Consider the following 56,891-nt stretch of genomic DNA (forward strand, 5'->3'; position numbering starts at 1 on the left):
GAAGAAATAGCGGCCGAGCGTGCTGAAGATCATGCGCCGCCCCCGTTCGAGCTGCCGGGTATCGTCGGCATACGGTCCTGAAGCTTCTGGCGCCAGGCTCCGAAGCGATTGCGGATGGATGCCGGCATGGACATTCTGCGGTTCCTGAACAGCAGGAAGATCGAAATCAGCGCGACCGCGATGTTGATCCCATAGAGGATGCCGATGAAATAGGGCGCGGTCTCGATCTGGTTGGCCGCGTAGAAATCCGCCCAGCGCAAGGCGAAGGCGATGGTCATCGCCGAAGCCATGGGATGCAGCCGCGCCTCGCGATGGGAGCGCGCGTCACCGGCGATCACCAGGGAGATCAAGGCAAAGATGGCCGGCAGCGCCCAATCGGTGAGACGCCGGTGCAGCTCGGCGCGATAACCGCTGGATTTGGTTTTATAATCCGGGTCGTTCGGGTCCGGATCGAGCAGGAAGCCCAGGCTGCGGTCGCCGGCGCGCAGCGTCGGCTGGCCGCGATTCTGCGTCATGTCGGACAGATCGAAGGAATAGGAATCGAACTTGATGACGGAGACGTTGCCATCCGCCGTTTTGCGGTGAACTTCTCCGTCTTTCATCAGGAGCGACGAACCGCCCGGATCGACCGCGCCTTCCTTGGCATAATAGATGAGATCGAACGCGGGATCGCGCGAATCCACCACGAAGAGGCCCTTCAGGATTCGCCCCGACATGCGCTGCGTGATCTGCACGTAAAGCCCGTCTTCGATGCGTCGGAAATTCTTTTCCTCGATCACGGTGGACAGCAGGTCGGCATAGGCTTCGGCAACCATCTGCCGGGCGGCGACGCGGGCCTTCGGCTCCACCATATTGTCAACGAGGAAGGAGAAGACGCTGATCGCTATGGCGAGAATCATGATCGGGCGGATGATGATGCTACGCTTCGCGCCTGCCGCCTCCATGACGGTCAGCTCCGAATCATTGTTCATCGCGGTCAGGGTCTGCGTGATGCCGATGACCAGCGCGAACGGCAGCACCACGGGAATGATGGTCGGCAGAATAAGGGTCGCGAGCTTGGCGAACGAACCGATCGACTGGCCGCTGTCGGTCACCAGGTTGATGCGCTGCAGCACCTGGGTCGTCCAGATGATGGCGAGCACCGGTAGCAGGGCTACCAGGAACATCATGCCGACACGCCGTACGATATATGTTTCGAATAACTTCATGCCGGCCCTTAAACGCAACACTCCGCCGGACGAGCCGGCAGAGATTCATCCTCCTCTACGCTGTTTGCGTTTTTTTGGCGACAACCCACCGGCAAAAAATTCGTTAATTTTCTCAGATTCTTCTGGGGTGTGTCGTTTGGGATAGGGCGAGCAATGCCGAGAATATGACAAGGGAAGAGAGCCAGCCGAGAACGGCATCCGACAGATAGTGGCCGCCGAAGGCCACCCTCAGGGCGGGGATCAGGATCGAAACGACCGCGATCGGCGGGGCAAGGGCCGTTCGCGCCGGCTGCGGAATGATGAAGATCAGACAGAACAGCCAGCCGGCGGCCGCGGCTTCGCCGGAGATGAAGGAGCAATTGCTCGCGCATTTGCCGGCGAAGGAGCCGGCGTGGACGAAATCGAGCGTGCCGCCGAAAAGATCGGTCTGCCTTGGCCGCGGCCGGCCCGAAAAGGCCTTGAGCCAGAGATTGACGATCAGCACCGGACCGAGAAGCAGGGAGCCGAGCGCGACCTTGAGATTGCGGGCTCTCAGCGTCTTGAAGGTCGCGCCGTGCTGCTGCCAGCAATGCGTGAGCATCCAGCAGAGGATGGCCGCGACGACATAGGGAAGCTGGAAGAAGACCTCCCTTAGGAAGCGCATATGCGGATCGTCGCTATAGGGAAAGGCGCCGCAGATCTGGCTGGGCTTGGCGAAGGCAAGACATTGCGCCGGCACGAAGAACATCTTGGCGACGGCAAGGTCGAGCTGTGGAAAAATCGAAAACAGCCCGAGCAATATCCACCAGGAACAGAAGAGTGCGACGAAAGCATCGCCCGCCGTGCGCGGCCGCAGGATCTCGGGAAAACGCTCCTGGCGACCGAAGCTGCTGGAATCGATGATCAAGATGGCGTTCCGACGAATGATCCACGCCATCGAGACGGCGGCACGCGGCGCATGCGCCATGAGATTAGCCGCGATAGATGACAGCGATTTGAAGACCGCGGATGATGCTTCTGCACGGAATGTCTCGCCAAAAGCTTGTATTCGATGGGGAAACCTTGAATGATGAAGCTCTGAAATTCCCATTGTACTGCGCATATTTATCGGAGCAGAGATGTCTGTGAAATTTGAGATTTCCTTCGCCAAATCGGTTCGCCTCAATGGAGGCCTGGCCATTCTCCTCAAGGACACGGACAGTGAATTGCCGGCAGGCGCCGCAAGCGCCGATCCGGCGAATGTCTTTGCCAAGGCGGCACGCATCGCCCGTTTCACGGCCAAGGGTCTGGCGAGCCTCGATATCGTCGCCCCGGAAGGCTCGCCCGTCGAGCGGATCATCGTCATCGGCACCGGCAAGGCGAAGGAGCTCAACGCGCATGATTGGCTGAAGCTCGGGGGTGGCGCGGCGGCCAAGATCCGCAATGTCGATAAAGTCACGATCTTCATCGACGTGCCCGGCGTCGAGGGCGACGGCAAGGCCGCCGCCGATTTTGCGCTCGGCATGCTGCTGCGGGCCTATAGCTTCGACACCTACAAGACGAAGAAGGGTGATGACGAAGACAAGAATGGCGCCCAAAAGGCCGTGAAGGTCACCATCGTCACCGCGAACGTCACGGCCGCCAAGAAGCTCTTCGCCGCCTCCGAGGCAATTGCCGATGGTGTCATCCTGGCCCGCGATCTGGTCAACGAGCCGCCGAATGTGCTCGGTCCGGTCGAATTCGCCGCCAAGGCCAAGGCGCTGGAAAAGCTCGGTGTCGAGGTGGAGATCCTGACGGAGCGCGAGATGCGCCGGCTCGGCATGGGCGCGCTGCTCGGCGTGGCCCAGGGATCCGTGCGCCCGCCGAGGTTGGTGATCATGCAATGGAAAGGCGGCAAGTCGAAGGAGAAGCCGCTCGCCTTCATCGGCAAGGGTGTCGTCTTCGACACCGGCGGTATTTCCATCAAGCCGGCCGCCGGGATGGAGGACATGAAGGGCGACATGGGCGGGGCGGCGGCTGTCACCGGCCTGATGCACACGCTCGCCGCTCGCAAGGCCAAGGTCAACGCCATCGGCGTCATCGGTCTGGTGGAGAACATGCCTGACGGCAATGCCCAGCGTCCGGGTGATATCGTCACCTCCATGTCGGGCCAGACCATCGAGGTGATCAATACCGATGCCGAGGGCCGGCTCGTGCTCTGCGATGCGCTCTGGTACACCAATGATCGTTTCAAGCCGCAGTTCATGATCAATCTGGCGACGCTGACGGGTGCGATCCTCGTCGCGCTCGGCAATCTCCAGGCCGGTCTCTTCAGCAACAACGATACGCTGGCCAACCAGCTCACCGCCGCCGGCCTTGTCACCAATGAACGCTTGTGGCGCATGCCGCTCGGCAAGGACTATGACAAGATGATCGACAGCAAGTTCGCCGACATGAAGAACACCGGCGGTCGTTATGCCGGCTCGATTACCGCCGCGCAGTTCCTCAAGCGTTTCGTGCAGGAAACGCCCTGGGCGCATCTCGATATCGCCGGCACCGCGATGGGGTCGACCCAGGACGAGATCAACCAGTCCTGGGGCTCAGGCTTCGGCGTGCGCCTGCTCGACGAACTCGTGCGTGAGAACTACGAATCGTGACCTGCGTGGCTCTTTGAGATAGAAGACCGGTATGACCGACGTTCTCTTCTATCACCTGACGGAATCGAAGCTCGAAGACGCCCTGCCGCCGCTGATCGACAAAAGCGTCGAGCGCGGCTGGCAGGTCGCTGTCCAGACGCGCGAGCCGGCGCGGCGCGATCTTCTCGACGCGCATCTGTGGACCTATCGCGAGGACAGTTTTCTGCCGCATGGCACGGACGAAGGCGAGATGCCGGACAGGCAGCCCGTGCTTCTGACGATCTCGCCGGATAATCCGAACAAGGCCAGCGTGCGTTTCTTCGTGGATGGCGCCGAAGCTTCCGATATCGAGACTTACGACCGCATCGTCTTCATGTTCGACGGTTACGACCAGGAACAACTGGAAGGCGCCCGCGCGCAATGGAAGAAGCTGAAAGGCGAGGGGCATAGCCTCACCTATTGGCAGCAGACCCAGGATGGGCGCTGGGAGAGGAAGGCGTGATGGCTCTTGACCATTCATTCCGCCACCCGCCCTCGTGTTTCGAGACGGTCCTTCGGACCTCCTCAGCATGAGGGCTGATTTTGCGCCTAGTCGCAAAATCAGCCGCAGCAGCGTTCAATCGCTCGCCTTCTACTTGCCGTGGTGGCCACGGGGCAGCCTCGATAGCGCTGTACGGAAGGCGCACTCATAGCGAACGCGCCTCGTTTCGTTGCCTCAGTCGTGAAACGCCTCGACGAACTTGCGCTTGCCGAGCATGAAGGCGTCGGCGACATGGCGCAGCGGAGAAACATCGACATCCGACGTGCCGGCTTTGACGATTTCAGCGAAACGGCGATAGAGCGAGGGATATTCCGCCTCGGGGGCGGAGAAGGTCAGCGTGCCGTTGACGGAGAGCTTGGAGCCGCCCTCGGCGAGCACCATCTGGCCCGCCGCGGTTTCGGCCACGATGTCCCAGCTCTGCTTGCCGGTCTGGCGCCAGTCGAATTCGGCACGAACCGGCAGCCCCTGGCCGCTCTTGAAGTGCAGGTCGGCGGCGATCGGCGAATCGCGGTTTTCGGGGAATTCCAATACGGCGCCGGTCAGGAAGAGCGGAGGCAGGATATGGGTGACGATCGACAGCGCGTTGATGCCCGGATCGAAAACGCCAAGCCCGCCCGCCTGCCAGATCCAATCTTGGTTCGGATGCCAATGGCGCACATCTTCCTTCCAGATGACATGCACGCTGTTGATCGTCGTGCCGGCGAGAAAGGTTTTCGCGGCTTCGACGGCCGGCGCATAGCGCGAATGCCAGCTTGCGAACAGGGAGAGGCCCTTAGCTTTGGCAAGGGCGTCAAGATCGGCGACTTCGCTCAGCGTCGCGCCCGGCGGCTTTTCCAGGAAGACATGCTTGCCGGCCTGCAGCGCCTTGTAAGCCGCCTCGTAGCGATATTGCGGCGGCATGCAGAGCGAGACGGCATCGATCTCGGGAACGGCGTCCAGCATGGCCTCGATGGTCGTGAAGGCGGGAATGCCCTCGACCGTACCGTGGCGGCTTGCGGTCGCGACCAGCTTGAAGTCCGCATTGCTGACGATGGACGGAAGATGCTGGTCGCGGACGATCTTGCCGACGCCGACGATAGCGAGGTTGATGGGGGACATGGGGTGTCTCTCGATTAGTATGATTATTGGAATGGTCTTTTATCAGAACGCCACCGGCGGGCAAGGGCGGGCAGCGCAAATACGACGCCAATCTGAAGCCGCACGGCGTTCGCCTTGCCGTCATCACACTTGGAAAACCAGCTTACGCTCTTGATTCACAGCGTGAAATCGGCACTCTGCCTGTGCGCGGCGAAAGGATCCTGGGAAGAAACTGCCGCGGGGGGGAAAATCATGAAAGCATTGCTCGGCATCAGCCGGCTCATAGATCATGTGACGGAGATCATCGGCAAGTCGGTCTCCTGGCTCATTCTGGTTGCCGTATTGGTCAGCGCCGGAAACGCGATCGTCCGCAAGATATTCAACATCTCGTCGAATGCCTGGCTGGAAGCGCAGTGGTATCTGTTCGGCGCTGCCTTCATGCTCGCCGCCGCCTATACACTGCGGCAGAACGAGCATATCCGCATCGATATCGTCTATGGCGCCCTGTCGCGGCGCGTTCAGCATTGGATCGACCTTCTCGGCCATTGCCTGTTCCTCATGCCCTTCGTGCTTTTGATGGTCTATGACCTCGTGCCCTATGTCCGCGCGTCCTTCGCCTCCGGCGAGGTGTCCGCGAGCGCCGGTGGCTTGATCATCTGGCCGGGCAAGGCGCTGCTGCTGGCGGGCTTCTTCCTGCTGGCGCTGCAGGGCGTCTCGGAAATCATCAAGAAGATTGCCGTCATGCGCGGCGATATCGACGATCCGACTCCGCATGTCGCGACCCATGCGCCCCTCGATGTCGATGTTCCGGCAGGGGAGGCGCACTGATGATTGAATTCATTGCCGTGAACATGGCTCCGATCATGTTCGCTTCGCTGATCATCTTCCTGCTGATCGGCTATCCCGTCGCCTTCGCGCTCGCCGCCAACGGCCTGCTGTTCTTCTGGATCGGCGTCGAGCTGGCGCCCTATTCCGGCGGCTCGATCAACCTCTCCTGGCCGCTGCTCAACGCGTTGCCGGATCGCTTCTGGGGCGTCATGTCCAACGACACGCTGCTGGCGATCCCCTTCTTCACCTTCATGGGCATCGTGCTGGAACGCTCCGGCATGGCCGAGGATCTGCTCGACACGGTCGGCCAGCTCTTTGGGCCGATCCGTGGCGGTCTTGCCTATGCGGTCATCTTCGTCGGTGCGCTTCTGGCCGCCACCACTGGCGTCGTCGCCGCCTCGGTCATCGCCATGGGCCTGATTTCGCTGCCGATCATGCTGCGCTACGGCTATGACCGGCGGGTCGCCTCCGGCGTCATCGCCGCCTCGGGCACGCTGGCGCAGATCATTCCGCCGTCGCTGGTGCTGATCGTGCTGGCCGACCAGCTCGGCCGCTCGGTCGGCGACATGTATGCCGGCGCCCTGATTCCCGGCCTGGTGCTGACGGGCATCTATATGCTCTACGTGCTGATCATGTCGATCGTCCGGCCGAACGCCATGCCGGCGCTGCCCAAGGAGGCGCGTTCGCTCGGTTCCGGCGTCACGTCGCTGCTGGTGGCGTTGCTGATCTGCGCCGGCGTTGCCTATGCCGCCCATGTCTACCTGACGCCTATCTATGGCGAGAATGCCGATATTCTCGGCGCAACCGTCGGCGTCATCTTCATCTATGCCCTTGCCGTTATCGACAAGACGATGAAATTCAACGTCATGTCGCGGCTGGCGCAGCAGGTGATCATCGTGCTGATCCCGCCTCTGGCGCTGATCTTCCTCGTGCTCGGCACCATCTTCCTCGGCATTGCCACGCCAACGGAAGGCGGCGCCATGGGGGCGGTCGGCGCGCTGATCATGGCGGCGGCGAAGGGCCGGCTGAACATGGAGGTCGTCCGTTCGGCGCTGACCTCGACGACCCGGCTTTCGGCCTTCGTCCTGTTCATCCTGATCGGCTCGCGCGTCTTCTCGCTGACCTTCTATGGCGTCAACGGTCACGTCTGGGTCGAACATCTGCTGGTGTCGCTGCCAGGTGGCGAGGTCGGCTTTCTGATCGCCGTCAACCTGCTGGTCTTCGTGCTGGCCTTCTTCCTCGATTTCTTCGAGCTCGCCTTCATCATCGTGCCGCTGCTGGCGCCGGCCGCCGAAAAGCTCGGCATCGACCTCATCTGGTTCGGCGTGCTGCTCGGCGTCAACATGCAGACGAGCTTCATGCATCCGCCCTTCGGTTTCGCGCTGTTCTATCTGCGCTCCGTCGCCGCCCGGGTGCCCTATCTCGACAAGGTGACGGGCAAGAAGATCGCGCCGGTCACCACGGGGCAGATCTATTGGGGGGCCGTGCCCTTCGTCGGCATTCAGGTCCTGATGGTGGCATTGACGATCATGTTCCCGCAGATGGTCATGCACTACAAGGGCGCGGGCGCGGGCATCGATCCGAATACGATCAAGATCGAGGTGCCGGGCTTCGGTGCGCCGGGCCAGGACAATGGTGGTGGGCTCGGCCTGCCAGGCCTGCAGCTTCCGGGCGGCAGTCCCCTGGACAGCAAACCGGCCGATCAGGGCAATGGTGGGCAGGCCGCCCCTCCGGCCAACGATCTCAGCCAGCCACCGTCGTTCAAGTGAGCGGCAGGCTCATTCAGTCAAAAAGAAACCCCGGAGCGCCGCTCCGGGGTTTTCCATTTCAATGCTGCGCAGCGATCAAATCTTGCCGGCGCGCTGCTGCGTCATCATGTAGACGTCGTAGCTGTATTCGGCGACCTGGGCATAGAGGTAATGCTGGCCGCGGAACGCCTTGATCGATTCCCAGATCTTCTTGAAGGTCGGGTTCGAGGCTTCCATTTCGGCATAGACCTCATTGGCCTTGTCGAAGCAGGCATTCATGATCTCGGTGCTGAACGGACGCAGCTTGGCGCCCTCCGCGACGACGCGCTTGATGGCGGCCGGGTTCAGGTAATCGTATTTCTGCAGCATGTTGGCGTCTGTCGCCTGGGCAGCCGTGCGCAGCAGCGACTGATAGGCCTTCGGCAGGCCGTCATAGGCCGACTTGTTGAACATCAGATGCACGGTCGGGCCGCCTTCCCACCAGCCGGGATAGTAGTAGTAAGGAGCGACCTTGTAGAAGCCGAGCTTCTCGTCGTCATAGGGGCCGACCCATTCGGCTGCGTCGATCGTGCCCTTTTCAAGGGCCGGATAGATGTCGCCGCCGGCGATCTGCTGCGGCACGACGCCGAGGCGCTCCACCACCTTGCCGGCAAAGCCGCCGATGCGCATCTTCAGGCCCTTGAGATCGGCGACCGTGTTGATTTCCTTGCGGAACCAGCCGCCCATCTGCACGCCGGTATTGCCGCCGGGAAAACCGATCAGCCCCTGCGTCGCCAGGAACTCGTTGAAGAGATCGATGCCGCCGCCGTGATACTGCCAGGCATTCATGCCGCGGGCATTGAGCGCGAAGGGAACGGCGGCACCCAGCGCCCAGACCGGGTCCTTGCCCCAGTAATAATAGGAGACTGTGTGGCAGGCCTCCACCGTGCCGGCCGATGTCGCATCGGCGGCCTGCAGACCGGGTACGATTTCACCGGCGGCAAAGACCTGGATGGTGAAGTTGCCGTCCGTCGCTTCCGAAACGTATTTCGACAGCACTTCCGCACCGCCATAGATCGTGTCGAGCGATTTCGGGAACGACGAGGTCAGGCGCCAGTTGATCTTCGGATTGCTTTGCGCGATGGCCGGAGCCGCAAGGGCAGCGGCCGCAACCGAGCCCGCGCCGGCAACGCCGGCTTTCCTCAGAAATGAACGACGATCCATCTATTTACTCCCCCCTGGATACGAGCAGGCGGGCAGGCCCGCTCTTCGTGATCACGATGCAACTAATCATGTCGCTCGATGCGTTTCAAGCCGGGCGGAAGGGTCTCTAACCATTGATTTTTACAGGAAACCGATCGGAGCGGATATCAGTCGCCGTTCGGTTTCATGATGGTCTCCCGCAGGAAGCTGTAGCCCAGCGCGGTGCGCGCCGCCAGATCGGTCGATGCCCCATCGCCGCCATGCCCGCCCGAGTCGAATTCATGGAACAGGACGTGGTGGCCGAGCCTTTCCATCTGGGTCGCGAAGCGCCGCGCGTGTGAGGGATGCACCCGGTCGTCATTGCTGGAGCTTTCGATATAGATCAGCGGATAGGTGATCTCGACAGCCGGCTTGAGATTGTGCAGCGGCGAGTAGGAGAGCAGATAGTCGCGGTCCGCCGGATTGTCCGGATCGCCGTATTCGTCGATCCAGGCCCGGCCGGCGGGAAAGACATGGAATCGGGTCATGTCGAGCACCGGCACCTGGCACCAGATCGCGCCGAAATCCTCAGGATAGCGCGTCAGCATGACGCCGGTCAGAAGCCCGCCATTGCTGCCGCCGTTGGCGGCGATGCGCGACGGTTTGGTATAGCCGCGCGCGACGAGATCGCGGGCGACGGCGGCGAAATCGGCGAAGGCCTTGTGACGGCCATGGCCCTTGGCTGTACGGTGCCAGTTCGGCCCGAGCTCGCCGCCGCCGCGAATATAGGCCTGCACATAGGCGCCACCCTGTTCGAGCCAACGGCCGATGACCCCGGAATAATGCGGGCTGAGCGAGACGTCGAAGCCGCCATAGCCATAGAGGTGTACAGGCAATTCGCCTTCGGTCCAGCTCTTCGGCAGGACGAGGTGATAGGGCACTTTCGTGCCGTCCTCGGAGGTGGCCTCCAGCAGCTCGGACCTCATGCCGTCGCTGTCGAAATAGGCGGGCGAGCTGGCGACGTGTTCGAGCGCAAGCGGCTTGCGGCGATTGCCGAGTTCCAGACGGTAGCAGGACGGCGGCTGGAGGAAGCCGTCGCCATAGACCTGCAGCGTGTCGTCGCCGAGATGCAGGTCGGAATAGAGGGGCTGGATGCCCACCGTCTGGATATCTGTCGGCAGCGCGATCTCCTGAATGTCCGCATCCGCCTTGGTAAGGTCGAGGACGAAAAGGCGCGGCAGCATGTTATCGGACACGACGAAGACGCACCATTCGCGCATCAGCAGGAATTGCGACACGGATTGCCGTTCGCCGGGCGAGAACAGGATGCGCATCGCTTCGCTGCTGATGTCGCCCGGTTCCCTCGGCAGGGGTTGCAGCGCCAGGCTGCCGGCGGCGATGCGCTCGTCGGTCTTGGCGAGCCAGAGGCAATAGGAATAATTGAGCTGGACATCGATCTCCCTTGGCAGGTCGATCCTGCGCAGCGAGAAATCCCGATCCTTGACGAAGACGCTGCAACTGCCGATCTCGTGCCCGGTGATGAAAAGGCGGATCGGTTTGGCTGTGCCCTTCCTGGCAATCCCGGCAAGCACCGGATCGAAGACCACGCAAGAACCGTAGACGTCGGTGTCGGCGGTGGCATAGAGCAGCGGCGCCCTTGTCGGCGTGTCGCCGCGCTTCAGCCGGCGGCCGACGCGCGGCCAGCCCGAGCGCGTCGACGACAGGCGGTCGATCGAGCCGAAATAGGCGATCTCGTCGCGGCTGAGCCAGGTCGCATGGCACCGCACAGGCGGTGTGTCGAAACCGCCCTTGACGATGCGCTTGGCCTCGCAGTCGAATTCGAGGAGCCGCGTGAGATCGGAGCCGCCATCGGAAAGGCAGATCAGCACCCGCGTCGGCTCCCAGGGGCAGGTGATCGCGCCGCGCCAGAGCCACAGCCTGTCTTCCGAGGCGCAGAAGGCATCGAGATCGAAGATCGGTTCCCAGGGCGCGCCGGGCAGGGGAGCGAGGTCGGCGGGCAGCCGATACCATCTGCCGAGCGGATGATCGGCGCTGCGATGGAAATCGAACAGCCATTTGCCGCGCCGCACGGCCTGGATCAGCCGGTCCTCGCGCTCGATCATCTCCTTGATGGCGGCCCGGTCCGCCTCGAATTCGGGCGTCATCAGCAGCCGTTCGGATTGGGCATCCTTCTTGGCGACGAATTGCAGGGTGAGTGGATCGTCGTCGCGTTCAAGATGAAGATGCATGGGAACCCGGTATGCTATTGATGATGTGAATCGCATATAAACAAATCAAAATATAGTCGCGGACGCAACCATGCTCCCGCGAATATGTCCGTTATGCGGCTTTGCGGCGTTAACGCACCATCTTGGTGTCGGCCTGCGCGACCAGATTGGTGGCGGGCGTGGGCGCGGTGGTCTTGTATTTCAGCGTCACGACCTTGTAGCCTTCCTTCTCCATGCGGCTCAGGAGTGAGGGCAGCATGGCGGCAGTGCGCTGATGGATATCGTGCATCAGGATGATGCCGCGGCCGCGTTTGCGCAGATCGTTCATGGTGCGTGTCGCGACGGCGGTGGGCGTCGAGCTGAAATAATCCTTGCTGTCGATATCCACGTCCATGACGATCAGGTCGCGCGCGGCGACCGCGTTCCGCAGACGCCTGGAGTCGGCAAGATAAGGGAAGCGGAAGAAGGGCACCTCGGTGCCGATGACCTTGGCGACGGCGTTCTTGCCGCGCATGATCTCGGCCATGGCCATGTCGAAGCTCATCTTGTCGAGATCGGGATGATGGAAGGTATGGCTGCCGATCGTGTCGCCATGGGCAAAGACCTCGCGGGCGGTCGCCGGATGCGCTTGCGCCATCTCGCCGACCATCATGAAGGTCGCCTTGACGCCGAATTTGTCGAGTGTCGCGAGAATACGTTCCGTCTTACCCGGTGCCGGGCCATCGTCGAAGGTCAGAACGACTTCCTTGTCGGCGAGCTGGATATCCCGCAGCGAGGCGACTTCCAGAGTGCGGCCGGCCAGGCGATGCGGACCGTTTGTGTCGATTGCCTGCCTCGTTTCGAGGTCGGCGACCATCCACTTGCTCGGCTCCATCTCGACCGGATCGCTGGCTTTCAGCGGTTTGCGCTGCGGCTCCTCGGCGGCAAAGCCGGTCTTCAGAGACGCATCGTTTCCCGGCTTGGTGGCGCAGCCGACAAGGGACAGTGACACGGCAAGACCGGCCAGCAGAAGACGGAAAGTCATGGAATACGCCCGACGTATGATATTGAATGTCGCGCGTATTTTTTTCGATTATGGTTAATGTTCGGTTAGGATTGGCGCAATGACGCTACGGGATGAGCCGTTTCAGCCCGCCATCGCGCTTTCATATTCGGAAGAAAGCTCCAGCCATTGCTCCTCGGCGGCGCTCAGCTTGTCCGCCGCATCGGAGCGTTGTTTCGCCTTCTCCGCAGCCTTTGCGGGGGCCTTTTCGTAAAGGGCCGGGTCCGCAAGTTCCACATCAAGCGCCTGAATCAGTTTCTCCAGCTTGGCGGTCAAGGATTCGATTTCGTTGATCTTTTTCTTGAGCGGCGCAAGCGAGGCGCGGCGATCGGCATTGAGTTTGCGCTGATCCGCCTTGGAGACGGAATCGTCGCCATTCGTCCTTGCCTTGTCGTCGCGAGGCTTGGGACTGGCGACGACGAGGCTGCGATATTCCTCGAGATCGCCGTCGAAGGTGGAGACGGTGCCGTCGCGCACCAGCCACAGCCGGTCGACCGTCGCCTCGATCAGATGGCGGTCGTGAGAGATCAGGATGACCGCGCCGGAATAGTCGTTCAGCGCCTGGATCAGTGCGTTGCGGCTGTCGATGTCGAGATGGTTGGTCGGTTCGTCGAGGATCAGCAGGTTCGGCGCGTCGAAGGCGGCAAGACCCATCAGCAGTCGTGCCTTCTCGCCGCCGGAGAGATCCTTGACCTGCGTGTCCATCTTCTCCGTCGCCAGCCCCATCTGCGCGACGCGGGCACGCACCTTCGCTTCCGGCGTCTCCGGCATGCGGCGGCGCACATGCTCGACGGCCGTCTGGTTGGGGATGAGATCGTCGAGCTGGTGCTGCGCGAAGAAGCCGATCTTCAGGTTCGGCGCCAGCTTTACCTCGCCGCTTTCGGCATCGAGGCGGCCGGAGACGAATTTCGCGAAGGTGGATTTGCCGTTGCCGTTCGAGCCGAGCAGCGCGATGCGGTCGTCGGCGTCGATGCGCAGGTTAAGGCGCTTCAGGATCGGCTTATCAGGCTCGTAGCCGACCGCGCCGCCGCTGACGGCGATGATCGGCGATGCTGCCTGCTTTTCCGGCTCCGGAAAACTGAAGCCCATCACATGATCTTCTATGACGGAGGCGACGGTGCCCATCCGCTCCAGCGCCTTGATGCGCGATTGCGCCTGCCGCGCCTTCGACGCCTTGGCCTTGAAGCGGTCGATGAAGCTCTGCAGGTGCTTGCGTGCCGCGTCGTTCTTCGCCTTCGCCTTCATCTGCAATTCGTCGGCTTCGGCCTTCTGGCGCTCGAACTGGTCGTAGGAACCGCGATAGAAGGTGAGCTTCTTCTGGTCGAGATGCACGATGGAGTTGACGGCGGTGTTGAGCAGGTCGCGGTCGTGCGAGATGATGATGACCGTGTGCGGATAGCGGCGGATATAATCCTCCAGCCAGAGCGTGCCTTCGAGGTCGAGATAGTTTGTGGGCTCGTCGAGCAGCAGCAGGTCGGGTTCGGAGAACAGCACTGCAGCGAGGGCCACGCGCATGCGCCAGCCGCCGGAAAAGGAGGAGGCGGGGCGGTGCTGCGCCTCATGGTCGAAACCGAGGCCGGCGAGGATGCTGGCGGCGCGGGCTTCAGCCGAATGGGCGCCGATATCGGCAAGACGCGTCTGGATGTCGGCGATGCGATGCGGGTCCGTTGCCGTTTCTGCCTCCGCGAGCAGGGCGGTGCGCTCCTTGTCGGCCTTCAGCACGATCTCGATCAGTGGCTCTTCGGTGCCTGGCGCCTCCTGCGCCACCTGGCCGATACGGGCGTTGCGCGGGATCGAGACGGCGCCGCTTTCGGCCGCAAGGTCGCCGGTGATCACCCGGAACAGCGTCGATTTGCCGGCACCGTTCTTGCCGACGAGACCCGCCTTCGTGCCCGCCGGAAGCGTCACGCTGGCATTGTCGATGAGGAGGCGGCCGGCGATGCGGGCGGAAAGGTCGGAAATCGAGATCATGGCGCGGTTTTGGCCGAACTCGACGCCGAAGGCAAGAGCGCGAAAGGGCTCAGGCGTCCGCGCGGTGCGTTCGCTCCGGCAGGTTGGCACAGTTCCTCAGCCGCTCCGTCAACTCGGTCTCATAGAGCAGCAGGTTGCTGAGCAAGGCGTTGAGACAGTCCAGATCGGCGGTGGCCTGCGGCGCCGTTTCGATCTCGCGGACGACGCGCTGCTTTTTGCGCAGACCTTCGGCCAGCTGATTGGCCACCTCCCGCAGCATCTGGGCGGCATCTCTCTCGGATTTCCGGGCGACCAGGCCGCAATGGCTGACGAGCCGGTGCTTCAGGCCGATATCGTCGAGGCCGGTTTGAGAGGGGCGGCGACCGAGCGACGATATCTCGCCGGCAATGCTGCGGTCCTGGCCGTAAAGCGCCTCGTGGAAGAGCTGGTAGTTGCGCGGCAGGTTCTTGACCTTCAGTTCGGCCATACGGCGGCCGATCGTCTCGAGTTCGGTTTCCGCCTCGCCATCGTCATTGCCGAGGAAATATGTCGAAACACCCGCCTGCGAACCCTTCATGCCCACTCTCTGCTCACCGCCAACTGATATATTTCATTGAATTTGCAGGTGCCGAGGTTAAGGCAACATGAACGAAATGCCTTATCGGCATGATCTCGCATCAAAATTAGCCGGAATAACAATGCATGACTGCAATTGCGGAGCAATGGCTCGCCTTAGACTTTACATCCAGCGTTTTCCCTCACCGCGCAGGAAATGCAGCAGATCGAGCCCCAGCGACGGCTTTCCCATGGCTGTCAGCGTCATATGGCATTGGCCACGGTGGTGGGTCTGGTGGTTGAACAAATGGGCAACCGCGGCTCTCAACGGATGTGCGATGGCACCGGGCAGGGTGATCGGCGAGTAGGTGATATCCGCGGCCAGCCTGTCGTCGTCGAGTGTCTCGACCCAGTCGATGATGCGCTGGTCCTCCGTCTCGCGAGCAGCGCGAAGATCGACAAAATCGTCATGCAGGATGGCGTTCAAGGTCGCCGGCGCCTCGCCCGTGCCGGTGAAACGGCGCATCCATATCCGGTCGGCCACCAGTATATGGTTGAGCGTGGCGCCCAACGACCCGAAGAAAGCGCCACGGTTCTCGCGATATTCCGCATCACTGAGCTGGGAGGCGGCATCGTAGAGCTGGGTGTTGGCCCAACGATTGTAGTGGGCGAGCATTCCGAAGTGTCGCAGCATATTGGTTTCCCTCCAAAAGTGTTGCGGCAAACCTAGAACAGAATTGAGCAAATGGGGCTGATGGCATCAATGAAATTTGCTGATGAGGTTGCCGTTTCTCTGATGCCGGGACTGCGAATCACCTGTCGGGACTGTGACAGCGGCGTGAAATTGGCGCGTCCCCCTTGTTTTCGGGTCTTGGGGCGGGTAAAGACCGCCCACTTTTCTCTGACGATAAGGAATTGACCCATGGCGATTGAACGCACTTTTTCGATGATCAAGCCGGACGCCACCAAGCGCAACCTGACCGGCGCCATCACCAAGGTTTTTGAAGACAATGGCCTGCGCGTCATCGCTTCCAAGCGTGTCTGGATGAGCAAGCGCGAAGCCGAAGGCTTCTACGCCGTTCACAAGGATCGTCCTTTCTTCGGCGAACTCGTCGAAGGCATGACCTCCGGCCCGACCATCGTTCAGGTCCTGGAAGGCGAAGGCGCTATCCTCAAGAACCGCGAAATCATGGGCGCGACCAACCCGGCCAACGCCGACGAAGGCACAATCCGCAAGACCTTCGCCCTGTCGATCGGTGAAAACTCGGTTCACGGCTCCGACGCTCCGGAAACCGCTGCCGTCGAAATCGCTTACTGGTTCTCCGAAACCGAAATCGTTGGCTGAATCAGCCTTTCAGCTTCAGCGCTGAACGATTTGAATCGACTCGATAAAAGCCGGGATCTGGTATCCCGGCTTTTTCATGCCGGGCAGGCGGCATCATGCCCATAATCGGCGCTGCCGTCGCTTTTGAAGACGTCCGGATTTTGTGTATAGACCGGACCGACCACCAGCGGCTTCGTCGGCAGCACGGTCTGGTCGAGATCGGATTTTACCTCGGTCTTGATGGCCTGGATCGTCTTGTCGCTGGCATCCACCAGCTTGATCGAGACCGAATAGGGGCGGTCTTTGCGCACGCAGCGCAAGTCCGGGCTTTCGAGCGTGATCTTGTCCCAGAAGGAATAGATCTTCTGGCGCACCACCAGCGGATCGCCGCCCGCCGGATTTTCGAATTCCGCAACCGCCGTCGTTCCTTCCGGGATCGGTGCGATCTTTTTCAGCGTGATCATGTAGGTGGCGCTGGCGACGCGGTAGTTGAAGACGAAGAGCCGGCCGCTGAGTTCGGTCGGCCCATTTTCCGGCTGGCGCTGGCATCCGGCGAGGGCCAGCCCGGCGATAGCCGCCATAAAAACAATCATCCCGGCTTTCATGATGCGCGCTCCTCTCGTCTGCGGCGATAATGCCGGCTTGCCTTGGCGCGGTTGCCGCAGACCGCCATGTCGCACCAGGCCCGGCTCCTGTTCTTGCTGCGGTCAATGAACAGCCAGCCGCAATTACGGCAGATCTTCATCCGCTCGGGATCGGGCATGGCGATCAGCCGCAGGGCGGAGTGCACAGTGGCGGCATCGAGCCCGTCGGGAGAGGCCGACTGCTTCAGCACGCTGGATAGCCCCTCCAGAAGATCGGCCAGCAGCGCATCGGCGCCATGGTCGAGGACGCGGGCGCGAAAATAACGGTCGATCGCCTCGCGCAATTCGATGAAGCCGGATCTGTTCTCCTGGCGCACCGGCAGGATGTCGCCGAACAATTCCCGCTCGGCGCAGAAATTCACCGCCGCCTTCGGAAAGCTTTCCATCTGTCCGGGCGCCTCGAAGCGGTCGGTGCGCCGCTCGGGATCGTGGCGCAGGATGACGCTGTTGGCGACATCGAGCGCCAACGCGCCTCCGGCAAAGCGATGTGGGGTCCAGGAAAAGCTCATCGCAAAATTATAACTGGTAAAATCAGTTTTACCAGTTACTATTTGCTGATCACCGGAGGTTCCATGGCCTATCTCCTGCAGCAGGTGGCAAATGCGGTTCCGCTCGCGGCGCTCTACGCCACGCTTGCTTTCGGCTATGCCATTGCCTTCGGAGTGATGAAGCGGGCTGATATCACCTATGGGGCGCTCTTCGCTTTCGCGGGCCAGATGCTCGTGCTGTTTACCGATGTCGGCTACACCAGACTGTACCTGATCCTGCCCGCCGCCCTGGCCTTCGGCGCGGTGATTTCGGGCGCCTACACGCTGGGAACGAGCTTCCTCATCGGCAGGTCGGTCATGCTGCCGCTGTCGCGAAAATCGCCGAACACGATCATTGTCGCCGCGCTCGGAATGATGATCGTCCTGATGGAGACCGCCCGGCTGGCCTCCAACACGCGCGGCATCTGGCTGCCGCCCTTCCTGAACGGCGCCATCGTTTTCTGGGACAGCGGCGATTTCCGGGTGACGCTCACCGAGATCCAGCTCATCAATTCGGCGCTGATGGTCTTAGTGATCTTTGCCGGAACCTATGTGCTCAAATGTACCGGCTGGGGGCGCATCTGGCGGGCGGTGACCGACGATGCGCTGGCCGCCGAGCTCTGCGGCACCAGCGCCAGCCATGTCTTTCTTCTGGCCTATCTTGCCTCGGCGCTGGTCGCCACAGCCTGCGGCCTGCTGGCGACATCCTATTACGGTACGATGGATTTCGGCGCCGGGCTGATGTTCGGCCTGAAGGTGCTGATGATCGCTGCGGTCGGCGGCTATTCTGATCCGCTGAAATCGGCGGGTGGGGCGGCCCTGCTCGGCCTGTTCGAGACGCTCTGGGGCGCCTATGGCCCCTTCCTGTGGCGCGATTTCGTGATCTTCTCGCTGCTGGTTCTCTTGCTGGTGCTGAGCCGGCGCGAGCGCGTGGTTCCCTGAACCCTATTTATCGGTCCATTTGTCCCGTGCCGTATCGTCGGCGTCCTTGGCGGAAACCCAGCCGCCTTCCGTGCCGTCCCTGCCGTGCTCCTTCTTCCAGAAGGGGGCGGAGGTCTTCAGGAAATCCATGACGAAATTGGCGCCGTCGAAGGCGGCCTGCCGATGCGGGGCGGCGGCGATGACGAGGACGATGTTTTCTCCGGGCGCGATCTTGCCGTAGCGGTGAATGGCGGTCAGGCCGCCGAGCTCGAAGCGTTTGATGGCGAGCGTCGCGATGCGGGCGATTTCCGCTTCCGCCATGCCGGGATAATGCTCCAGCTCCAGGGCGCCGAGGCTACCCCCTTCGTCACGGCACAGGCCGGAAAACGTGACCACTGCGCCGATGCCGTGACGGCCCTTCGTCAGGCGATCGATCTCGGCCTGGAGATCGAAATCCTCGCGCTGGACTTTGACGAGCGGCTCGGCAGCCATGACATTCACCCACCCGTCATCGGCGGGAATATGCCGATTTCGCGGGCACCGGCGATCGGTTCGTCATGATCGGCATGTTCCATGTCGATGGCAACCCGGATCGCCTCTGGAAACTGAAGCGCGGCTTCATATTCCTCGCCCAAGCTCTTCAAATGACTCAGGAGATCGCCGACCGTGACCACATCGGCCGGAAGCGAAATCTCTTCTTCTCCCTTGCCGATCCGCTCACGCACCCAGGCGAAATAGACGAGCTTCGTCATCATTCTTCGTCCACGATATGCTTCAGACCGGCGCGGAAATAATCATAGCCGGTGTAGATCGTCAGCAGTGCTGCGACCCAAAGCAGGAGAATGCCCATCTCCGTCGTATAGGGTAGCACCTTGTCGCCCGCCGGCCCAGCCAGCAGGAAGGCGATGGCGACGAGCTGCGCGGTCGTCTTCCATTTGGCGATGCGCGTCACCGGCACGCTGACCTTCAGCGCCGCCAGATATTCGCGTAGACCCGAGACGAGGATTTCGCGGCAGAGAATGATAATCGCCGCCCAGAGCGACCAGCCGGCGATCGTGCCGTCGGCGGCGACCAGCAGCAGGATCGAGGCGACCAGCAGCTTGTCGGCGATCGGGTCCAGCATGCGGCCGATATTCGACGTCTGGTTCCAGATGCGCGCGAGATAACCATCCAGGAAATCGGTGATCGAGGCGACGATGAAAATCCAGAGCGCGATCCAGCGTGCGAAATCCGACCCTTCCAGTTTGCCCTCGATGAAGAAGCACAGGACGATCAGCGGTACGCAGAGGATACGGCCATAGGTGAGCAGGTTGGGGATGCTATATGCGCGCGAAGCCATGGAAATCGTTTCGTTTCGGTTGTTCTACCCAGGTCGGAAGGGGCCTGTCGCCAGGCTGCCATTTCGCTCCAGCTCTTTGATTCGGCGTGATCTTATCCAAAAACCGCTCCGCACTTCTTGGGATCATCGCCTAGATGACGGTTCGGGGGCCTTACCGTCAATATTGTTTCTGTTTTTTCGGCGTCATTGCGTGGAAATTGCGACGGGCTGTTCCTATTTCGCGGCGTCCTCGTGAAAATGATTGTAGACCTGCCGAGCCACGGCTTCGGATATGCCCTCGACGGCCATCAGGTCGGAGAGCGCCGCGCGCGAGACCGCCTTGGCCGTACCGAAATGCTGGAGCAGCGCTCGCTTGCGCGAGGGGCCGATACCGCCGATCTCGTCCAGCGGGTTCTTCACCATCTCCTTCTTGCGCCGCGCCCGGTGCGAGCCGATGGCGAAGCGGTGCGCCTCGTCGCGCATGCGTTGGATGAAATACAGCACGGGATCGCGCGGTGGCAGCGTGAAGCTGTCGCGGGAAGGCGCGAAGAAGCGCTCGCGCCCGGCCTCGCGGTCGACGCCCTTGGCGACGCCGATGGCTATGACGCTGTCGGTGACCCCCAGCTCCTCGAGAATGGCACGCACCGCCGTCATCTGCCCCTGGCCGCCATCGATGAGGATGACGTCGGGCCAGGCGGGGAAAGGTTGATCGGCCGCATCCACGGCGGCAACTTCCGCCGCGCCGCTGCGATCCGGCTTGCCCTCTTCCTTCAGCAGGCGGGAGAAGCGGCGGGTCATGACTTCGCGCATCATGCCGAAGTCGTCGCCGGGCGTGATGTCGGTCGATTTGATGTTGAACTTGCGGTATTGGCCTTTGACGAAGCCTTCCGGCCCGGCCACCACCATGCCGCCGACGGCATTCGTGCCCATGATATGCGAGTTGTCGTAGATCTCGATGCGCTGCGGGACATAGGGAAGCTGGAATGTCTCTTTGAAGCCTTCCAGCAACCGCGATTGAGAGGCCGTCTCGGCAAGCTTGCGGCCATGCGCCTCGCGGGCATTGGCGACGACGTGATCCACCAGGTCGCGCTTCTCGCCGCGCTGCGGCACGAGGATCGAGACCTTGTGCCCGGCCTTCTCGCTGAGCGCGGCCGACAGCAGCTCGATTTCCTCCACCGTCTCCGACAGCAGGATCTGCCTCGGCACCGGTTTGTCGTCATAGAACTGCGCCAGGAATGCGTTCAGCACCTCGGCGCCGGAAAGAGATGGATCGGCCTTCGGGAAGTAGGCGCGGTTGCCCCAGTTCTGGCCGGTGCGGAAGAAGAAGACCTGAATGCAGGAGATGCCGCCCTCATGATGGATGGCGAAGACATCGGCCTCCTCGACGCCGGCGGGATTGATGCCCTGATGGCTCTGCACATGCGACAGCGCCGCCAGCCGGTCGCGGAAGATGGCGGCGCGCTCGAAATCGAGATCCTCGGCGGCGACGTTCATCGCCTCGGCCATGTGCGCCTTGACGTTCTGGCTCTTGCCCGAAAGGAAATCTTTCGCCTCCTGTACCAGCTCGGCATAGCCCGCATCGCTGATCTCATGGGTGCAGGGCGCGGAACAGCGTTTGATCTGGTAGAGCAGACAGGGCCGCGTGCGCGTCTCGAAGACGCTGTCGGTGCAGGTGCGGATCAGGAAGGCGCGCTGCAGCGAGTTGATGGTGCGCCCGACGGCGCCAGCTGAGGCGAAGGGACCGAAATAGTCTCCCTTGCGGGCACGCGCGCCGCGATGCTTGAAGATCGCCGGTGCCCGATGATCGCCGGTAATGAGAATATAGGGAAAGGACTTGTCGTCCCGCAGCAGAACATTGAAGCGCGGCCGCAAGCGCTTGATCAGATTCGCTTCCAGCAGCAGCGCTTCGGTTTCCGTCCGCGTGGTGACGAATTCCATGTTGGCGGTTTCGCGCACCATGCGGGCGATGCGGTTGGAATGCACCCGGCCCATGGCATAGTTGGCGACACGCTTCTTCAGGCTGCGCGCCTTGCCGACATAGAGCACGTCTCCGGCCTCGTTGAACATGCGGTAGACGCCGGGGCTGTTCGGCAGACGCTTGACGAATTCGGCGATCAGTTCCGCGCCGACGAGGCCGGTTTCGTTCTTGCCGCCTTCGTTCCAGTCGACGGGCGCGACAGGGGAGGTGCCGGCATCGCCCTCCACCTCGATGTCGTCTTCATTGTCTTCCGATTCGTCATAGAGAACGCCGCCGTCCGGCAGCTTTCGTCCGTTCATTCCATGCTCTCCGCCACATCAGGCGTTTCCCAGGCAAGATGCTGGCCGCCGTCGAGCGCTATCATTTGGCCCGTGATCGAAGGCGTGTCAAAAAGAAAGCGGACGGTGCGGCCGAATTCATCGAGCCCCGGCGCGGCCTTCAAGATCAGCCCGTCGATCTGCGCCTGGAAGTCCTCCTCCGTCTGCCGGACGCTGCGCACGGTCGGGCCGGGACCGATGGCGTTGACCCGCGCCCGCGGCGCAAAGCTCTGGGCCATGGTCTGAGTCGCCGTCCAAAGCGCGGCCTTCGACAGCGTATAGGAATAGAAGCGCGGATTGAGCGCCCAGACGCGCTGGTCGATCATGTTGACGATCAGGCCGGGAGCGCCGTCCGGAAGCTGACGCATGAAATCGGCAGCGAGGATGGAGGGCGCTCGGACATGCACGGCGAAATGGGCGTCGAAGGCCTCGGCATCGAATCGGTCCGCGCCATCGCCCCGGAAAATGGAGGCATTGTTGACCAGCAGATCGAGCGGCCCCAGCTCGCGAACGACCCTTTCGATCAGCGACGAGGTCTCGGCCGAATTTTGCAGATCGGCCTTGATCGCAATCGCCTTTTTGCCCTCTTGCCGCAATTTCGCCACGATCTCGCTCGCCTCGGCGAACGATTGATTGGCATGCAGAGCGACCGCAAAACCATTGGCGGCCAAATCCTCGGCGATTGCCCTGCCTATTCTTTTTGATGCACCCGTGATCAGCGCGGTGCGTAGTTTTTCCTGGCTCACCATGTTGCCTTTTTCGCCGCCGTTACCCAACTCGACCTCATATAGGGCGTCGATACACCATATGAAATGGTGCTTCTGCAGCACAAGTAATGATGATGACCTATGTAAAACTTTAGATATATTTCGATAAAAATAAGTATACCTGCTTTAACCACTCATTATGGTTAACAATTCGTCTGTTGCGCTGAAGCAACATCGAAATTCAGCCACGTCTGTGCCACAATGATATCATAATTTAGCTCTTCGAATTCCTCATTTGCATTCCAATTTCAGTGTCGATCCGGGAGGGACATATTGTAATTGCTCGTGGTGCTTCGAAGTCGATGACAGTAGACGAAGAGCACGGGCCTGAAAGGAGAAAAGTATGCGTACTCTTATCACGACCCTCATGGTCTCCGCTTTTGCTCTCGGTGGCTTCACCGCTGCTCACGCAGCCGACGCCGTCGAGCAGATCCCGCAGCCGCCCGTTGCCCAGGAAGCAGCTCCGGCCGTCAACAACTGGTCCGGTTTCTACATCGGCGGTGCTGGCACCTACAACATGGGCCACTTCAACCGCACGGGTAACACCTACGGCTTCGGCGGCCAGGCCTTCACCGGCTACAACTGGCAGCAGGGTCAGATCGTGTACGGCGTCGAAGGTGACCTCGGCTACTCCGACTCGGATACGACCCGCAACGGCCTGACCGCCAAGAGCGGCGTCAACGGCTCGGTTCGCGGCCGTATCGGTTACGACTTCAACCCGTTCATGCTGTACGGCACGGCTGGTCTGGCTATCGGCCAGAACAAGCTCTCCGACGACACCTCGTCCGACAGCAAGACGGCTGTTGGCTACACGGTCGGTGCAGGTGCTGAAACCTTCCTGACCAACAACGTCACGGCTCGTATCGAATATCGCTACACCGATTACGGCAAGGAACACTACAACCTCGACTCCGGCAACTTCTCTCGCGGTTACGACGAGCAGAGCGTCAAGGTCGGTATCGGCGTGAAGTTCTAATCCGACAGCAATGTCTGACGAAGAAGCCGGGGTTTTGCCCCGGCTTTTTTCGTTTCAACACAAGATCATACCGGCAGTGTTGCGCAGTCGCGCCGATGTTTTCATGCCGGCATGAAGAAATCCTGCGGCGTCAGCCCTGCGGCTTCAGCGCCGGATAGTCGGGGAAATGCTTCTCGAATTTGCGCGCCCAGGCGACGAGATCGGCGTGATCCGCTTCCCATTGTCCCTCGAACCGCAAGTGCAGGTAGCCGAGCAGGGCGGCCAGGGCAAAATGTCCGGCATGCAGCGTCTTGCCGATCTTCGGCGGCTCGGCATTGAGATGGGCAAGCGCGCGGCTGGCTTTCGTCCATTGCCGGTCGATCCAGGGCTGATGCTGCTTGTCCGGATCGCGCAGGCGGCGTTCATAGACGATCGACAGCAGGCATTCGCAGGTGCCGTCGCAAAGCGCTTCCAGCACTTCGGCTTCGGTGCGCTTCCGGTCCTTGGCGGGATAGAGCTTCTTGCCCTTCCGCCGGTGGAAATAGTGCATGATCGAGCGGCTGTCGAAGATCGCCTCGCCGTCTTCGGTCAGCAGTGTCGGGATCTTGCCGAGCGGATTGTTGTCGACGAGCACCGCCGGCCCGGCATTGGTATCCACGCGGACTTCGTCGAGCGCGATCCCGAGATGCCGGGCGGCCATCCGTACCTTGCTGGAGAAGGGGGAGGTGGACGAGCAGAGAAGTCGCATGAAATCACCTATTCGGTATCTGGTTCGATGTCTGGAACGAAATTCAGTGTTCGCCGCGCAGCCAGAAGGCGCGCTGCGAGGCGAAGCGGTCCTGCGCCAGCATGTCCTTCAGCGCCGGCAGCAGCGCGTGCAGTTCGTCCTTCAGCGTGAAGGGCGGATTGACGATGATGAGGCCGGAGCCGGTCAGGCCGGTAAAGCCCCGGTCGCTTTTGACCGTCAGCTCGGCGCAGAGCATCTTCGGAATCTCCAGGGCTTGCAACGCCTCGTGGAAGGCCTTGATCGGCGCATCCTTCTTGATCGGATACCACAGGCAATAAGTGCCGCCGGGAAAGCGGCGCCAGGCCTTGGCCAGGCCATCCGCCAGGCGCGCATATTCGCCCTCTTCCTCGAAAGGCGGATCGACCAGCACGATGCCGCGCTTCTCCTTCGGCGGCAGATGCGCGCCGAGCGCCAGCCAGCCGTCGAGCTCGGTGATGCGGGCGTGATGATCGCCCTCGAACAGCCGATGCAGCCGTTGGAAGTCTTGCGGATGCAGCTCCATGGCCGACAGCCGGTCCTGTGGGCGGAACAGCATGCGGGCAAGCTTCGGCGAGCCGGGATAGAATTGCAGGCCGCCGTCCGGATTGAGCTCGCGAACGGCGGTCAGGTAGGGCTCGAGCAGATCGGCGACCTGCGGCACGAGTTCAGCGTCGAGAAGCCGGCCGATACCGTCTTGCCACTCGCCGGTCTTCTGCGCCTCTTCCGAGGAAAGGTCGTAGAGCCCGATGCCGGCATGGGTGTCGAGAACACGGAACGCCTTGTCCTTGTTCTGCAGATAGCGGACGAGGCGGGCGAGCACCGCGTGCTTCAGCACATCGGCGAAGTTGCCCGCATGGTAGATATGCCGATAGTTCATTGTCGGTGATGTCCGCATGAATTGTTGCGATGGGCCAGATTCTGTCTTTTGGCCGGGCATGGCTTGAAATATACAAACATCATGAACATTGCGACCCCCATTCACGCCAAATCCAAGGTGGGCCATACGGCCTGTCCGCACGACTGTCCCTCCACCTGCGCGCTGGAGATCGACCTGACCGAGGATGGCAGGATCGGCCGCGTGCGCGGCGCCGGCGATCATTCCTATACGTCGGGCGTCATCTGCGCCAAGGTTGCCCGCTATGCCGAGCGGCTCTATCATCCCGACCGGTTGATGAAGCCGCTGCGCCGGGCGGGCGCCAAGGGCGAGGGGCGCTGGCAGGAAATCTCCTGGGGCGATGCGCTGGACGAGATCGCCGAGGCTTTCGTGAAGGCGGAAGCCAGGGACGGCAGCGAGGCGGTCTGGCCCTATTATTATGCCGGCACGATGGGCTGGGTGCAGCGCGACAGCATCAACCGCCTGCGCCATGCCAAGCGCTATTCCGGCTTCTTCTCGTCGATCTGCACCAATCCGGCCTGGACCGGCTTCACCATGGCGACGGGCGCTCTGCGCGGTCCCGATCCGCGCGAGATGGGCCGTACCGATTGCGTGGTGATCTGGGGAACCAACGCGGTCGCCACGCAGGTCAACGTGATGACCCATGCAGTGAAGGCGCGTAAGGAGCGCGGCGCCAAGATTGTCGTCATCGACATCTACGACAATCCGACGATGAAACAGGCCGACATGGCGCTGATCGTCAGGCCGGGCACGGATGCGGCACTTGCCTGCGCCACCATGCACATTGCCTTCCGCGATGGCTATGCCGACCGCGCCTATATGGCCGGATATGCCGACGATCCTGCCGGCCTGGAAGCGCATTTGCAGACGAAGACGCCGCAATGGGCGGCTGCGATCACCGGTCTCTCCGTGGACGAGATCGAAGCCTTCGCCAAGCTCGTCGGCACGACGAAAAAGACATATTTCCGCCTTGGCTACGGGTTCACCCGCCAGCGCAACGGCGCGGTCGCCATGCATGCGGCCGCCTCTGTCGCCACTGTGCTCGGCTCCTGGCAACATGAAGGCGGCGGCGCCTTTCATTCCAACAACGATATCTTTCGCATGGATGCGAGCGAGCTGACCGGCCAGTCGCTCAGGGATGACGCTATCCGGCTGATCGACCAGTCGCAGATCGGTCGGGCATTGACCGGCGACGCGGTGGCGCTGCGTCATCGCGGTCCTGTCACGGCGATGCTGATCCAGAACACCAATCCGGTGAATATCGCGCCGGAACAGCGGCTGGTGAAGCGCGGCTTTGCCCGCGACGATCTCTTCGTCGCCGTGCATGAGCAGTTCATGACTGAGACCGCGGAGATGGCCGATATCGTCATCCCCGCCACCATGTTCGTCGAGCATGACGATATCTATCGCGCCGGCGGCCAGAACCATATCCTGCTCGGCCCCAAGCTCGTCGAGCCGCCGCCGACGGTGCGCAGCAATCTCTTCGTCATCGAGGAGCTGGCGAAGCGCCTGGGCGTCGCGGATCGCCCCGGCTTCGGCTTCTCGGCGCGCGAGATGGTGGACCGCATCCTGTCGAATAGCGGCCTGCCGGATTACGATTATTTTCTCGAGCACAAGTGGTTCGACCGCCAGCCGGGTTTCGAGGAGGCGCATTTCGTCAACGGTTTCGACCATCCCGACCGCAAGTTCCGCTTTCGTCCGGACTGGGCCAACCAGCCCGCGCCGAACCGGCCGCCGGAGGCGATCGGCCTGCTCGGACCGCATGTCGAATTGCCGGAATTCCCGGATCAGGTCGACGTGATCGAAGTCGCCGATCCGGAGCATCCGTTCCGCCTGGCCACGTCGCCCGCCCGTAATTTCCTGAATTCGAGTTTCGCCGAGACCAAGACGTCGCGGCAGAAGGAAGGCCGTCCCGAGGTCATGATCAATCCGGCCGATGCAGCGGCACTGGATATTGCGGCGGGCGATCTGGTCCGCATCGGTAATGCCAGGGGCGATCTGCGCATCCATGCGCGCGTGACGACGGAGGTTAAGCCGGGTGTGCTGATCGCCGAGGGCCTGTGGCCGAACAAGGCGCATGTCGACGGTGAGGGGATCAATGTGCTGACTGGCGCCGATCCCGTCGCTCCCCATGGCGGCGCGGCCGTCCATGACAACAAGGTCTGGCTGCACAAGGACTTAATGTGAACAAGGACCTGGCATGAGCAAGTTCGACAAGGCAAGTGTCGAAATCGTCGGCGAGAAGACACTTTCGGACGGATGGACGCGGCTCAGCACCTACGACATCGACTATACGGATTCCGAGGGCGAAACCCACAGGTTGAAGCGCGAGATCTATCACCGCACGCCGGCCGCCTGCATCCTGCTTTACGATCCCAAACGCGAAACGGTGGTGCTGGTGCGCCAGTTTCGTCTGCCGGCGCATCTCACCGGCTTTCCCGGCTGGATGATCGAGGTGCCCGCCGGCCTGCTCGATGGCGACCATCCGGAAGAGGCCATCCGTCGTGAAGCGATCGAGGAAACCGGCTTTCGCGTCCGAGACGTCCGCTTTCTGTTCAAGATATTTACCTCGCCGGGCTCGGTCACCGAAATCATCCATTTCTTCGCCGCCATTGTCGACACCACGGACCGTGTTGCGGCCGGGGGTGGGCTTGCCGACGAACATGAGGATATCGAGGTGCTCGAAGTCCGGCTGAACGATGCGGTGGCGATGATCGAATCCGGCGAGATTTACGACGCCAAGACCGTGATGTTGTTGCAATGGGCGGCCTTGAACAGGGCGAGCCTGAAATAAACTGCCCAAGCCTCGGGAAACCGGGAATCAGGGCAATTCTCTTCATCACGGTGTCACGAATCGCGACTACCGGGAAGCATTCGCCGGATACGTCCGGACCAATTTCACGCCTTCGAAACGATCGACGCTATTTCAGGAGAAAGCCGATGTGGCTCAGCAATTTCACGCTCGTTCTTCCCGATGAGGTTGTGGAGCGGGGATCTGTCCGCATCGAGGATGGCGTCATCGCGGAAATCCGGCCGGAGCCGGTGAAGATTGCGACCTTCGATGGTGGCGGACGGCTGCTGATGCCGGGTTTCGTCGATCTGCATGGCGATATGATCGAGCGCGAGATCGCGCCGCGGCCGAATGCGACGATGCCGATCGATTTTGGCATCCATGAACTCGACAAGAAGCTTGCTGCCGCCGGCGTGACGACCGCTTATGCCGCCGTTTCCTTCGCGACCGAAAGCGTCTACGGTCATGTCCGCTCGCTGGAGACGACCTCGGCGGTCATCAAGGGCTTGCGCGCTCTGCGCGATCACCTGCTGATCGACCATCGCGTTCATGCCCGCTACGAGATCACCAATGTCGGCGCCGCGCCGACGCTGGAGCGGCTGCTGAACGACGGCGCCGTCGACATGGTGTCGCTGACCGACCACACGCCGGGGCAGGGGCAATACAACAATATCGAGGCCTATATCCTCAGCATGTCCGAGCGCCGCTCGATGTCGCGCGAGGCAGCGGAAGAGGTGGTGGCGCGCCGCATCGCCATGCGGCAGGACCCGGATATCGAGGCTAAGCTGCGGGATATCGTCGGCCTCTCCCTGAAGCACAGCCTGTCGCTGGCCTCGCATGACGACGACAGCGCCGAGAAGGTGGCGGAAATGCATGATCTCGGCGTCACTATCAGCGAGTTCCCCGTGACGCTGCCGGCCGCTGAAGAGGCGCATCGACGCGGCCTCTGGACGCTGATGGGCGCGCCGAACGCGCTGCGCGGCCAATCCATGTCCGGCAATCTCAGCGCCCTCGACGCGGCGCGGGCAGGCCTGCTCGGCACGATCGCCGCCGATTATCACCCCGCCGCCTTCGTGCCGGCGATCTTCAAGCTTGCGGATGTCGCGAGCGGCGGCCTGCCTGCCGCTGTCGCCATGGCGACGGCCAACGCCGCGCGGGCTGCCGGCCTTACGGACCGCGGCGCGATCGCTGTGGGACAGAAGGCCGATCTCGTCGCCGTCGAGCGCGGAACGGTGCATCGCATCCGCGCCACCTTCCGCGGCGGCCGTATCGTCTATAGCGACGGCACGCTGCATCCGCTTGCCGCGATGGCGGCCTGAGGGGAGACGATTGCTGCGGGCAAGTTGAGGGGGCCGGCTGGCACGTATTTAATTCACGTCACCAAGCAGTGATAAAATCTGCCGTCCCTGGACCGCAGGTGTTTTGCCGAGGCTCACGGCCTTGCCGCCTTCCATCCGCACCTTGCCTTCCGCCAAAAGCCGCAGTGACTGTGGATAGAGCTGATGCTCGATCGTGAGCACGCGGGAGGCCAGGGTATCGGCGGTGTCGTCCGTCAGCACCGGCACGGCCGCTTGGCCGATCACCGGGCCTTCGTCCATGCCTTCGGTGACGAAATGCACCGTGCAGCCGGCGATCCGCTGGCCGGCGTCGATGGCGCGCTGATGCGTGTGCAGTCCGGGGAAGAGCGGCAGCAGCGAGGGATGGATATTGATGATCCGCCCTTCGTAGCGCTGGATGAAGCGGCCCGAAAGCAGGCGCATATAGCCGGCGAGGCAGATGATGTCGGGCGAGAGCGCTTCGAGCTGCGCCAGGATCGCCTCTTCGTGGGCATCCTTGCCGGCATAGTCCTTGCGCACGAAGGCGAAGGTGGGGATGCCCTCGGCGGCGGCTTTCGCAAGCCCGCCGGCATCCGCCTTGTCGGAAAGCACGCCGACGATTTCAGCCGGATAGTCTGAAGCCGCAGCCGCCTTGACGAGCGCCATCATGTTGGAGCCGCTGCCCGAGATGAAGACGACGACGCGTTTGCGGGCCGAACTCATATTGCCAGCGTGCCCTTGTAGACGGTGCCGGCAGCGCCTTCGGAGCGCGCGATCATCCGGCCGAGCGTGACGATCGTTTCGCCTTCGGCCTCAAGCGCTGCCTTGACGGTATCGACGTTTTCGGCCGCGACGACGGCGATCATGCCGATGCCGCAATTGAAGGTGCGCAACATCTCATTGGCCTCGACGCCGCCCGTTTTGGCGAGCCATGAGAAGACCGGCGGTACCTTGACGGCGGCAAGATCGATCTCGGCGGCGAGATGCTTCGGCAGCACGCGCGGAATGTTTTCCGGGAAGCCGCCGCCGGTGATGTGGGCGAGTGCCTTGATGGCCTGGGTTTCGCGGATCGCCTTCAGAAGCGGCTTCACATAGATGCGCGTCGGCGTCAGCAGCGCTTCACCGAGCGCCTTGCCTTCGGCGAAAGGAGCGGGCGCATCCCAGCCGAGGCCGGAGAGATCGACGATCTTGCGCACCAGCGAAAAGCCGTTGGAATGAACACCGGAGGAGGCGAGGCCGAGAATGACGTCGCCCTCGGCGATATCGCCCGAGGGCAGAAGCTGGCCGCGCTCGGCGGCACCCACGGCAAAGCCGGCGAGATCGTAATCGCCATCGGAATACATGCCCGGCATTTCCGCCGTCTCGCCGCCGATCAGCGCGCAGCCCGCCTCGCGGCAGCCGGCCGCGATGCCGCCGACGATCGCCGCACCCTGGTCGGGATCGAGCTTGCCGGTAGCAAAATAGTCGAGGAAGAACAGCGGCTCGGCGCCCTGGACGACGAGATCGTTGACGCACATGGCGACGAGATCGATGCCGACCGTATCGTGATAATCCGCGTCGATGGCGATCTTCAGCTTGGTGCCGACGCCGTCATTGGCGGCGACCAGAACCGGATCGGTGAAGCCCGCGGCCTTCAGGTCGAAGAGACCGCCGAAGCCGCCGATTTCACCGTCGGCGCCGGGACGGCGCGTCGAGCGCACGGCAGGCTTGATCTTTTCGACCAGCAGGTTGCCGGCATCGATATCGACGCCCGCGTCGCTATAGGTCAGACCGTTTTTTCCAGACTGGCTCATGCTTCCGCCTCCGATGGCCGCCCTTCCGTCTCGGCAGGGCCTTGATGGGGTCGCCATTGCATGACATGGGCCTTTATGCAAGGCGCTAGCACTGGCAAACCCTCGATTTTCCCCGCTTCACAGCACAGAAAGACGGAAATCCGGCCGCAGGCTTGACCATAATTGCGGCATCATCCTATGTCCTAAGCAAGCGGCAGACAGGCGACGAGCAGCGGGGAAGTCGATGAAGCAACAGGTCAGCGGGGCGAGCCTCAAGCGTCAGGTCACCTTCTGGGTGTTCGTGCTCGCCGCCTTCATCCTCTTCCTCTATCTCTTCAGCTCGATCCTGCTGCCTTTCATCGCCGGCATGTCGATCGCCTATTTTCTCGATCCCGTGGCCGACCGGCTGGAAAGGATCGGCCTCAGCCGCCTGATGGCGACGATCTTCATCCTGGTCGCCTTCGTGCTGGTCTTTGCCCTGGCGCTGACGATCTTCATCCCGATCATCATCAATCAGTTCAATGATTTCGTCCAGCATATACCGGGCTATGTGCAGCAGCTCCAGCAGTTGATCGCCAAGACCCAGACCATGGTGCTGCCGGACTGGATCCGCAATCAGATCGGCGTCATCAAGGACAATTTCTCCAATATCATGTCGGATGGCCTGAGCTTCGTCGGCGGCCTGTTCGCGCAGATCTGGAGCTCCGGCAAGGCGGTGGTCAACATCCTGTCGCTGATGGTCATCACGCCCGTCGTCGCCTTCTATATATTGCTCGACTGGGATCGCATGATCGCCAAGGTCGATGGCTGGGTGCCGCGTGATCATGTTGCCAGCGTCCGCCAGATCGCGCGCGAGATCGACCAGGCCATTGCCGGCTTCATCCGCGGCCAGGGTTCGCTCTGCATCATTCTTGGCGTCTATTATGGTGTCGGCCTCACGCTGGTCGGTCTGAATTTCGGCCTGTTGATCGGCCTCTTCGCCGGTCTGATCAGCTTCATCCCCTATGTCGGTTCGCTGGTCGGGCTGGTGCTGGCGGTGAGCGTCGCGCTGGTGCAGTTCTGGCCGGACTATCTCTGGGTCGGTCTGACGCTGGTGGTCTTCTTCACCGGCCAGTTCCTGGAGGGCAACATATTGCAGCCGAAGCTGGTCGGCGAAAGCGTCGGCCTGCATCCGGTCTGGCTGATGTTCGCGCTGTTCGCCTTCGGTGCGCTTTTCGGCTTCGTGGGCCTGCTGATCGCCGTTCCGGCGGCGGCGGCATGTGGCGTGCTTGTCCGGTTCGCCCTTTCGCGATACCTTCAAAGCGACCTCTATTATGGACACTCGGAGGCCGGCAGGGCGCGCCGCGCCAAGGCCGGAAATCCTGAGAAAAACTAGACATGACCGACGCGAAGAATGCTGATTTGAGGCGCAAGTCCGCCGAACAGCTGCCCCTGGCCTTTACCCATGACGCGGCGAGCGGCCGCGACGACCTCCTGGTGGCCGATCCCTTGAGCGCGGCGGTGAAGATTGTCGATTCCTGGCCGAACTGGCCGTCTCCCGTCGTCATTCTCGCCGGCCCGGTGGGCTCGGGAAAGTCGCATCTCGCCAATATCTGGCGAGAGCGGAGCGACGCCGCCTTCATCCATCCGAAGGCCGGCTCCGATGCGGCGGTCATTGCGGCAAGCGGTCCGGTCATTTTCGAGGACGTGGATCGGCAGGGCTTCGACGACACGGAGCTCTTCCACGTCATCAACAGCGTCCGGGAAAACGGTACGGGGCTTTTGATGACCAGCCGTCTCTGGCCGATGTCCTGGCCGGTGAGCCTGCCGGACCTGCGCTCGCGGTTGAAGGCGGCGACCGTCGTCGAGATCGGCGAGCCGGACGAAGAATTGCTGTCGCAGGTCATCGTAAAGCTCTTCGCCGACCGTCAGCTTTATATCGATGACAAACTTGTCCTCTATATCGTCAATCGCATGGAGCGGTCTCTGAACGCCGCGCAGTTGATCGTCGACCGGCTGGACCGGCTGGCGCTTGCGCGCGGCACCAGGATCACGCGCATATTGGCCGCTGAAGTGTTGAATGAATTGGGTAATTCCGGTCAGGCAGATTGAGCGATCGCCGCACTGTCACAGTTCCGTCGTCAAACTGCTATACGTGGCACAGAGCTAGAGATGAGGGTAGGTGGAACATGGACTCGGCAGTAACGGAACATCAGGACGCCAACCAGCAAGCCGCGGAGGCCACGCCGCCGATCAACGAGCTGCTGACCAGCCCCGAGCGCTTCATCAATCGTGAATTCTCCTGGCTCCAGTTCAATCGCCGCGTTCTTGAGGAAACGCTGAACACGGCGCATCCGCTGCTGGAACGTATCCGCTTCCTCTCCATTTCCGCCGCCAACCTCGACGAATTCTTCATGGTGCGCGTCGCCGGCCTCGAGGGCCAGGTCCGCCAGAAGATTCTCATCCGCACGCCGGACGGCAAGACCCCTGCCGAGCAGCTCGACGATATCCTGCGCGAAATCGACAATCTGCAGATGGAACAGCAGGCTTCGCTGGCCGTGCTGCAGCAATATCTCGCCAAGGAAGATATTCTGATCGTCCGCCCGGCCGCTCTTTCCGACGCCGACCGGCAATGGCTTGCCAACGAATTCGAGCAGGCGATCTTCCCGGTCCTGACGCCGCTCTCCATCGATCCGGCGCATCCGTTCCCGTTCATCCCGAATCTCGGCTTCTCGATCGCGCTGCAATTGAACAGCATGAGCGGCCGCGAGCCGATGACCGCGCTGCTGCGCCTGCCGCCGGCACTCGACCGCTTCGTCCGCCTGCCGGACGCCAGCAACGTCATCCGCTACATCACGCTGGAAGACGTGGTGAACATCTTCATCCACCGGCTCTATCCCGGTTATGAGGTGCAAGGCTCGGGTACGTTCCGCATCATCCGCGACAGCGATATCGAAGTCGAGGAAGAGGCCGAAGATCTGGTACGCTTCTTCGAGACGGCGCTGAAACGCCGCCGCCGCGGTTCGGTGATCCGCATCGAGACGGACTCGGAAATGCCGCTCGAACTGCGCCAGTTCGTGGTGGAATCGCTGAATGTGCCGGAAAACCGCATCGCGGTTCTGCCCGGCCTGCTGGCACTCAACACGCTGTCGGAAATCGCCAAGGCACCGCGCGATGACCTGCGCTTCGAGCCGTACAATGCCCGATTTCCTGAGCGCGTCCGCGAGCATGCCGGCGATTGCTTCGCCGCCATCCGCGAAAAGGACATGGTGGTCCATCACCCTTACGAATCCTTCGACGTGGTGGTCCAGTTCCTGCTCCAGGCTGCGCGCGATCCTGACGTTCTGGCGATAAAGCAGACGCTTTACCGCACCTCCAACGACAGCCCGATCGTCCGTGCGTTGATCGATGCCGCCGACATGGGCAAATCGGTCACGGCTCTGGTCGAGCTCAAGGCCCGTTTCGACGAAGAGGCCAATATCCGCTGGGCGCGCGACTTGGAACGCGCCGGCGTGCAGGTCGTGTTCGGCTTCATTGAGCTCAAGACGCATGCGAAGATGTCGATGGTGGTTCGCCGCGAGGACGGCAAGCTGCGTACCTACTGCCATCTCGGCACCGGCAACTATCACCCGATTACCGCCAAGATCTACACGGACCTGTCCTACTTCACCTGCGATCCGAAGATCGGCCACGACATGGCGAACATCTTCAACTTCATCACCGGCTATGGCGAGCCGGAGGGCGACATGAAGATCGCGGTCTCGCCCTATACGCTGCGTCCGCGCATCCTCCAGCATATCGAGGAGGAGATCGTGCACGCCCAGAACGGCCGCCCGGCGGCGATCTGGATGAAGATGAATTCGCTCGTCGATCCCGACATCATCGACGCGCTCTACCGTGCCAGCAATGCCGGCGTCGATATCGAACTCGTGGTGCGCGGCATCTGCTGCCTGCGTCCGCAGGTGCCGGGTCTCTCCGAGAAGATCCGGGTCAAGTCGATCGTCGGCCGGTTCCTCGAGCACAGCCGCATCTTCTGCTTCGGCAACGGCTATGGCCTGCCGTCCGACAAGGCGCTGGTCTATATCGGCTCTGCCGACATGATGCCTAGAAATCTCGACCGCCGCGTCGAAACCCTCGTGCCGCTGACAAACAAGACCGTGCATGAGCAGGTTCTTTCGCAGATCATGCTGGGCAACATCATTGACAATCAGCAGAGCTACGAGATATTGCCGGACGGTACTTCACGGCGCATGGAGGTGCGTAAGGGAGAAGAACCTTTCAACGCGCAGCAGTATTTCATGACCAATCCGAGCCTGTCCGGCCGTGGTGAAGCTCTGAAATCCAGTGCGCCGAAACTGATCGCCGGGCTGTTATCGGGCCGCAAGAAATAAACTGGACCTGCATGGTTGAATCAGAAGCCCAGGGGCGCCTTCCCGGTGTTGCCCCTGTCTCCGTAGTCGATATCGGCTCGAACTCCGTTCGTCTTGTCGTCTACGAAGGCCATTCGCGCTCGCCGACCATCCTTTTCAACGAGAAAGTGCTTTGCGGCCTCGGCAAGGGCCTGGCGCTGACCGGAAAGATGGATGAAGAAAACGTCGCGCGGGCGCTTGCCGCTCTGCATCGCTTCAAGGCGTTGTCCGATCAGGCGCGCGCCTCGACCATCTATGTGCTGGCGACGGCTGCCGCCCGCGAGGCGAGCAACGGCCCGGAATTCATCCATCAGGCCGAGACGATCTTGCAGCGCAAGGTACGGGTGCTGTCGGGCGAGGAAGAGGCGCGTTTTTCCGCGCTCGGCATCGTCAGCGGCTTCTTTCATCCCGATGGTATCGCCGGCGATCTCGGCGGCGGCTCGCTCGAACTGATCGACATCAAGGACAGGGAGATCGGCAAGGGCATCACCCTGCCGCTCGGCGGCCTGCGGCTCTCGGAATATGCCAACGGCTCGCTTGCCAAGGCGCGCAGTTTCGCCCGCAAGCATGTGAAGACGGCGAAGCTGCTCAGCAAGGGCGAGGGCCGCACCTTCTACGCCGTCGGCGGCACCTGGCGTAACATCGCCAAGCTGCATATGGAAATCCGCAAATATCCGCTGCACATGATGCAGGGCTACGAAGTGCCGCTCGACGAGATGATCCGCTTTCTCGATCAGATCGCCGAGGCGAAGGATTCGAAGGACCCGGCATTCCTGTCCATCTCCAAGCATCGCCGTTCGCTGCTGCCTTTCGGCGCCGTGGCGATGCGGGAGGTGCTGACGGCGATGAAGCCGTCCATGATCTCCTTTTCCGCGCAGGGCGTGCGCGAAGGCTATCTCTATTCGCTGCTGACCGAAGCCGAGCGCCATAGCGACCCGCTGCTGGTCGCGGCTGGCGAGCTTGCGATCCTGCGCGCCCGCTCGCCGGAACATGCCCGCGAGCTTGCCGAATGGACCGGCCGCATGATGCCCTTCTTCGGCATCGTCGAGACCGAGGAGGAAAGCCGCTATCGTCAGGCAGCCTGCCTGCTGGCCGATATCAGCTGGCGTGCCCATCCTGACTATCGCGGCCTGCAGGCGCTCAACATCATCGCCCATACGTCCTTCGTCGGCATCAGCCATGCCGGGCGTGCGTTCATCGCGCTCGCCAATTACTACCGCTTCGAAGGCCTGCACGATGACGGCGCCACCGAGCCGCTGGCGACGATCGCCACGCCGCAATTCGTCGAGCGCGCCAAGCTGCTCGGCGGTCTTCTGCGCGTCGTCTATCTCTTCTCGGCCTCGATGCCCGGCATCGTCCGCAACCTGTCGATCCGTCGCTCCTCGAACCCGGATCTGGACCTCGAATTCGTCGTCCCGTCCGAATATCACGACTTTGCCGGCGAGCGGCTGGACGGACGTTTGCAGCAGCTCGCCAAGCTGACGAACCGCCGCCTGGCATTTCGGTTCGAATAGGAAAGGTCTTCTCCCCGAGAGGAGAAGGCCCGTTCTTACTTCGCGTTCAGGAAATCACCGACGTCGAGAATGCTGAATTCGTTGTCGTCGGCCTTGTCGACAGCGCGGCCGGCCGAGAAGGGCAGGTTGTTGTCGTTGCCGATGATGATATGCGTGGCGTCGACGCGGTCGACATTCTCGATGGTGACGAAGGGCATGTCGTAGAAGCCGTCACCGCCGCCCTGACGGCGCTTATGATCCGGGTCTTCGATGCGCAGCAGGTCGATATAGCCGATCTTGCGCACGGCCTTGCCGGCATTGGCGTCGCTGAACTCGATCTTGTAGACGCGCTTCAGTTCGGCCGGGGCCTCGAAGCAATCCGGCCTCGGCTGCTTGGGGTCGGCGCAGGCCTTGTCCTTCGTGCCGGCGCCGTTGTCGCGCTCGATCACCAGCGCGGTCTTGTCGTCCAGCATGTTGAAATCGCCGATCGAGACACCCTTGTCGGCAAAGGGATAGAGCCAGCTGCGGCCGGTCCAGCTCTTCGAGGCGACGTCGAATTCGATGAGGCGGATGACGGTGTGGCCGTCGATGCTTTCCATCTGGCCGTCATCCTTGTAGATCGCACCTTCCAGCAGGCCGTAGAGCTTCGCGCCATCCTTGGACAGGGCAAGGCCTTCGAAGCCGCCGGAGCGCTTCAGGTTGAAGGCGGGCATCTTCTGCGCGGGATTGCCGGGAAGCTGCAGCAGGGGATTGTCGGGGGACAGGACCGGCTTGCCGTCGAGCGCCGTCGGGATGACGTCGGTCAGCTGGCCGGACGTATCGAACTTCAGCAGATAGGGACCGAACTCGTCGCCGATCCAGAAGCCGTCGGCGACGGGCTGGATGGATTCGATGTCGAAATCCGCACCCGTCAGATAGCGCCGGTCGCTGCCTTCGAGGACGATGGGGAAGGGGGCCTTCTTGTTCGGATCGGAGAGGAACAGGTTCTTGACGACGTCGACCTTGCCATTGTCCCAGTCGAATTTGAGCTGGTGGAGGAACAGCATGGCGTCGCTGGAATTCTGCTTGGAGCCGAAGCCATTGTCCGACAGCGTCCAGAAGCTGCCGTCGGGCATGGCCTTGATGCCGGAAAATCCCTGGATCGGCTGGCCGTCGAGGGGCAGCTTCAGGTCGGTGACGCGCGCGCCGTCCTTGCCCGGAACGGTGCCGAGCGCCTCGGTGCGCTTGCGGTCGGGTGTCGTGAACTTGCCGGATGTCTTGAGGAACGCTGGCGCGTCTGCGGGCGCCGCGACCATGGTGTTGGCCGGCAGGATGGCCTGTGCGGCAAGCTTTGCCGGAAATTGCTGTTCGTCGGCCTGGGCCGAGGCGGCTATCAGAACGAAAAGTGCCGTGGAAGCGAAAAGGATTCGGGTCATCGCATCACCTTGTTGGCTTGGATTGACGGGACAATCCTCGCTTAACAGGCGAGTTGTGTCGGCGAATTAACGCTCCGGTGAAGCTTTGGTGACGATGCACAACTCATAGGCTGCAAAGCGCTGCCGCCCGGCGAACAATGCCTAGAGGCCGCCGGTCATCGCCTTCAATGCCGGCTTTTTCTGCTTGTGCAGCGCGATGACGCCGAGTGTGTGATCACGGCCACGCACCGCGTGGTCGCCGAGATCCTCGGGAACGATCCCGTCCGGAAGCTGCAGCCGACGCGCCAGGTCGGTCGAGATCAGCACCTGGCGGTCGAGCGTCTTGCACAGCGCTTCCAGCCTTGCGGTGGTGTTCACCGTATCGCCGAAATAAGCGATCTTGTGGCGGTCGACACCGATTTCGGCGGTGACGATGCCGCCGCCGTGCAGGGCGGCCCTGAGACGTGGCACCCTGCCATAGGATTTCAGCCATCTCTCCGCATTTGCCTCGATATCGGCAAGGATATCGAAAACGCACCGCACGCAATTGGCATTCTTCGCGCCGCGGTCCAGCGGCCAGGTCACGATTGCCGCATCGCCGATATAATCGTCGATCGCGCCCTTGTGCCGCCGTATCGGTTCGGCAATGGCGCCGAAGACCGCGCCCAGGAATTGCTGCGTCTTGAGGTCTCCATGCTCCTCGGCAAAGGCCGTGGAGCCAACGAGATCGATGAAGAGAAATACGCGCTCCTCCTGCACCGGGTTGCGATAGCGGCCGGTCAACAGGCTGAGGAAGACATCGCGGCCGAGCAGTTCCCGGACGCGTGCCACGAAAATGACGACGGCGGTCACCGCCACGGCGTAGAGATAGACGTCGAGCTGCAGCAACGTGACGTCGGCCCAGGAGCCGGTGATCACCCCCAGGGATTTCATCAGGCTGCCCGCGATGGCAAAACCGGTGGCAATCAGGGCAAAGTCCACGATCAGCGCTGAGGCGATGAAGGCCGGCGTGGGCAGGCGATGCATCCACTGGTTCAGGCGCGGCAGGATCATGCGGCGCTCGAAGGCCAGCAGCGGCATACCGGTGAACAGCGCGAAGACCGCACCGATATACATCGGCGCTTCGGGGAAGAACAGCCGGCCATAGGCAACGCCGCTCCCGGCAACGAAGAGCGCCGTCAAGATCCAGTTGCGCGTAGTAGGGAACATTCCCATCCGGTCGATCCGCCAAGAGACAGTGCATAGTGCCAAAACTACCGCGTTTCGGCAAAGATTATGCGCCATCAAACATATGATTATGTTAGGCGTTCATTCCAAGAGATTTGCGGCGCAATCGTGGTGCGCTCGCACATCTTGTGGTTCAACCCCGCGTGATCGTCGCCTGGCGGGCAACGACGGGGTGGTTACAGGGCGACGGTTTCCACCCGCTTGCCGACAAAGCGCAGGGCGACCTGGCCCTGGATGAGCTGCAACGCCGTCTCGCCGAAGAGATCGCGCCGCCAGCCGGTGAGGGCGGCGACATCGGCCTTTTCGCCCTCGGCGGCGATCTTGTCCAGATCCTCGCTGTTGGCGATCACCTTCGGGGCAACGCCGTGCTTTTCGGCGGTCAGCTTCAGCAGAACCTTCAGCAGTTCGGCCGCGGCGGCCGTGCCTTCAGGGGCTTGCTGATGGCGCGGTGCGTGCGGCATGTCGGCCTTGGGCAATGCTAGCGCCTGATTGATCGCTTCCAATACGGAAGCGCCCGAGGCGGAACGCTCCCAGCCCTTGGGGATGGTGCGCAGCCGGGCGAGCGCTTCGGTGTCCTTCGGCTGCTGCTGGGCGATTTCGTAGATCGCGTCGTCCTTCAGCACGCGGGCGCGCGGTACGTTGCGGGCGCGCGCCTCGCGTTCGCGCCAGGCGGCGACATATTTCAGCACGGCCAGCTCCTGCGGCTTGCGCAGCCGCATCTTCAGCCGCAGCCAGGCGTCGTCAGGATGCAGGTCGTAGGTTTCGCGGGCTTCGAGGATCGCCATTTCCTCCAGAAGCCAGGAGGCGCGGCCCTCGCGCTCGAGCTGTTCCTTCAGCGACAGATAGACGTCGCGCAGATGGGTGACGTCGGCAATCGCATAGTCGAGCTGCTTTTCCGACAGCGGCCGGCGGCTCCAGTCGGTGAAGCGCGAGGACTTGTCGATCTGGACGTTCTTGATGCGGCTGACGAGCTGGTCGTAGGAGACCGAGTCGCCGAAGCCGCAGACCATGGCGGCCACCTGCGTGTCGAAGATCGGATGCGGGATCAGATTGCCGCGATTGAAGATGATTTCGATATCCTGACGGGCGGCGTGGAACACCTTCATGACGGCGGTGTTGGCCATCAGCTCGAAGAAGGGCTTCAGGTCCAGGCCCTTGGCCAGCGGGTCGACGATGACCTCAATCGTCGGGCTCGCCATCTGGATCAGGCAAAGCTCCGGCCAGAAGGTCGTCTCGCGCAGGAATTCGGTGTCGATGGTAATGAATTCTGACTTGGCCAGCTCTTGGCAGGCCGCCTCCAACTGGGCGGTAGTTTCGATCATATCAACACATTCATCGGTAAAGTAGTTTACTAATCTTCCTTCTCCTTTCAGCCGGATATGTCAATACGTGGAGAGACGAAGTATCTCACCGCATTCCGCTTTTCGGAAAATTCGTTGAAGATGGGCAACGCGCCAGAGCATGCCGCGCAAAACTGCGCAGCGGTTTTGCGACCACGACCTGCTCAAGATCGAAGACCTAAAGTGCGAGATGCGGCTCTGAAAGATCGTGGTACGCTTTAGACCACGCGCATGTAGCTGGTCATACCGGTCTTCTGATGCTCGATGATATGGCAATGCAGCAGCCAGTCACCGGGATTGTCGGCCACGAAGCCGAGCTGCACCTTTTCATCCGGCTGGATCAGATAGGTGTCGGAGACGAAGGGCGGCACCTGTCTTGTCGAAGAGGAGAGCACGGTGAAGCTCATCCCGTGCAGATGGATCGGATGGGCGTGCGGCGTCACGTTTTCCATGTCGAGGACATAGCTCTTGCCCAGCTTCAGTTCGGCCAGCGGCGCGGTGGGGTCGGGCGTGTCGCCCGGCCACGGCACCTTGTTGATCGCCCAGAAACTAAAGCCGAGCGAGCCGCAGATGCTGTCGGCGGATGTATCTTCCGCCGTGGCGCTGAGGATGAGCGGGATGTGCTCGGCTGACCCGATATCCGGCTTTGCGACGGGATTGCTCTCCAGGGGCGCGAGGTCGCGAACATCGCGCTTCAGCGAGCCGCCGACCGAACGCAGGGTTGCCAGGACCTTCGGAGCGGTGCCCCGGATATCCTCCAGCTTGACGATCGCGCCTTCCGCGTCCGGCATGCGGACGGCCAGTTCCAGCCGCTGGCCGGGGCCGAGTTGCAGCAGGTCGAGGGGAAAGCGCTGCGGCACCGGATTGCCGTCGATGGCGATGACGGTCGCCTCGGCTCCATCCATACGGAAGGAATAGATGCGGGTGACGTCGGTGATGGCAAGGCGCAGGCGCACCAGGCCGCCGGTGGGGGCGTCATATTGCGGCTGCTGCTGCCAGTTGGCGGTGCGCACCGTCCCGTAGGTGCCGGACTTGGCGGAATCGCGCGGGCGGAACTGGGCGATGAACTGCCCGTCGCCGCCGAGGCGCCAGTCGCGGAGATTGAGCACCACTTCCGAATCGAAGGCTGGGTCCTTCGGATTTTCCACGACGATGACGCCGGTCATGCCATGACCCATCTGGATCAGCGTGTTGCAATGCGGATGATACCAGAAGGTGCCTGCGTCCGGAGGCGTGAAGGCATAGTCGAAGTGATCGCCGGTATAGACATAAGGCTGGGTCAGGAACGGCACGCCGTCCATCCTGTTCGGCAGGCGGATGCCATGCCAGTGGATCGTCGTCGGCTCGTCGATGCCGTTGATCAGCCGCGCGGCGAAGGGTTCGCCTTTTTTCATGCGCACGACCGGCGGCTTACCGGCATCGCCATAGGTCAGCACGTCCCTGGTCACGCCGCCATCCGCCAGGCCGGCCTGGGTCTTCACGGTCTTCAGCACCTGCGGCTCCGCCGCCAGCGCCTTGCCGCCGAACTTGCCGGCGATGCCAAGCCCGACGCCATAGGCACCAGCCACGGCGGAAGCTTTGAGCAAATTGCGGCGGGTGAGGATCGGCATGGCCATGCTCCGGGAGCGAGAATTTATCGATGCTTGTTTAAAGTTGACATCGATGTTCAGCAATAGCTTTGAAGTGGCCAAACTGCCGCAGCGGCTACCTGTGGTGGGGAATTGAGGAGGTTGGAATTAAAAATACAATCTAAAATTGATGTCGCATCTTGGATTATGCGTGCCTCGAAGCATCGTTAGTTGTCGATGTTGGCGGTATTGCGCCTACGGAAAGGTAATGGTCCCAGGAGTGGTGAGCATTTCAAAATCAGCACTCTTAAATGCACTCTTGGAATGATATAGTCGGTGTATTGGATGACAATCTTTGGAGGAACAGATGTCGAAAGCCATCGGAATTTGTCTATCGACTATCGTTGTCTTGGTAGCTGCCTCGAACGTTACTCATTCCGCTGATGTAAAAAAAGATACAAGTGGGCCGCACTACTTTCATCAGGATGATAAAAATCAGTTCGTTGATGTTTATGTACATCAAGACGATCGGGTCACAATCAAGGTCAGTAACGGGCGCCCTTTGAGGCCAATGTGGATCAATCTACACGCAGTCTATAGGCAGGGCACGTCCGTTATCACGCACGTAGATTATCATGTTTACTGCAAGTCTCCCGTTGGACACGGCGCTGAGAATTGGTTCGAGTTTCACACTCCGGGAGCCAATCAGGCTAGCACGGTCGAACTGAGCAGTAATAAAGAAAGGCCATGGAAATCCCCAGCTGATGGATGGACGGTCGGTATCAGCACGGACGGAACTTTTTAGCGAATGTGACTATGCTTGTGGCGCTCACTGTCGCAAAATGTCTATCCAAAAAGGACCGCTCCATACGTCAGGGTATGGAATCGCAAAGTGACGGTGAAACTCGATGGTATTTGTAAGGCGAGCCCGGTCGAGTTGAGCAATAATGGGGAATGATCTCGTTAGGTGAGGGGTTCCCAAGACCTCTTTCTCTTGCTCGGCGAACGGAAGCAGTAGTTTCATTGGTCCAGCTAGCGAGATGCAGGTGTCGCGCCGTTCACAAAGGCCTAGTGTAATTTCTAAGCCATTGAAATTGCAAGAGCGGGGGTCCGATCCTTACTTGTACAGTTCAGAGGTCGAGTGCGTCCCTGCCTACCCCCTCTCTTGCAAAAACTAAGACTTAGACGAGGGACGAGCCCTCATCTAAGCCTAAGTTTTTGCTTTCTCGCCCGCCAGGGGCGAGATAGACCGGTGCTTCGAGCCTTGACAAATCAGGCGCACCATGCGCTTTTCCGCCCGATTTTCTCGTCGGCAGGCGAGGGGCTTTTGTCCGCATTCGCCGCCGGCCGCCAAGTCCAGGATATATACTATGCATCGCTATCGCAGCCACACATGCGCCGCCCTGCGCAAGTCCGACGTCGGTTCGACCGTCCGCATCTCCGGCTGGGTTCATCGCGTCCGAGATCATGGTGGCGTGCTGTTCATCGACCTGCGCGATCACTATGGCATCACTCAGGTCGTCGCCGATCCGGATTCGCCTGCCTTCAAGCTGGCCGAAACCGTGCGCGGCGAATGGGTCATCCGCATCGATGGCCTTGTGAAGGCCCGCACTGAAGACACGATCAACAAGAACATGCCGACCGGTGAGATCGAGCTTTACGCGCAGGAGATCGAAGTGCTCTCCGCCGCCAAGGAGCTTCCGCTGCCGGTCTTCGGCGAGCCGGACTATCCGGAAGACGTGCGCCTGAAGTACCGCTTCCTCGATCTGCGCCGCGAAACGCTGCATAAGAACATCGTCAAGCGCACGCAGGTCATTTCCTCGATGCGCCGCCACATGGGCGAAGTCGGTTTCACCGAATACACGACCCCGATCCTGACGGCCTCGTCGCCGGAAGGCGCGCGCGACTTCCTGGTGCCGAGCCGCATTCATCCCGGCACCTTCTACGCGCTGCCGCAGGCGCCGCAGCAGTACAAGCAGCTGCTGATGGTCGCCGGCTTCGACCGCTATTTCCAGATCGCGCCGTGCTTCCGCGATGAAGACCCGCGCGCCGACCGCCTGCCGGGCGAATTCTACCAGCTCGACCTCGAAATGAGCTTCGTGACGCAGGAAGACGTCTGGAACACGATGGGTCCGCTGATGACCCAGGTGTTCGAAGAATTCGCCGAAGGCAAGCCGGTCACCAAGGAATGGCCGCGCATCCCCTATGACGTCGCGATCCGCAAGTATGGCTCGGACAAGCCGGACCTGCGCAACCCGATCGTCATGGAAGCGGTGACCGAGCATTTCGCCGGTTCCGGCTTCAAGGTCTTCGCCAACATGATCGCCTCCAACCCGAAGGTCGAAGTCTGGGCGATTCCGGCCAAGACCGGCGGCTCGCGCGCATTCTGCGATCGCATGAACGCCTGGGCGCAGAGCCAGGGCCAGCCGGGCCTCGGCTACATCTTTTGGCGCAAGGAAGGCGAAAAGCTCGAAGGCGCTGGTCCCCTCGCCAAGAACATCGGCGAGGAGCGCACGGATACGATCCGCACCCAGCTCGGCCTCGATGACGGCGACGCCTGCTTCTTCGTGGCCGGCGATCCCGCCAAGTTCTACAAGTTCGCCGGTGAAGCCCGCACCAGGGCCGGCGAGGAGCTGAACCTGGTCGATCGCGACCGCTTCGAGCTGTGCTGGATCGTCGACTTCCCGTTCTTCGAATGGAGCGAGGAAGAAAAGAAGGTCGATTTCGCCCACAACCCGTTCTCGATGCCGCAGGGCGGCCTCGAAGCGCTGCAGAACCAGGACCCGTTGACGATCAAGGCGTTCCAGTACGACGCCGTCTGCAACGGCTTCGAAATCGCGTCGGGCTCGATCCGTAACCAGTCGCCGGAAACCATGGTCGCCGCCTTCGAAAAGGTCGGCCTCAGCCAGGCCGACGTCGAGGAGCGCTTCGGCGGCCTCTACCGCGCCTTCCAGTACGGCGCACCTCCGCACGGCGGCGCTGCCTTCGGTATCGACCGTATCGTCATGCTGCTGGTCGGCGCCAAGAACCTGCGCGAGATCTCGCTGTTCCCGATGAACCAGCAGGCACAGGATCTGCTGATGGGCGCTCCCTCGGCCGCAACGCCGACGCAGCTGCGCGAACTGGCGATCCGCCCGATCCCGCCGGTCAAGAAGGACTGAGGTTCTTCAGGCTTTCAGAAATGCAAAAACCCGGCGACCGAAATCGCCGGGTTTTTTATTTTATTGGTTGTGGAAGAGCCTCAGAGGGCGGCATAGACCGCCTTGGCGAGATCGATGGTGAACTGTCCCCACATGCCTTCGAGCGTCGTGTTGGTGAGCGCCACGACCGTCAGCTTCTTCTCAGGGTCGACGAACCAGCTGTGGCCATAGACGCCGCCCCATTTGATCGTGCCTTTGGAGAACGGGGCCTGCGCTTCAACGGGATCGGTGACGACGGACCAGCCGTAGCCGAAGCCGAAGCCGGCTTGCAGCGGCTGCATATGGCCGCCCGCCTGATCGGCCATCATGGTCTTCACGGTATCGGCCGACAGCAGCGGCGCGCCGCCCTTGCGGATGGTTTCCAGAATGGCGAGGATGTCGCTTGCCGTTCCGGCCATGCCCGCGCCGCCGGAGTGATAGGAGGCGGGATCGAATATCCTGTCCGGCGTGAAATGAATCACGCCATCGAAAATAGGCGCAACCGCCTCTTGTCCCATCCGCCGCGGCTCGGGCGATGCATTCACATAGGCGGCCGCCAGACGGCTGCGGTCGCGGACGGAAAAGGCGGTATCGGCAAGCCCCAGCGGCTTCGTCACCAGTGCCTCGACGGCGCTGCCGAGGTTGCCGCCAGTTTCCTTTTCGATGATCCCGCCGAGCACATCCATCGCCAGCGAATATTGCCAGCCCTCGCCGGGCGGAAAGAGCAGCGGCGCGCTGGCGATACGCTCGAGATTATCCGCGAGAGACCGGCCCGGCTCGCCAAGGCCGTCGGATACGCCGGCCCGGTGATAGGGGCCGCCTTCCGCCTCCGCGAATGAATAACCTAGTCCGGACGTATGTGTGAGGAGATGCCGGATGCGGATCACCGCCTCGCCGCCATCCGGCAAGCGGGGCCGGAAATCCGGCAGCCACTTGGTGATCGGATCGTCCAGCCCGATGCGGCCCTGTTCGACGAGCCGCATCGCGGCAATGGTGACGATCGGCTTGGTGACGGAGGCAAGGCGGAAGATGGCATCTTCGCGCATCGCCACATTGTTCTCGCGATCCGCCAACCCGGCGGCGCGGCGATAGGCGACTTCGCCGTCCTGGGCGATCAGGACTACCGATCCCACCAGCCGCTTGTCCGCCAGGGCGGCATCGATCGCCGCATCGACGCCATTCGCAAGGGAGGCCGGGGGAATATTTTCGAGGGGAAGACTCATGGGATGGAACCTTCTATAATCACAATGACCATTCCTGAATAACGCAAATGCTCCTATATTTCTAGAGTGATCATTGTGAAAAATAGCAAAGACATGAAAAATTCCATTCCGAAAAGACGCGGACGCCCTCCGGCCTTCGATCGCGAGACGGTTCTGGCCGCCGCACGCGACACGTTCTGGAAGCATGGCTATGACGGCTCCTCTATCGCCGATCTGACCGCTGCCATGGGGATAACGCCGCAAAGCCTCTATGCGGCCTTCGGCTCGAAAGCCGAGCTTTATCGCGAGACGCTGGAGCAATATCGGCGCATGCCGCGGCCGGAACCCGGCAATCCGTTTCAGGACAAGTTGGACACCGTGGCTGCCTTCGAGCGTTTTCTGACGAATTCCGCCAGGATATTCACGGCACCGGAACATCCGAAAGGCTGCATGATATCGACGGCTGTCCTGAATTGTGCCGAGGAAAACGAACCGGTCGCCCATCATGTCGCATCCATGCGCCTGCAGACGCTGGATATCTTTGCCGCCCGTATCGAGCGCGGCGTCGCTGAGGGCGACATGCGGCCGGAGACCGACGCGCGCTCGCTTGCGCGTTTCCTGGGTGCCATCGTCCAGGGCATGTCCGTCCAGGCGCGCGACGGTGCGACGACGGATGAGCTGCTTGCCCTGTCGTCTCATGCACTCAGCGAACTCAGGACGTACCAGCTGCCGCGCGATGACTGAAGCAGAGCAAAGAAAAACCCGGCGACCGTGATCGCCGGGTTCTTTGTTGTCGGGATCGAAGGCCGATCAGTCGTTGGACGAGACCTTGAGGCCGATGACCTGCGGGATAGAATTCGGAGCGCCCATGGCGGCGCCGATGATCATCGGCAGCGGCACCGGCTTGTCCGGCGACGCGTTGATGGTCAGGCTCTTCGGATTGTCGAGATAGGAGCTGACGGCAGCCGAAACGGCATTCTGCAGTTCCGGAATATTGAGCTGCGCCAGCATGATCGGCGTCATCGCCTTCAGCGTGTCGGCGAGCTGCTTGCCGGAAACGCCCTGCTGCTTGCCGGCGAATTCAAGCGCGCGCGAGGTGATCGAAGCATCGTCGAAGCGGATCTGGGCGCTGTTGAAGGTCAGCTGCTGCAGAAGGCCGAGCATGGCGATGCCGGCTGCCTGTTGCGCATCCTGCTGGTTCGGGTTGCTGCGAACGGTCTTGAGGGTCGATTGCAGCGACTTGACGAAGGCAGGCGTATAGCCGGAGAAGCTGAGGGCGAAATTGAGCTTGCCGATATCCTTGAAATCCAGGGAGTATTCGGTGATGTCGATCTTGCCGGGGCCGAGCTCCCAGCTTCCCTTCATGGCGATCTTGCCGTTCAACTGCTGAAGATCCAGCTGGCTGATGGCTTCCTTGCTCTTCGGATCGTCAACCTTGCTGAGATCGGCCTTGACGTCATTGACCTGCGCATCGAAGTCGTAGCCGGAATTGTCGGCGCGCTTCGTCATGGTCATGTCGGCATTCGCGATACCGAAGACCTGCGTGCCGTCCTTGACGACGGAGACGGGGCCGGAATGCGCGCTTTTGTAGTAGAGCATCGGGCCGAGTTCGCTCTTGTCCGGATCGGCCGGGACTTCAACACCGTTCAGTTTCAGGCCGGTGGCGCTGATGGTAGCGCCGTCCTTGCTTGCGGAAACCTCCGGGAAGTCGACCTCGTCGATCGTATAGCCGCCGTTCGCCTCGGCGACGCCCGTCAGCGCGATGTCGCCGAGCTTGATGCCCTCGGCCTTGCCTTCCGGCTTGAAGCTCGTGCCCTTGAACGTCACCGTGGAGCCGCTGACCTCGACCTTTTCGGCGGCGATGGAAACGCCCTGGGCGGAATAGATGTTGTTGATCTTGGCGAGGAGATCGTTGCCATCGAGCGCGAAGGCGGAGCTGGCAAAGGACAGGATTGCGGCGCTGGACAGCATCAGCCGCGTTGTCCGATAGAAAGTCATGATGGGGTTTCCTCGTTAAACTGGTGTTAGGCGGGAGCACAGATTCTGCGTGTACCGCGGCGAGTTATATTCACCTTTGCCTGAAATTCCAATGACAATGCGGTTGCAGATGCGTGTGTAAGAGAGGTCCACACTCTTACGCTGGATTGTGCTTGAACTGAGGCGTCATCCACAAGTGCGTTCCACTGATTTCTTGCCGGGAATCGGCTTCTCCGCTAGTCAAGAGCCATGGGACAAAATCTTTTACCGCCTGGCGGCGGCGATGACGACAGCATCCATCCGGTGGACCTGAAGGCCGCGCTCGAAGAGCGCTATCTGGCCTATGCCTTGTCGACGATCATGCATCGCGCGCTGCCGGATGTTCGCGACGGCCTGAAGCCTGTTCATCGCCGCATCGTCTACGCCATGAGCGAGATGGGCCTGCGCCCGAACGCCGCCTTCCGCAAATGCGCCAAGATCGTCGGCGAGGTGATGGGTAACTATCACCCGCATGGCGACCAGTCGATCTACGACGCGCTGGCGCGCCTCGCCCAGGATTTCTCGCAGCGTTATACGCTGGTCAACGGCCAGGGCAATTTCGGCAATATCGACGGCGATAGCCCGGCCGCGATGCGCTATACCGAATCCAAGATGACGGCGGTCTCCGAGCTGCTGCTCGAAGGCATCGACCAGGATGCGGTGGATTTCCGCGATACCTACGACGAGTCGAATTCCGAGCCCGTCGTTCTGCCCGGCGCCTTCCCGAACCTGCTCGCCAACGGCTCCTCCGGCATCGCCGTCGGCATGGCGACCTCCATTCCGCCGCACAATGCCCATGAGCTTTGCGACGCGGCGCTGCATCTGATCAAGCATCCGGATGCGACCGTCGAGAAACTGGTGGAACTGTATATTCCCGGCCCGGATTTCCCGACCGGCGGCATCATCATCGACGATCGCCAGAGCATCGTCGAGAGCTACCGAACCGGCCGTGGCGGCTTCCGAGTACGAGCCAAGTGGGAGACGGAGGATCTCGGCCGCGGCGGCTATCAGATCGTCATTACCGAGATTCCGTTCCAGGTGCAGAAGTCGCGACTGATCGAGAAGATCGCCGAGCTGCTGCTGGCGCGCAAGTTGCCGCTGCTCGAGGATGTCCGCGATGAATCCGCCGAGGACATCCGCGTCGTCCTGACGCCCAAGAGCCGCACCGTCGATCCGATGATTCTGATGGAATCCATGTTCAAGCTGACGGAGCTGGAAAGCCGCTTCCCGCTGAACATGAACGTCCTGTCCATGGGCCGCATCCCGAAGGTCATGGCGCTGAACGACGTGCTGAGGGAGTGGCTGGACCACCGCCGCGAAGTTCTGCTGCGCCGTTCGCGCTTCCGCCTTGCCGCCATCGAAAAGCGCCTGGAAATCCTCGGCGGCTTCCTGATAGCCTATCTCAACATCGACGAGGTCATCCGCATCATCCGCGAGGAGGATGAGCCGAAGCCTGTGATGATGGAGCGGTTCGGGCTGACCGACAATCAGGTCGAAGCGATCCTCAACATGCGGCTGCGCTCCTTGCGCAAGCTGGAAGAGTTCGAAATCCGCAAGGAATTCGACGGCTTGACCCAGGAAAAGGCCGATATCGAAGCGCTGCTCGCCTCCGAAGACAAGCAGTGGCAGACGGTCGCCTGGGAAATTGGCGAAGTGAAGAAGAAATTCGCCAAGGCGACCGAACTCGGCCGCCGCCGCACGCAGTTCGCCGAAGCGCCCGAAGCCGACGATGCGGCGATCCAGCAGGCGATGATCGAGAAGGAACCGATCACCGTCGTCGTGTCCGAGAAGGGCTGGATTCGCGCGCTGAAGGGGCACATCTCCGATACCTCGACGCTCGCCTTCAAGGAAGGCGATGCGCTGAAGGTCGCCTTTACGGCCCAGACGACGGACAAGATCCTGATCATCACGACCGGCGGCAAGGCCTATACGCTCGGCGGCGACAAGCTGCCCGGCGGCCGCGGCCATGGCGAGCCGTTGCGCATCATGGTCGACATGGAGAACGACCAGGATGTGCTGACCGCCTTCGTCCACGATCCGCAGCGCAAGCAACTGATCGCATCGACCGCCGGCAATGGCTTCGTCGTGCCGGAAGCGGAACTGGTCGCCAATACGCGCAAGGGCAAGCAGATCATGAATCTCACGACCCCGGACGAGACCAAGCTGCTCGTGCCGGTCTCGGGCGATCACGTCGCCATCGTCGGCGAGAACCGCAAGATGCTGGTCTTCCCGCTGGCGCAAGTCCCGGAAATGTCGCGCGGCAAGGGCGTTCGCCTGCAGCGCTACAAGGACGGCGGCATCTCCGACATCAAGTGCTTCGCCATCGCCGATGGGCTCACCTGGGAAGACAGCGCCGGCCGCACCTTCACCAAGACCAAGGATGAGCTGGTCGAATGGCTGGGCGACCGCGCCGGCGCCGGCCGCACCGTGCCGAAAGGCTTCCCGAGGACGGGCAGGTTTTCCGGGTGAGGAGCGGTTGGAATAGTTGATGAAACGCCCCGGTGGGGCGTTTCAGGCGACGGATGCAGTGAAGCTAGGCGAGGACCGGGTACAGCGGATGGGCACCATCAGCCGGTGTAAGGGATGCAAACATCTCTCAAGAAGCGCGTAGCTCCTTCCTCATCGATTTCGCCGGCGGCAATGGCTAGGACGAAGCTATAGAGATTGGCGTCCGTTGTCTGGATCTCGTAGCCGTTATCCATGAGAAAAATACCAGCGGCGACGATGGCTATACGCTTGTTGCCATCCACGAATGCATGGTTTTTGGCCAAGCCAAACAGGTAGGCTGCTGCGAGTTCGACAACATCCACGCTGCCATATTGAGCTTTGTTGACAGGGCGCGCCAAGGCGGATTCGAGAGCGCCTTCGTCCCTTAAGCCGTATGAGCCCCCAAATCGCTTGATTTGTATCTTATGCAGCTGCTCGACGAGCGTTCGCGTCAGGAAAATAACAGGCATTATTCTGCCAGCTTTTTGAGCGCTACTTTGTATTTATCCATGAAACGCTGTGCATGTTCCATCTGACGCGCAAAATCGGCATCAGTGGGTTGCAGGCGCAACTCACCGTCTTGCATGCTGAGTTCCAGCGTGTCGCCGGCTTCGAGACCCATGCGATCAAGAATTTCCCGCGGAATAATCACGCCTTCGGAATTGCCGATCTTGCGGATGACGACGTTCATGGTTTTGCTCCTGATGTAATAACGCAGTTATAACATCTCGAATTGGCCGCAGCAATATGCAGTTCGCTACCCCGCCGCCACCGCCCTTGCCTTGACCCGCGCCTGCCACAGCGAGTACGCTGCCAGCGCCAGGATCAGCACCAGTCCGCCGGCGAGCGTCGTGTTGCTCGGCGCCTCGGCAAAGATCAGCCAGACCCAGATCGGTGCGAGGATCGTTTCCAGCAGGTAGAACATCGCCACTTCCGGCGCCGACAGGAAGCGGGTGCCGGTGGCGAGGCACCAGAAGGCCAGTGGCATGAGGAAGCCGCCATCGAGCAATATCCAGCCGGGATGATCGATGCCGAAGCCTGAGGGAATGACGTGATAGAGGCCGACCGCGGCCGGAATGGCGGCGGAGAGCAGCGAGGCGAAACCCATGTCGCGGCGCGAGGCGCGGCCGATGGTGATCGCGCAGGCGATCGCGAAGGAGGCGAGGAGCGATAGCGCATCGCCGAGCATATGGCCGCTCTCCATGCCGTCCCGCACGATCAGGCCGACGCCGAAGACCATCACGATCATGGTGATGATGGTGGAAAGTGCCGGGCGCTCCTTGAGGAAGATCCAGGAAAGGAGCGCGGCGAACATCGGATTGAGCGCGATGATGAACACGACATTCGCCGCCGTCGTGTAATAGACGGCAAGCACAAAGGCGATGGTTGTCAGGCCGTAGAGCAGGGCGACGGGAAGACCGGCCCAGCCCGGCAGGACGCTGCGCAGGGAGCCGGTGAGGCGGCGGATGACGACAAGGGCGAGAAGCGACACGACGACGGTCGCAAGGCTGCGCGCCGACAGCACCGACCAGGGGTCACCGCTCGAAAGCCGTATCAGCGGAATATCCACCGACAGCGCGAGACCGCCGATCGCGCTCAGCAGCAGGCCTTTCCTGTGATCGGCGCCGTGGGAGGTCATTCAGCGGGCGGAATCGTCGCCGGCCCGCGCGGGATCGAAGCGTTCCCAGCCGCGCGGCGTCAGATGCTCCTGCGGCTGGAACCGCGTCTTGTAGTCCATCTTGCGTGAGCCCTTGACCCAATAGCCGAGATAGACGTGCGGCAGGCCGAGCGCCTTTGTCCGCTTGATATGATCGAGGATCATGAAGGTGCCGAGCGAGCGGTCCTGAAGGTCGGGATTGAAGTAGGAATAGACCATCGACAGCCCGTCGCTCATCACGTCTGTCAGCGCCGCCGCCAGCAACTCGCCTTTCGGCCGCTGCTCCAGTCCCGACCCTTCCTCGCGCCGGCGGTATTCGATGATGCGGGTGTTGACATGCGTATCCTCGACCATGATCGCGTAATCGAGGACGGTCATGTCGGACATGCCCCCCTGCTGATGGCGATAGTCGAGATAGCGGCGAAAAAGCGAATATTGCTCGCTCGAAGGCTGGGCCGGGAATTCGGTGGCGATGATATCGCTATTGGTCGACAGCACGCGCTTCATGGAGCGGCTGGGCTCGAAGTCCTGCGCGAGGATGCGCACGGAGATGCAGGCGCGGCAGGCTTCGCAGGCGGGCCGGTAAGCGATGTTCTGCGAGCGGCGAAAGCCGCCCTGGGTCAGGATATCGTTCATCTCGGCCGCGCGTGGACCGACGAGATGGGTGAAGACCTTGCGCTCCATCTCGCGCGGCAGGTACGGACAGGCAGCCGGAGCCGTCAGATAAAACTGCGGGGATGGCGTCGACTGCGTATTCATCTGCCGCTGACTGACCTTTCCTTCGGCATTCGATATTACACAAGCATTGGCTCAAGTTTGCAAAACGTCAACCATGTCCTTCGCATGATGTCACAGTTTCCTGAGTGGCTGCATGGGATGCTTGTTGATACAGCCCCGAATTCAGGCCGTCCGCACGATGACCGTGCCGAGCAGGAGGTCGTGAATGAGCCGGCTGCGCTCGATGAACAGGCCCGCCAGCAGGATCAGCGGCGTCAGCACGGAGTTCAGAATCCAGAACAGCGCCAGATGCACGATGGCCGTCAGGAAATCCATCGGCCGGCCATCGACCCGCACCATGGCGATGCCCATGGCGCGCATGCCGAGCGAGGCCTGATAGCGCCCGCCGAGCGTCCAGCCGAAATAAAGGCCGGCCACGATGATGAAGAGGGCAGGGTAGAGGAAGAAACCGAGCCCCAGCGTCAGGATCGACAGGAAGAACAGCACAATGGCCGCCGGAATGCACAGCAGGGCAACGATGACATAATCGATGACGAACGCGAAGATGCGCCGGCTCAGCACACCGCTATAGGCGCGCCAGTCGTCCGGTGCTGCATAAGGCGGGCTGGGATTCAGGCTCATCGTTCTTTCTCCTTCGCGCATCCGTCGGGACACGCGACATAATAGGGAAACATGCGTCGAACATATGGTGTGGGGTCCGGCAAATACAATAAGCCTGTGGCCAGGGATTACCTCTTGGCGAGAAGCTTGGCCACCTCGACGGCGAAATAGGTGAGGATGCCGTCGCAGCCGGCGCGTTTGAAGGCGAGCAGCGTTTCCAGCATCACCCTCTCGCCGTCGATCCAGCCATTGGCCGCCCCAGCCTTGATCATCGAATATTCGCCGGAGACCTGATAGGCGAAGGTCGGAAGCCCGAAAGCCTCCTTCAGCCGCCAGCAGATGTCGATATAGGGCAGGCCGGGCTTGACCATCAGCATGTCGGCGCCTTCCTCGACATCGAGGGCCGCGTCGCGCACCGCCTCCGTGCCGTTGGCCGGGTCGATGTAATAGGTCTTCTTGTCGCCCTTCAGCAGGCCGCCGGTCGAGATCGCCTCGCGATAGGGGCCGTAGAAGGAGGAGGAGAATTTGGTGGCATAGCTCATGATGCCGACACCCTGATGCCCGGCGGCGTCGAGCGCGCGGCGGATGGCGCCGATGCGGCCGTCCATCATTTCCGACGGCGCGATGATGTCGGCGCCGGCATCGGCCTGGTAGACGGCGGCGCGTGCCACCTGTTCCACCGTCTCGTCGTTGACGATTTCGTTGCCGCGCAGGATGCCGTCATGACCGTGGCTGGTGAAGGGATCGAGCGCGACGTCGGTGATGACGCCGATGTTCGGCACGGCCTTCTTGATGGCGGCGGTGGCGAGATTGATGAGATTGTTCTTCTCGAGGCTGTTGGAGCCGGTCTCGTCGCGCAGTTCCATTTCGATATTGGGAAAGGTGGCAAGCGCAGGGATGCCGAGATCGGCCGCTTCCTTTGCCGCTTCCACTGCCTTGTCGACCGTCATGCGGTTGACGCCGGGCATGGCCGGGATCGGTTCGACGATGCCCTTGCCGGGGATCAGGAAGATCGGCCAGATCAGGTCGTCGACAGTCAGGCGGTTTTCCTGCACGAGGCGACGCGTCCAGTCGGCCTTGCGGTTGCGCCGCATCCGCCTGTGCCCGGTGATCTCGTCAACAAGATGCGTCTTGTCCTGCATGATGCCGCCATCCTTTTTGGTCTATCTATGGCCTCAATATATAGGCAGCGTACCTATCATGCTGTCCCCAGGATTCAAAACCGGGCGAAAGGCCGCAGCCATTATGGCTCTGGCGAGCCCGGCTCCTCCTACGTATTGTTCGCCCATGGAACCTGATTCTTCGACCAGACCTAAGACCACGCTGACCGATATGCTGTTCGTGCTGTTCCTGCGGCTGATCGCGGTCGCCTGCCTGTGGCTCGGCCTGCAATATTGGTCGATGCTGGTCGGCTATTCGCTGGCGGGTCAGGCGCGCTTCGACCTGCTGAACCTGCCCTGGAAAGTGGCGAGCGCCGGCTTGGCCGTCGTCTTCCCGGTCGCCGCACTCGGCCTGTGGCTGACGGTCTCCTGGGGGCCGGTCATGTGGGTGCTGGCGGCGGGCGGTCAGGCGTTGATGTATGGCCTCTGGCCGCAGATATTCGGCGCCAATCCGCTCATCATGATCCTGCATGGATGCGTGGCCGTCATCTACTGCGCCTTCCGCATTCTTCTATGGCTGGAGAAGCGCCGGCGCCGGCAGCAGGTAATGGTTGATTTACCCTGAGACAGCAACGCTTGGCGGTAAGGTGCTGTTAAGCTTGCAGTTTAAGTAGAATTTTATGTGTATTCGATAGGGTCTCACTCAAGGCGGGAAGAAAACGACACCGCCAAACAAAACAGTGAGGCCAAGTCATGATGAACACGAAAATCAAGCCGCAGGCAGTTGCAAACGCTCGTGACCAGCAGGTCGAGGATATCCGTGGCCTGTACATGGAATCCCTCCACCTGGTGGAGCGTCTCCACCGCCGTCTCCTCGATGTGATCAAGGACGAGTTCGACCGCCAGGGTCGCGACGACGTCAACGCCGTGCAGGCGCTGCTCCTGTTCAACATCGGCAATTCCGAACTGACCGCCGGCGAGCTACGCTCCCGCGGCTTCTACCTCGGATCCAACGTTTCCTACAACGTCAAGAAGCTGGTCGACCTCGGCTTCATCAACCACCAGCGTTCGCGCATCGACCGCCGCTCGGTCCGCATCAGCCTGACGGACAGCGGTCAGGAGATCGCCGAAACCGTCGCCAAGCTCTACGAGCGCCATATCGGCTCCATCGACAAGGTCGGCGGCATCGGCACCGACGAATTCACCCAGATGAACAAGCTCCTGCAGCGCCTCGACCGCTTCTGGAACGACAGCATCGCCTATCGCATGTAAGCCCTCGCGGCGGACCTGCGGTAAGAGA

At 61.6% G+C, this 56,891-nt stretch carries 52 protein-coding genes (1 of these 52 cut by a window edge); 19 read left to right on the top strand and 33 right to left on the bottom strand.

Annotated elements, in window-relative coordinates; genetic code table 11:
• From lptG to FHX11_RS09345, 3 genes are all read right to left on the bottom strand, one after another.
• Positions 1-33, bottom strand: the beginning of a protein-coding gene (lptG, locus tag FHX11_RS09335; protein WP_184357249.1) for an LPS export ABC transporter permease LptG. 1,053 nt of this gene lie to the left of the window's left edge; the window shows 33 of its 1,086 coding nt (coding positions 1-33); its start codon is at positions 31-33; its stop codon lies off the left edge, out of view.
• Positions 30-1,208, bottom strand: a complete 1,179-nt coding sequence (locus FHX11_RS09340; protein ID WP_184357251.1) for an LptF/LptG family permease — start codon at positions 1,206-1,208, stop codon at positions 30-32. Before FHX11_RS09340 ends, lptG begins: the two co-directional genes overlap by 4 nt.
• A 112-nt stretch (positions 1,209-1,320) precedes the next feature.
• Entirely contained in the window at positions 1,321-2,094 is a 774-nt protein-coding gene (locus FHX11_RS09345) for a phosphatase PAP2 family protein (protein ID WP_281411587.1), read from the bottom strand.
• Between the two features lie 211 nt (positions 2,095-2,305).
• On the opposite strand from FHX11_RS09345, the gene FHX11_RS09350 reads away from it, so the two are divergent.
• Both FHX11_RS09350 and FHX11_RS09355 read left to right on the top strand, forming a co-directional pair.
• On the top strand, positions 2,306-3,802 hold the full coding sequence (locus FHX11_RS09350; protein WP_184357253.1) for a leucyl aminopeptidase: 1,497 nt from the start codon (positions 2,306-2,308) through the stop codon (positions 3,800-3,802).
• Positions 3,803-3,833: 31 nt separating this feature from the next.
• Positions 3,834-4,283: a DNA polymerase III subunit chi gene (locus tag FHX11_RS09355; protein WP_184357254.1), complete on the top strand. Its 450-nt coding sequence runs from the start codon at positions 3,834-3,836 to the stop codon at positions 4,281-4,283.
• A gap of 213 nt (positions 4,284-4,496) precedes the next feature.
• Here the strand turns inward: FHX11_RS09355 and FHX11_RS09360 are convergent, their stop codons facing one another.
• Positions 4,497-5,420, bottom strand: a complete 924-nt coding sequence (locus FHX11_RS09360; protein WP_184357256.1) for a Gfo/Idh/MocA family oxidoreductase — start codon at positions 5,418-5,420, stop codon at positions 4,497-4,499.
• Positions 5,421-5,651: 231 nt separating this feature from the next.
• Here FHX11_RS09360 and FHX11_RS09365 point away from each other — a divergent pair, with 231 nt between their 5' ends.
• Both FHX11_RS09365 and FHX11_RS09370 read left to right on the top strand, forming a co-directional pair.
• Positions 5,652-6,227 carry a TRAP transporter small permease subunit gene (locus tag FHX11_RS09365; RefSeq protein ID WP_184357258.1) on the top strand — a complete coding sequence of 192 codons (576 nt, stop codon included), beginning with the start codon at positions 5,652-5,654 and terminating at the stop codon, positions 6,225-6,227.
• Entirely contained in the window at positions 6,227-7,996 is a 1,770-nt protein-coding gene (locus FHX11_RS09370; RefSeq protein ID WP_184357260.1) for a TRAP transporter large permease subunit, read from the top strand. The genes FHX11_RS09365 and FHX11_RS09370 overlap by 1 nt, the downstream gene beginning before the upstream one ends.
• Before the next feature lie 75 nt (positions 7,997-8,071).
• On the opposite strand, the gene FHX11_RS09375 is transcribed toward FHX11_RS09370, so the two are convergent.
• The 6 genes from FHX11_RS09375 to FHX11_RS09400 all read right to left on the bottom strand — a co-directional run bounded on the left by FHX11_RS09375 (position 8,072) and on the right by FHX11_RS09400 (position 15,605).
• Entirely contained in the window at positions 8,072-9,178 is a 1,107-nt protein-coding gene (locus FHX11_RS09375) for a TRAP transporter substrate-binding protein (protein ID WP_184357262.1), read from the bottom strand.
• A 146-nt stretch (positions 9,179-9,324) separates the two neighbouring features.
• Positions 9,325-11,385 (bottom strand): prolyl oligopeptidase family serine peptidase, encoded by a 2,061-nt coding sequence (locus FHX11_RS09380; protein WP_184357264.1) that lies wholly within the window; start codon positions 11,383-11,385, stop codon positions 9,325-9,327.
• 109 nt (positions 11,386-11,494) lie between these two features.
• A complete protein-coding gene (locus FHX11_RS09385) occupies positions 11,495-12,388 on the bottom strand; it encodes a polysaccharide deacetylase family protein (RefSeq protein ID WP_184357266.1) in 894 nt (297 codons plus the stop codon).
• A 102-nt stretch (positions 12,389-12,490) separates the two neighbouring features.
• Positions 12,491-14,377, bottom strand: a complete 1,887-nt coding sequence (locus FHX11_RS09390; RefSeq protein ID WP_184357268.1) for an ABC-F family ATP-binding cassette domain-containing protein — start codon at positions 14,375-14,377, stop codon at positions 12,491-12,493.
• 49 nt (positions 14,378-14,426) lie between these two features.
• Positions 14,427-14,933: a hypothetical protein gene (locus tag FHX11_RS09395; RefSeq protein ID WP_184357270.1), complete on the bottom strand. Its 507-nt coding sequence runs from the start codon at positions 14,931-14,933 to the stop codon at positions 14,427-14,429.
• A 162-nt stretch (positions 14,934-15,095) separates the two neighbouring features.
• Complete coding sequence (locus FHX11_RS09400) at positions 15,096-15,605, bottom strand: DinB family protein (RefSeq protein WP_184357272.1); 510 nt, start codon at positions 15,603-15,605, stop codon at positions 15,096-15,098.
• Between the two features lie 228 nt (positions 15,606-15,833).
• Here FHX11_RS09400 and ndk point away from each other — a divergent pair, with 228 nt between their 5' ends.
• Complete coding sequence (gene ndk / locus FHX11_RS09405; RefSeq protein ID WP_184357274.1) at positions 15,834-16,256, top strand: nucleoside-diphosphate kinase; 423 nt, start codon at positions 15,834-15,836, stop codon at positions 16,254-16,256.
• A 74-nt stretch (positions 16,257-16,330) separates the two neighbouring features.
• On the opposite strand, the gene FHX11_RS09410 is transcribed toward ndk, so the two are convergent.
• Complete coding sequence (locus tag FHX11_RS09410) at positions 16,331-16,840, bottom strand: hypothetical protein (protein WP_184357276.1); 510 nt, start codon at positions 16,838-16,840, stop codon at positions 16,331-16,333.
• A complete protein-coding gene (locus tag FHX11_RS09415; protein ID WP_184357277.1) occupies positions 16,837-17,388 on the bottom strand; it encodes a CGNR zinc finger domain-containing protein in 552 nt (183 codons plus the stop codon). The genes FHX11_RS09410 and FHX11_RS09415 overlap by 4 nt, the downstream gene beginning before the upstream one ends.
• 63 nt (positions 17,389-17,451) lie before the next feature.
• Here FHX11_RS09415 and FHX11_RS09420 point away from each other — a divergent pair, with 63 nt between their 5' ends.
• A complete protein-coding gene (locus FHX11_RS09420; RefSeq protein ID WP_184357278.1) occupies positions 17,452-18,348 on the top strand; it encodes a branched-chain amino acid ABC transporter permease in 897 nt (298 codons plus the stop codon).
• A gap of 3 nt (positions 18,349-18,351) precedes the next feature.
• Here the strand turns inward: FHX11_RS09420 and FHX11_RS09425 are convergent, their stop codons facing one another.
• The 5 genes from FHX11_RS09425 to FHX11_RS09445 form a co-directional block, all read right to left on the bottom strand.
• Positions 18,352-18,819 carry a molybdenum cofactor biosynthesis protein MoaE gene (locus FHX11_RS09425; RefSeq protein ID WP_184357279.1) on the bottom strand — a complete coding sequence of 156 codons (468 nt, stop codon included), beginning with the start codon at positions 18,817-18,819 and terminating at the stop codon, positions 18,352-18,354.
• Positions 18,820-18,824: 5 nt separating this feature from the next.
• Positions 18,825-19,079: a molybdopterin converting factor subunit 1 gene (gene moaD, locus FHX11_RS09430; RefSeq protein WP_184357536.1), complete on the bottom strand. Its 255-nt coding sequence runs from the start codon at positions 19,077-19,079 to the stop codon at positions 18,825-18,827.
• Entirely contained in the window at positions 19,079-19,666 is a 588-nt protein-coding gene (gene pgsA / locus FHX11_RS09435; protein ID WP_184357280.1) for a CDP-diacylglycerol--glycerol-3-phosphate 3-phosphatidyltransferase, read from the bottom strand. The genes moaD and pgsA overlap by 1 nt, the downstream gene beginning before the upstream one ends.
• A 213-nt stretch (positions 19,667-19,879) precedes the next feature.
• Positions 19,880-21,922: an excinuclease ABC subunit UvrC gene (uvrC, locus tag FHX11_RS09440; RefSeq protein ID WP_184357281.1), complete on the bottom strand. Its 2,043-nt coding sequence runs from the start codon at positions 21,920-21,922 to the stop codon at positions 19,880-19,882.
• On the bottom strand, positions 21,919-22,686 hold the full coding sequence (locus tag FHX11_RS09445; protein WP_184357537.1) for an SDR family oxidoreductase: 768 nt from the start codon (positions 22,684-22,686) through the stop codon (positions 21,919-21,921). The genes uvrC and FHX11_RS09445 overlap by 4 nt, the downstream gene beginning before the upstream one ends.
• A 364-nt stretch (positions 22,687-23,050) precedes the next feature.
• On the opposite strand from FHX11_RS09445, the gene FHX11_RS09450 reads away from it, so the two are divergent.
• Complete coding sequence (locus FHX11_RS09450; protein ID WP_184357282.1) at positions 23,051-23,683, top strand: outer membrane protein; 633 nt, start codon at positions 23,051-23,053, stop codon at positions 23,681-23,683.
• 130 nt (positions 23,684-23,813) lie between these two features.
• Here FHX11_RS09450 and FHX11_RS09455 read toward each other — a convergent pair whose 3' ends face one another.
• Both FHX11_RS09455 and FHX11_RS09460 read right to left on the bottom strand, forming a co-directional pair.
• Complete coding sequence (locus FHX11_RS09455; protein WP_184357284.1) at positions 23,814-24,410, bottom strand: glutathione S-transferase; 597 nt, start codon at positions 24,408-24,410, stop codon at positions 23,814-23,816.
• 43 nt (positions 24,411-24,453) lie between these two features.
• Positions 24,454-25,305, bottom strand: a complete 852-nt coding sequence (locus tag FHX11_RS09460) for a 23S rRNA (adenine(2030)-N(6))-methyltransferase RlmJ (protein WP_184357287.1) — start codon at positions 25,303-25,305, stop codon at positions 24,454-24,456.
• A gap of 81 nt (positions 25,306-25,386) precedes the next feature.
• Between FHX11_RS09460 and FHX11_RS09465 the strand changes: the two genes are divergently transcribed.
• From FHX11_RS09465 to FHX11_RS09475, 3 genes are all read left to right on the top strand, one after another.
• The gene (locus FHX11_RS09465; protein ID WP_246780931.1) at positions 25,387-27,510 is read left to right on the top strand and encodes a molybdopterin-dependent oxidoreductase; all 2,124 of its coding nucleotides are present in this window, start codon (positions 25,387-25,389) and stop codon (positions 27,508-27,510) included.
• A gap of 13 nt (positions 27,511-27,523) precedes the next feature.
• A complete protein-coding gene (locus FHX11_RS09470) occupies positions 27,524-28,117 on the top strand; it encodes an NUDIX domain-containing protein (protein ID WP_184357291.1) in 594 nt (197 codons plus the stop codon).
• A 146-nt stretch (positions 28,118-28,263) separates the two neighbouring features.
• The gene (locus tag FHX11_RS09475; RefSeq protein WP_184357293.1) at positions 28,264-29,433 is read left to right on the top strand and encodes an alpha-D-ribose 1-methylphosphonate 5-triphosphate diphosphatase; all 1,170 of its coding nucleotides are present in this window, start codon (positions 28,264-28,266) and stop codon (positions 29,431-29,433) included.
• Between the two features lie 48 nt (positions 29,434-29,481).
• Here FHX11_RS09475 and purN read toward each other — a convergent pair whose 3' ends face one another.
• Entirely contained in the window at positions 29,482-30,153 is a 672-nt protein-coding gene (purN, locus tag FHX11_RS09480) for a phosphoribosylglycinamide formyltransferase (RefSeq protein WP_184357294.1), read from the bottom strand.
• Positions 30,150-31,223 (bottom strand): phosphoribosylformylglycinamidine cyclo-ligase, encoded by a 1,074-nt coding sequence (gene purM / locus FHX11_RS09485; RefSeq protein WP_184357295.1) that lies wholly within the window; start codon positions 31,221-31,223, stop codon positions 30,150-30,152. Before purM ends, purN begins: the two co-directional genes overlap by 4 nt.
• 223 nt (positions 31,224-31,446) lie before the next feature.
• Between purM and FHX11_RS09490 the strand changes: the two genes are divergently transcribed.
• From FHX11_RS09490 to ppx, 4 genes are all read left to right on the top strand, one after another.
• Positions 31,447-32,577 (top strand): AI-2E family transporter, encoded by a 1,131-nt coding sequence (locus FHX11_RS09490; protein ID WP_184357296.1) that lies wholly within the window; start codon positions 31,447-31,449, stop codon positions 32,575-32,577.
• 2 nt (positions 32,578-32,579) lie between these two features.
• Positions 32,580-33,293: a DnaA regulatory inactivator HdaA gene (hdaA, locus tag FHX11_RS09495; RefSeq protein ID WP_184357297.1), complete on the top strand. Its 714-nt coding sequence runs from the start codon at positions 32,580-32,582 to the stop codon at positions 33,291-33,293.
• 77 nt (positions 33,294-33,370) lie between these two features.
• Positions 33,371-35,572, top strand: a complete 2,202-nt coding sequence (locus FHX11_RS09500) for an RNA degradosome polyphosphate kinase (protein ID WP_184357298.1) — start codon at positions 33,371-33,373, stop codon at positions 35,570-35,572.
• 11 nt (positions 35,573-35,583) lie between these two features.
• The gene (ppx, locus tag FHX11_RS09505; RefSeq protein WP_184357299.1) at positions 35,584-37,104 is read left to right on the top strand and encodes an exopolyphosphatase; all 1,521 of its coding nucleotides are present in this window, start codon (positions 35,584-35,586) and stop codon (positions 37,102-37,104) included.
• A 35-nt stretch (positions 37,105-37,139) separates the two neighbouring features.
• On the opposite strand, the gene FHX11_RS09510 is transcribed toward ppx, so the two are convergent.
• The 4 genes from FHX11_RS09510 to FHX11_RS09525 form a co-directional block, all read right to left on the bottom strand.
• The gene (locus FHX11_RS09510) at positions 37,140-38,498 is read right to left on the bottom strand and encodes an esterase-like activity of phytase family protein (RefSeq protein WP_184357301.1); all 1,359 of its coding nucleotides are present in this window, start codon (positions 38,496-38,498) and stop codon (positions 37,140-37,142) included.
• 141 nt (positions 38,499-38,639) lie between these two features.
• A complete protein-coding gene (locus FHX11_RS09515) occupies positions 38,640-39,692 on the bottom strand; it encodes an adenylate/guanylate cyclase domain-containing protein (protein ID WP_184357303.1) in 1,053 nt (350 codons plus the stop codon).
• A 188-nt stretch (positions 39,693-39,880) separates the two neighbouring features.
• Positions 39,881-41,026, bottom strand: coding sequence for a ribonuclease D (rnd, locus tag FHX11_RS09520; protein WP_184357305.1), 1,146 nt, complete (start codon positions 41,024-41,026; stop codon positions 39,881-39,883).
• Positions 41,027-41,262: 236 nt separating this feature from the next.
• On the bottom strand, positions 41,263-42,654 hold the full coding sequence (locus tag FHX11_RS09525) for a multicopper oxidase family protein (RefSeq protein WP_184357307.1): 1,392 nt from the start codon (positions 42,652-42,654) through the stop codon (positions 41,263-41,265).
• A 1,328-nt stretch (positions 42,655-43,982) separates the two neighbouring features.
• Between FHX11_RS09525 and aspS the strand changes: the two genes are divergently transcribed.
• The gene (gene aspS / locus FHX11_RS09530) at positions 43,983-45,773 is read left to right on the top strand and encodes an aspartate--tRNA ligase (RefSeq protein ID WP_184357309.1); all 1,791 of its coding nucleotides are present in this window, start codon (positions 43,983-43,985) and stop codon (positions 45,771-45,773) included.
• A gap of 80 nt (positions 45,774-45,853) precedes the next feature.
• Here the strand turns inward: aspS and FHX11_RS09535 are convergent, their stop codons facing one another.
• Complete coding sequence (locus FHX11_RS09535) at positions 45,854-47,014, bottom strand: serine hydrolase domain-containing protein (protein ID WP_184357311.1); 1,161 nt, start codon at positions 47,012-47,014, stop codon at positions 45,854-45,856.
• A gap of 66 nt (positions 47,015-47,080) precedes the next feature.
• Between FHX11_RS09535 and FHX11_RS09540 the strand changes: the two genes are divergently transcribed.
• Positions 47,081-47,737, top strand: coding sequence for a TetR/AcrR family transcriptional regulator (locus FHX11_RS09540; protein WP_184357313.1), 657 nt, complete (start codon positions 47,081-47,083; stop codon positions 47,735-47,737).
• Positions 47,738-47,803: 66 nt separating this feature from the next.
• On the opposite strand, the gene FHX11_RS09545 is transcribed toward FHX11_RS09540, so the two are convergent.
• Positions 47,804-48,991 (bottom strand): hypothetical protein, encoded by a 1,188-nt coding sequence (locus tag FHX11_RS09545; RefSeq protein ID WP_184357315.1) that lies wholly within the window; start codon positions 48,989-48,991, stop codon positions 47,804-47,806.
• A gap of 228 nt (positions 48,992-49,219) precedes the next feature.
• On the opposite strand from FHX11_RS09545, the gene parC reads away from it, so the two are divergent.
• The gene (parC, locus tag FHX11_RS09550; protein ID WP_184357316.1) at positions 49,220-51,478 is read left to right on the top strand and encodes a DNA topoisomerase IV subunit A; all 2,259 of its coding nucleotides are present in this window, start codon (positions 49,220-49,222) and stop codon (positions 51,476-51,478) included.
• A 98-nt stretch (positions 51,479-51,576) separates the two neighbouring features.
• On the opposite strand, the gene FHX11_RS09555 is transcribed toward parC, so the two are convergent.
• From FHX11_RS09555 to hemB, 6 genes are all read right to left on the bottom strand, one after another.
• Complete coding sequence (locus tag FHX11_RS09555) at positions 51,577-51,966, bottom strand: type II toxin-antitoxin system death-on-curing family toxin (RefSeq protein ID WP_184357318.1); 390 nt, start codon at positions 51,964-51,966, stop codon at positions 51,577-51,579.
• A complete protein-coding gene (locus tag FHX11_RS09560; RefSeq protein WP_184357320.1) occupies positions 51,966-52,187 on the bottom strand; it encodes an AbrB/MazE/SpoVT family DNA-binding domain-containing protein in 222 nt (73 codons plus the stop codon). Before FHX11_RS09560 ends, FHX11_RS09555 begins: the two co-directional genes overlap by 1 nt.
• A 66-nt stretch (positions 52,188-52,253) precedes the next feature.
• A complete protein-coding gene (locus FHX11_RS09565; protein ID WP_184357321.1) occupies positions 52,254-53,135 on the bottom strand; it encodes a DMT family transporter in 882 nt (293 codons plus the stop codon).
• Positions 53,136-53,912 (bottom strand): arginyltransferase, encoded by a 777-nt coding sequence (locus tag FHX11_RS09570; RefSeq protein WP_184357322.1) that lies wholly within the window; start codon positions 53,910-53,912, stop codon positions 53,136-53,138.
• 141 nt (positions 53,913-54,053) lie between these two features.
• Complete coding sequence (locus FHX11_RS09575) at positions 54,054-54,512, bottom strand: RDD family protein (RefSeq protein WP_184357323.1); 459 nt, start codon at positions 54,510-54,512, stop codon at positions 54,054-54,056.
• Between the two features lie 107 nt (positions 54,513-54,619).
• Positions 54,620-55,633, bottom strand: coding sequence for a porphobilinogen synthase (gene hemB, locus FHX11_RS09580; RefSeq protein ID WP_184357324.1), 1,014 nt, complete (start codon positions 55,631-55,633; stop codon positions 54,620-54,622).
• A 145-nt stretch (positions 55,634-55,778) separates the two neighbouring features.
• Here hemB and FHX11_RS09585 point away from each other — a divergent pair, with 145 nt between their 5' ends.
• Positions 55,779-56,216 (top strand): DUF6163 family protein, encoded by a 438-nt coding sequence (locus FHX11_RS09585; protein ID WP_184357325.1) that lies wholly within the window; start codon positions 55,779-55,781, stop codon positions 56,214-56,216.
• Positions 56,217-56,347: 131 nt separating this feature from the next.
• The gene (locus FHX11_RS09590) at positions 56,348-56,863 is read left to right on the top strand and encodes a MarR family transcriptional regulator (RefSeq protein ID WP_184357538.1); all 516 of its coding nucleotides are present in this window, start codon (positions 56,348-56,350) and stop codon (positions 56,861-56,863) included.
• Positions 56,864-56,891 lie beyond the last annotated feature (28 nt).

It is taken from the genome of Rhizobium sp. BK602, from assembly GCF_014195095.1.
Taxonomy (GTDB): Bacteria; Pseudomonadota; Alphaproteobacteria; order Rhizobiales; family Rhizobiaceae; genus Rhizobium.

Bases quoted from the DNA above. Each gene is read 5' to 3' on its own strand.
- FHX11_RS09400 (WP_184357272.1), bottom strand. From the start codon at position 15,605: ATGCTGCGACACTTCGGAATGCTCGCCCACTACAATCGTTGGGCCAAC.
- FHX11_RS09585 (WP_184357325.1), top strand. From the start codon at position 55,779: ATGGAACCTGATTCTTCGACCAGACCTAAGACCACGCTGACCGATATG.
- FHX11_RS09410 (WP_184357276.1), bottom strand. From the start codon at position 16,840: ATGAAAGCCGGGATGATTGTTTTTATGGCGGCTATCGCCGGGCTGGCC.
- FHX11_RS09575 (WP_184357323.1), bottom strand. From the start codon at position 54,512: ATGAGCCTGAATCCCAGCCCGCCTTATGCAGCACCGGACGACTGGCGC.
- parC (WP_184357316.1), top strand. From the start codon at position 49,220: ATGGGACAAAATCTTTTACCGCCTGGCGGCGGCGATGACGACAGCATC.
- FHX11_RS09490 (WP_184357296.1), top strand. From the start codon at position 31,447: ATGAAGCAACAGGTCAGCGGGGCGAGCCTCAAGCGTCAGGTCACCTTC.
- moaD (WP_184357536.1), bottom strand. From the start codon at position 19,079: ATGACGAAGCTCGTCTATTTCGCCTGGGTGCGTGAGCGGATCGGCAAG.
- FHX11_RS09420 (WP_184357278.1), top strand. From the start codon at position 17,452: ATGGCCTATCTCCTGCAGCAGGTGGCAAATGCGGTTCCGCTCGCGGCG.
- FHX11_RS09545 (WP_184357315.1), bottom strand. From the start codon at position 48,991: ATGACTTTCTATCGGACAACGCGGCTGATGCTGTCCAGCGCCGCAATC.
- FHX11_RS09370 (WP_184357260.1), top strand. From the start codon at position 6,227: ATGATTGAATTCATTGCCGTGAACATGGCTCCGATCATGTTCGCTTCG.
- FHX11_RS09360 (WP_184357256.1), bottom strand. From the start codon at position 5,420: ATGTCCCCCATCAACCTCGCTATCGTCGGCGTCGGCAAGATCGTCCGC.
- FHX11_RS09515 (WP_184357303.1), bottom strand. From the start codon at position 39,692: ATGGGAATGTTCCCTACTACGCGCAACTGGATCTTGACGGCGCTCTTC.
- ppx (WP_184357299.1), top strand. From the start codon at position 35,584: ATGGTTGAATCAGAAGCCCAGGGGCGCCTTCCCGGTGTTGCCCCTGTC.
- FHX11_RS09465 (WP_246780931.1), top strand. From the start codon at position 25,387: ATGAACATTGCGACCCCCATTCACGCCAAATCCAAGGTGGGCCATACG.
- FHX11_RS09425 (WP_184357279.1), bottom strand. From the start codon at position 18,819: ATGGCTGCCGAGCCGCTCGTCAAAGTCCAGCGCGAGGATTTCGATCTC.
- hdaA (WP_184357297.1), top strand. From the start codon at position 32,580: ATGACCGACGCGAAGAATGCTGATTTGAGGCGCAAGTCCGCCGAACAG.
- ndk (WP_184357274.1), top strand. From the start codon at position 15,834: ATGGCGATTGAACGCACTTTTTCGATGATCAAGCCGGACGCCACCAAG.
- FHX11_RS09570 (WP_184357322.1), bottom strand. From the start codon at position 53,912: ATGAATACGCAGTCGACGCCATCCCCGCAGTTTTATCTGACGGCTCCG.
- FHX11_RS09535 (WP_184357311.1), bottom strand. From the start codon at position 47,014: ATGAGTCTTCCCCTCGAAAATATTCCCCCGGCCTCCCTTGCGAATGGC.
- FHX11_RS09475 (WP_184357293.1), top strand. From the start codon at position 28,264: ATGTGGCTCAGCAATTTCACGCTCGTTCTTCCCGATGAGGTTGTGGAG.
- rnd (WP_184357305.1), bottom strand. From the start codon at position 41,026: ATGATCGAAACTACCGCCCAGTTGGAGGCGGCCTGCCAAGAGCTGGCC.
- aspS (WP_184357309.1), top strand. From the start codon at position 43,983: ATGCATCGCTATCGCAGCCACACATGCGCCGCCCTGCGCAAGTCCGAC.
- uvrC (WP_184357281.1), bottom strand. From the start codon at position 21,922: ATGAACGGACGAAAGCTGCCGGACGGCGGCGTTCTCTATGACGAATCG.
- FHX11_RS09415 (WP_184357277.1), bottom strand. From the start codon at position 17,388: ATGAGCTTTTCCTGGACCCCACATCGCTTTGCCGGAGGCGCGTTGGCG.
- FHX11_RS09375 (WP_184357262.1), bottom strand. From the start codon at position 9,178: ATGGATCGTCGTTCATTTCTGAGGAAAGCCGGCGTTGCCGGCGCGGGC.
- FHX11_RS09355 (WP_184357254.1), top strand. From the start codon at position 3,834: ATGACCGACGTTCTCTTCTATCACCTGACGGAATCGAAGCTCGAAGAC.
- FHX11_RS09560 (WP_184357320.1), bottom strand. From the start codon at position 52,187: ATGAACGTCGTCATCCGCAAGATCGGCAATTCCGAAGGCGTGATTATT.
- FHX11_RS09380 (WP_184357264.1), bottom strand. From the start codon at position 11,385: ATGCATCTTCATCTTGAACGCGACGACGATCCACTCACCCTGCAATTC.
- FHX11_RS09340 (WP_184357251.1), bottom strand. From the start codon at position 1,208: ATGAAGTTATTCGAAACATATATCGTACGGCGTGTCGGCATGATGTTC.
- FHX11_RS09350 (WP_184357253.1), top strand. From the start codon at position 2,306: ATGTCTGTGAAATTTGAGATTTCCTTCGCCAAATCGGTTCGCCTCAAT.
- pgsA (WP_184357280.1), bottom strand. From the start codon at position 19,666: ATGGCTTCGCGCGCATATAGCATCCCCAACCTGCTCACCTATGGCCGT.
- FHX11_RS09385 (WP_184357266.1), bottom strand. From the start codon at position 12,388: ATGACTTTCCGTCTTCTGCTGGCCGGTCTTGCCGTGTCACTGTCCCTT.
- FHX11_RS09365 (WP_184357258.1), top strand. From the start codon at position 5,652: ATGAAAGCATTGCTCGGCATCAGCCGGCTCATAGATCATGTGACGGAG.
- purN (WP_184357294.1), bottom strand. From the start codon at position 30,153: ATGAGTTCGGCCCGCAAACGCGTCGTCGTCTTCATCTCGGGCAGCGGC.
- FHX11_RS09555 (WP_184357318.1), bottom strand. From the start codon at position 51,966: ATGCCTGTTATTTTCCTGACGCGAACGCTCGTCGAGCAGCTGCATAAG.
- FHX11_RS09460 (WP_184357287.1), bottom strand. From the start codon at position 25,305: ATGAACTATCGGCATATCTACCATGCGGGCAACTTCGCCGATGTGCTG.
- FHX11_RS09565 (WP_184357321.1), bottom strand. From the start codon at position 53,135: ATGACCTCCCACGGCGCCGATCACAGGAAAGGCCTGCTGCTGAGCGCG.
- FHX11_RS09470 (WP_184357291.1), top strand. From the start codon at position 27,524: ATGAGCAAGTTCGACAAGGCAAGTGTCGAAATCGTCGGCGAGAAGACA.
- FHX11_RS09590 (WP_184357538.1), top strand. From the start codon at position 56,348: ATGAACACGAAAATCAAGCCGCAGGCAGTTGCAAACGCTCGTGACCAG.
- hemB (WP_184357324.1), bottom strand. From the start codon at position 55,633: ATGCAGGACAAGACGCATCTTGTTGACGAGATCACCGGGCACAGGCGG.
- FHX11_RS09390 (WP_184357268.1), bottom strand. From the start codon at position 14,377: ATGATCTCGATTTCCGACCTTTCCGCCCGCATCGCCGGCCGCCTCCTC.
- FHX11_RS09455 (WP_184357284.1), bottom strand. From the start codon at position 24,410: ATGCGACTTCTCTGCTCGTCCACCTCCCCCTTCTCCAGCAAGGTACGG.
- FHX11_RS09510 (WP_184357301.1), bottom strand. From the start codon at position 38,498: ATGACCCGAATCCTTTTCGCTTCCACGGCACTTTTCGTTCTGATAGCC.
- FHX11_RS09500 (WP_184357298.1), top strand. From the start codon at position 33,371: ATGGACTCGGCAGTAACGGAACATCAGGACGCCAACCAGCAAGCCGCG.
- FHX11_RS09395 (WP_184357270.1), bottom strand. From the start codon at position 14,933: ATGAAGGGTTCGCAGGCGGGTGTTTCGACATATTTCCTCGGCAATGAC.
- FHX11_RS09450 (WP_184357282.1), top strand. From the start codon at position 23,051: ATGCGTACTCTTATCACGACCCTCATGGTCTCCGCTTTTGCTCTCGGT.
- FHX11_RS09525 (WP_184357307.1), bottom strand. From the start codon at position 42,654: ATGCCGATCCTCACCCGCCGCAATTTGCTCAAAGCTTCCGCCGTGGCT.
- purM (WP_184357295.1), bottom strand. From the start codon at position 31,223: ATGAGCCAGTCTGGAAAAAACGGTCTGACCTATAGCGACGCGGGCGTC.